The sequence below is a fragment of the Campylobacter concisus genome, assembly GCF_003048905.1.
In the GTDB taxonomy this organism is placed as follows: domain Bacteria; phylum Campylobacterota; class Campylobacteria; order Campylobacterales; family Campylobacteraceae; genus Campylobacter_A; species Campylobacter_A concisus_V.
The window spans coordinates 1-57,671 of sequence record NZ_PIRO01000001.1 but is presented as its reverse complement, the minus strand read 5'-3'; the positions used below and the strand labels follow the sequence as shown (position 1 = coordinate 57,671).

The following is a 57,671-nucleotide window of genomic DNA, read 5'->3' as shown; positions in this document are numbered from 1 at the left end:
GGCGTATTTTGGGCGTACTGCCAAGCATTTTTTAGATATGATCTTGAGGCTTCGCTTAGCATTTTAGCGGTCAAATAGGCACTTTGAGGTGAAATGAGGGTTATATTTTTCTCTTCATTTTTGTAGTTTTTGCCAGCAAACTCAAGCGGCCTATAAATACCGTCATTTGCATAAATAGTATAAAGGTGAGCAAGATCAAGCAGGCTCATTTCAGCACTTCCAAGCGTTATAGAAGCTCCATAATACTCTTTATCTTCATCTACTAAATTTACCTTTTCAAGTAGTTCGTAAAGCGAATTGTCTTTTAGTTTTAAGTTTAAATTTATAACTGGGATATTTAGGCTAAAATTTAGAGCATCTTTCGCACTTACGATACCTAAAAAATCATTACTAAAATTTTTTGGAGCATACTCTTTTATATAAATTTGCGTATCAATTAGCTGCGAGTTTGGCGTGATGAGCCCACTATCAAGCGCAAGCGAGTAGATAAAAGGCTTTAGCGTGCTACCGGTGTTTCGCTTCATATTTAGGGCTGAGTTTTTGCCGTCACGCGCGTGCTCATCATGTGAGCCGATGAAGGCAACAACGCTCATTTTTTTATTGTCGATGACCACGGCAGCGGCATTATTTGCGTTTTTAGCCTTTAGCGAAAACATCGTATCTTTTAAAATTTTAAGCATATCTTTTTGTAAATTTAGATCCAAACTCACCTTTGAAATTTGGTTTTTAAAAGCGACATTTGCGTAGTCGCTAGCATTTACAACAGCCCTTATCCTTACATTTTTAAATGGCTCAGCTTGAGCTCTTTTAAATGCACTAAGATCGATTAAATTTGCCTTATAAAGCATCTTTATGACCCTGTTTTTTAGAGCATTTATGTTTGAAACGCGGTCAAGTCTATTTTTGTTTGGATTTTTGGGTATCGTGCTTAAAAGTGCAGCCTGAGCGTAGCTAAGCTCATTTAGCTCTTTGCCAAAATAAAAAAAGCTAGCCGCCTTTGCACCCTCTATATTTCCGCCATATGGAGCTAAATTTAGGTATAAATTTAAAATTTCATCCTTGCCAAAGTGAAGCTCAAGCTGAAATGCTCTAAAAATTTCTCTTATCTTGTTTTTATAGCTTCGATCACTTGGCTCCAGCATCCTGGCTACTTGCATCGTGATAGTGCTAGCGCCTATTCGGTTGTCGCTTCTTAGATTGTGAAAAAATGCTCTAAAAATGGAGGCAAAATTTACCCCAAAATGGTAGTAAAAGTACCTATCCTCAAAAAGCACAACGCATTGTTTTAGCGAGTTTGGGAAGCTTTGCTCGTGAAATCTCCAAATTCCATCGCTGCTAAGCTTCATATTTATAATGTTGCCATTTTTATCAAGCAAAATTTTGGCTTCATCTTTTTTAAGCGCCTCTAAATTTAGTGGATAAATTTGATCAAATATTAAAAATATAGCGACCACTAAAGCCAAAAATAGAGCAAGGAATTTTAGAAATTTAAACTTTTTCATCGGCGTGATTATAGCTGTTAAAGTTTAAGTAGCTATAATTAGCCCTTTTTAAAAAAGAGGAAACAATGCCCTTATCTAGGTTAAACAAAGAACAATACACCGCCGCAACTGCGCCATTTGGACACAATCTCATCATCGCTTCAGCTGGCACTGGCAAGACTAGCACTATTGTCGCACGCATCGCTCATTTACTAAATTTAGGTGTTGCGCCAGAGAAAATTTTGCTTCTAACATTTACAAACAAGGCCGCAAGCGAGATGATAGAGCGTTTAAATAGGTATTTTGATAAATCAATAACTTCCAAAATCACTGCAGGCACCTTCCACTCGGTCTCATTTTCGCTTTTAAAAAGCCTTGATAAAGGCGTCACACTAAAGCAGCCAAGCGAGCTAAAGACGCTTTTAAAAAGTCTTGTTGAGAGGCGAAAATTTTATCATTTAAGCGACGTCAAACCTTATGGCGGGGCTTATCTATATGACCTTTATTCGCTATTTCAAAACAGCGAGCAAGGCACAACATTTGGCAAATGGATAAGCGATAAGAGCGAAGAGCAGGGCGTTTATGCTGAAATTTATGAAGACGTGCTAGAGGAGTTTGAGGCTGAAAAGGCCAAATTTTCTTACGCTGACTTCAATGATCTTCTCATAAAAATGCGCGACGAGCTAAAAAAAGGTGCAAATTTATCTTATGATGAAATTTTGATCGATGAGTATCAAGACACAAACACGCTTCAAGGTAGCCTCATAGACGCATTTAGGACAAATAGCCTCTTTTGCGTGGGCGATTTTGACCAGAGCATCTACGCATTTAACGGCGCAAATATCGAGATAATAGGCTCATTTAAAGATCGCTTCCCAAGCGCAAACATCTACGCTTTAAATGTAAACTACCGCTCAAGCTCAAGCATACTTGCCCTTGCAAATAAGGTCATAAACAACAACCCAAGGCTTTATGAAAAGCACTTAACCGTTAGCCGCGAGGGAAATTTCAAGCCCCCAAGGCTGCTTGTCTATAACGAGCTTTTTGATCAGTATCAAAACATCGCTGACATTATCTCACTTTCGCCATTTAATAGAGAAAATATCGCCATAATCTTTAGAAATAACTCATCAGCCGATGGCATCGAGGTCGCGCTAAAAGAGCGAGGTATCAGCTCAAAGCGAAAGGGCGGGGTGAGCTTCTTTGAAAGCCGTGAGATCAAGGCACTCATCGATATCATGGGAATTTATGTCAATCCAAAAGATATAATGGCATTTATCCACATCTGCGAATATGCAAAGGGCGTTGGTAGCGCAGTTAGCAAGGAAATTTTTGACGCGCTTCTTAAGCTTGGACATGGAAATTTGATAAAAGGGATAGTTGAGCCAGATGAAAGCGTAAATATCTCATCAAACAAAAGGCGAAACTACCAGCTGGGCCTTTTTGACGATCTTGACGAATTTGCCGAGATTTCAAGGTTTTCCAAGCTTGGCTTTAGCGATAAATTCCTAGGTCATCCTGTGCTAAAACTACAAAAGCTAAGCGAGAGTGGGGCGCAGTTTTTATATGAAATTTACAACTTTTTAAGAGGCATGAGAAATATCTCAAAGCCAGCCACGATGATAAATGAGATAAAAACTAGCAAAATTTACTCTTTAATCGTTGAAAATCTCAGCACAAAAAGAGCAACTCTAAAAAACGGCAACGTCGATCTTGCGCTAAAAGAAGAGGTCAAAGAGCGCATAATGGCAAAGAGTGTGGTGCTAAGCGAGCTAGCCAAAAAATATCAAGATATCAGTAAATTTTACAACTTCTTAGCCCTTGGCAGCAACGAGATGAGCGAAGGGCAGGGCGTTAGTTTGCTCAGCGTGCATGCGAGCAAGGGGCTTGAGTTTGACCAGGTCTTTATCGTCGATCTTGCACAAAACCGCTTTCCAAATTTAAAGCTAATGAGCATGGGTGGCAGCCTAGAAGAAGAAAGACGGCTCTTTTACGTAGCAGTAACCAGAGCAAAAGACGAACTATATCTTAGCTATGCAAAATACGACAAGATAAAGAAGGTGAATTATCAGCCAAGTAGGTTTTTGATAGAGGCTGGCATGGCGAAAGAGGAAGTTTAAAGAGAATTTTAATCTTATTAAGTAAAATTGACCAATTTTTTACAAAGAGAAGCAATGAAAAAATCTAAAATTTTAATAATCCTGCTTATTCTAGGCGTCGGTGGATATTTTATCTATGATAATTTTTTTAAGATAAAAGATGAAAAGGTGGAATTTATCACCAAAAAGGCAAAGAAAGGTTCATTCAGTAAAAAAGTCGATGCGACTGGAGAAATTTTCGCCACAGAGCTAGTTGATGTGGGTGCTCAGGTGAGCGGCCAGATAAAAAAGCTCTACGTTAAGCTTGGAGATCAGGTCAAAAAAGGCGATATGATCGCAAGTATCGATAGCTCGACCCAGCAAAATAACATCGATAATAAAGAGGCGCAACTAGCTATCTACAAAGCTCAACTTGAAAGTGCAAAAGTGGCTCTAAACATTGCAAAAACGCAGTTTGATAGAGAAAATGCACTTTTTGCCAAAAATGCCACTTCAAAACAAGAATTTGAAAGTGCAAAAAATACTTATAGCACAAATAGCGCCAAGATAAAGGAGCTCGAGGCTCAGATAAAGCAGACAAATATCGAGCTAAGCACAGCTAAGATAAATTTAGGCTACACAAAGATCACCGCCCCAAGATATGGCACTGTAGTAAGCGTGCAGGTCGAAGAGGGACAGACTGTAAATGCCAACCAAACTACACCAACTATCGTAAAAATCGCAGATCTTAGCTATGTCAAGATGAAGATGCAAATAGCCGAGGGTGACATCACAAAGGTCAAAGTTGGCACGCCAGTTGAGTACTCGATCCTATCTGAGCCAACGAAAAAATTTCAAACAACGGTTAGTTCGATTGACCCTGGCTTAACGACATTAAGCGATGGTAACTACGGCTCTAGCAGTAGTAGCAAATCCACAAGCTCAAGCACTTCAAGCAACTCAGCTGTTTATTATTACGCGCAAAGCATAGTTGAAAATAAAGATAAAATTTTAAGAATAGGCATGACTACGCAAAATGAGCTTTTAATAGCAAACGTAAATGATGCTATCATAGTACCAAGCATCGGCATCAAAAGAGATGAAAACGGCACATTTGTCTATGTTCTAAAAGATGGTAAAGCGGTAAAAACAGCGGTAAAAACTGGCATAAAAGACAACCTCGATACGCAAATAATTAGTGGCGTAAATGAGGGTGATGAGATCATCACATCACAAGGCTCAGCAAGCGAAATAGCCAAGATGATCGAAAAAGAAAATAAGAAGTTTTAAGTGATAAGTCTAAAAAATATAACAAAAAGCTTTAAGCTAGGTGAGAATGAAATAGAAATTCTTCATGGCATAAATTTAGAGATAAAAAAGGGCGAATTTATAGCCATTATCGGTCAGTCTGGCTCTGGCAAATCAACCCTGATGAACATCCTTGGCTGCTTAGATAGCCCAAGTGGCGGACAGTACTTGCTAGATGGCAAAGATATATCAAAATTTGATAGTGACGCACTTGCTAAGCTTAGACGAGATAAATTTGGCTTTATCTTTCAAAGATATAACCTTCTTAGCACAATGAATGCTCTTGAAAACGTCGCACTTCCAAGCATTTACGCAGGGGCAAATAAGAGCGACCGAGAAAAAAGAGGAATGGAGATTTTAGACTCTCTTGGCCTTAGCGAAAAGGCTAAAAATTTACCAAATAAACTCTCAGGCGGACAGCAGCAAAGGGTCTCCATAGCAAGGGCGCTGATGAATGGTGGCGAGATCATCTTGGCTGATGAGCCAACAGGAGCGCTTGATAGCAAAAGCGGTCTTAGAGTGATGGAAATTTTAGTGGATCTTTACAAAAAAGGTCACACCATCATCATCGTCACGCACGACCCAAAGATCGCCGAATACGCGAGTCGTGTGATCGAGATAAAAGATGGCAACATCGTAAGCAACAACGTAAAAAATAGTGAAATTTACGAGGCCAAAAAGCAAACTCAGCCAGAAAAGAGCAAATTTACCTACTATAAAGACCAGCTCATAGAGAGCTTTAAAATGTCGGTAAATGCGATGCTAGCGCACAAACTAAGATCGCTTTTAACGATGCTTGGCATTATAATTGGCATCACGGCGGTCATTAGCGTCGTAGCTCTTGGTAAAGGCTCACAGGAGCAAATTTTAGCTGGCATCAGAAAGATCGGCACAAATACGATCGACATAATGCCAGGAAAAGGCTTTGGCGATATGCTCTCAGGTAGGGTAAAAACGCTCTCTATAAGTGACGCGAATATGCTCTCAAAGCAGTCATTTCTTGACTCAGTCACTCCAAACACAAGTACTTCAGGCGTACTAACGTATGAAAATATCTCCTTAACAGCGACACTAAAAGGCGGTGGAGTAGGGAGCTTTGACGTAAATGGACTAAAACTAGAAAAGGGAAGAATTTACGATGATGAGGAGGTTTTAAACTCAGATTCTGTCACATTAATAGACCAAAACACCAAAAACAGTATATTTAAAAACGAAGACCCTATCGGTAAGATCATACTTTTTAATAAAAAGCCACTTCGCATTATAGGTGTTTTACAAAAAGATGAGTTTAAAATCGGCGATGCTAGCTCACTTAAAATTTATGCTCCATATACGACTGTGATAAACAAGATAACGGGCGATAAATTTATTAGCTCAATAACCGTAAAAGTAAATGAAAGCGTAAATGCTCAAATCGCAGAAAAGAGCCTGACTGATCTTTTAACGATAAAACACGGCAAAAAAGACTTCTTTACAAGAAATTCTGATAGCATCAAGCAGACTATCGAAGAGACGATCTCGACGATGCGCCTTCTAATATCAAGTATCGCCGTAGTTTCACTAGTAGTTGGTGGTATAGGCGTGATGAATATCATGCTAGTCTCAGTCACTGAGCGCACCAAAGAGATAGGCATCAAAATGGCAATCGGAGCCAGACAGAGCAACATCTTGCAGCAGTTTTTGATAGAGGCGGTGCTACTTTGCTTAATTGGCGGAGCTATCGGCATAGCCTTTTCTTACGCGATCGGCTACATATTTAATAACTTTTTAGATGGCTTTAGCATGATCTTTTCAAACGGCTCGATCGTGCTTGCACTTGTCACATCGATGGCGATTGGCATCATATTTGGCTACATGCCTGCCAAAAATGCCTCAAAACTAAATCCAATAGATGCGCTTTCAAGGGAGTAATATGAAATTTCTAAGCTTAGCTTTAGTGCTCGTTTTAAGCGGCTGCGCTGTTAAAAATATAGATGAAAACTACAAGCAAATTTTACTTGAAGATAACGCTAGCAGGGAGCTAAATTTAAACACTTCTTGGTGGAAAGAGTATCATCAAAGCTACCTTGATGAGCTTGTAGAACTTACGCTTAAAAATAACACCGACCTTGCAAAAGCAGCGATAAATGTAAATAAGGCACTCGCTCAAGCTGGCATTTTGGAGGCAAATTTGATCCCAAGCTTTAACGCTGGCATTGAGGCATCAAGCAACAAAAATATAAAAGAGGGTGGTGCTTCTAGCAGAAATTTTGGCTCAAATATAGGGCTTAGCTACGAGCTTGATCTTTGGCAAAAGCTAGCAAATAGCAGAAATGCAGCGATGTTTGAGGCAGATGCTACTAAATTTGACCTAGAAGCCGGCAAACTAAGTGTGATAAACTCCGTAGCAGACGCTTATTTTCAAATTTTATATCTAAACGAGAGTATAAAAAATTATGAACAAATTTTAGAAATTTATAATGAGCTAAATAAGATAGTTGGGCTTAAATTTGAGCTTGGCAAAGAGGAAGCGCTAAGCCTAAAACAGATAAATTCACAGCTTTTAAACGCTCAAAACAAGATAGAAAGTGCCAAAAAAGAGCTTGTGGCTGCTAAAAAAACACTTAGAATTTTGCTAAATGAGAGGCCAGATTTTGAGCTTAAATTTGAGGGCCTCACGCTAAGTCCTGTAAAAAAAGTGGGCGTTGATCTAGAAGTGCCAACAAGCGCCATAGCAAACAGACCTGATCTAAGAGCGGCCATTTACCGCATAGAAGAGGGTATCTTAAACTATAAAGCTAGTCAAAAAGAGTTCTATCCAAGCATCACATTAGGAGCCAGCCTCAAAAGCAGTTCAAACACAAAAGAGGGCGCATTTAGCCTTAAATTTCTAAATGGTAACATTGCTTTAAATTTACCGTTTTTAAACTACTCTAAGCTAAAGTCAAATTTAAAAGTAAGTGAGGCAAATTTTGAGCTTGCAAAAATAAACTACATAAGCACTCTAAATAGCGCATTAAACGAAATAGACGCATTTTACAAAGGCTACTTAAACGACGAAGCACTACTTACAAACTACCAAGAGCAGATAAGAAACTACGAGGAAATTTCAAAAATTTACGAGCTAAAATACTCTTATGGCAAGGTTGAGTTAAAGCAGTTTTTAGAAGCCAAAAATAGCGAGTTAGAAGCCAAAATAGGGCTACTAAAGGCAAAATACACGCTCTTACAAGATGAGATAAATATCTACAAAGCCATGGCAGGCAAATTTAATAGGTAAATTTATGAGCTCGGCTTGGGACTATGAGGCAAATGCGTGTAGCAGTGATGGCAAATTTAGCGCCAAATTTGAAGGCTATGAGGTCGCTATGGGCGCTCCAACCCTTGGCGAGCTACGACTTTTTATAAATAGCAAGCACTGTCTAAAATTAAAAAATGAGCCTTCAAGCCACAAAAAAAGACTATCAAATTTTGATCAAAATTTAGTTAAAGTGACGATGCGCTTCAAATTTTACTTAGCGAAAGGGCGACTGCTTGCTTTTTGTTTTCAGAGGACTCTAAATTTCTAGCTTTTTCTGAATGGACGGCAGATAAAATGCAGATCGTAAAGGTAGTGCACCTAGCCGATATGAGCATAAAAACTGATAATAGGCGCTCTCTCATTTGATGATGGCGTGCTTGAAATTTTAGACTCACCGATCTTTATGCCTAAAAACTACACACTAAATGTCCACATACTTTTCTAATAGTTAAATTTAAAAATAGGGTAGCTAAATTTTCTACCACAATTATTTTTGAAAATTGTAAAATTTTAACTGATTTTTTACAAATGTTTTTACATTAAATTTAATGGATAAATTAAAATCATACAAAAGATAAAATCCAAAATAAGCCTATAAATCAATATTTAAATTCATTTAAAAGAAAAAATAAGAAAATTAAAATAACAATTTGAAAATTACAGTTTTCAATATAAATATATAAAAAAGCTTGTATTTTACCTTTTAACATATTCATATAAGTATTATGCTTTTAAAATTATCTTTTTAAAATGAAAGTCGTATTTGATTTTTTGAAAACTTACAACATTTAGAAGTAAGTTTTCAAAATTAGAAGTTTTATAAGATTGTAGATTTTAAGCCAAAAGCTCTTTTGCGATCATACTCATGCGTTTTGCTTCAGCACTTGCTCCGATCTCATCTTTTGCTATTTTCATTACAGCGCCTAAATTTTTACCAACTCTTTCAATAATCTTTTTTATTTTTTCTTTAAGCTCTTCATCGCTTAGTTGTGCTGGCAAATATGCCTTAATAAGTTCAATCTCGCCCTGCTCTTTTTTAGCCAAATCCTCCCTAGTGCCTTTTATATAAAGCTCAACCGAGTCAGCCCTCTTTTTGATCTCCTTTTGAAGTAGCGGAAGTACCACTTCATCAGTCATTTCGATCCTTTGATCTACTTCAACTTGCTTAAGTGCTGCATTTAGCGTTCTTAAAGTATCTCTTTTAAACTCATCTTTTGCCTTCATAGCCTCTTTTATATCAGCTAAAATTTGCTCTCTTATGCTCATTTTCTCTCCTTTAAATTTTTGAAATATTAACTAAAAATTTGTGATAATTTCTTGAAATTTTCCTTGCAGATAGGCCACACCAACACCCTCTCTAAGCCCATCGTCAATAACTAAAAATTTTGCTTCTTGTCCACTTAAAAGCTCCTCTAAAAGCAAGGTTCCGGCGATGAGTGGATACTTTCTGTTTCTTCCAACCGCCACATCAGCGCTCTTATCGTCCATCTTTAAAAGCTCATTTACAAACCAGGCAAGATCGTCATTTTTAAGCTTAAATCCGTTTACTTTTTTTGGATCATAGTTCTCGTAGCTAAGTCCTAGTCGTAGCGCTGCGATAGTAGTTGGTACGCCAGAAGTCAGCACGATAAATCTATTTCTTAAGCTATTTAAAAATTCTCTTGCATCTTTTGTGTAAATTTTTGCATTTTCTTGCATTAAATCAAGCGTTTTAAATTTCTCAAAAAATGTAATAATGCCAAATTTAAAACTCATAAAATTTCCATCTTCGCCGATCTCTGAGCTTGCTCCACCGATGTCAATGATACTAAAATTTTCACTGATTCCAAGCTTTTTAAAAGCATTTTGAACACCCAAAAATGTAAGCTTTGCTTCTGCTTTGCCACTGATGATATGAAAATTTATACCAAATTTATCTCTTATCTCGCTAAAAATCTCTTCGCTATTTGATGCCACTCTAAAAGCCTCAGTTGCGACTGCTACGCATTTAAATTTATCAAAATCAAATTTATTTTTAGCCTCTGTTATCGCTTCAAAGAGCCTATTTTTAGACTCATCTGCTATCTTGCCACTTTCATTTAGCCCTCTAGCAGCTCCTACTATCTTTTCATAAATTTGCTCATTACTAAAGCCATTTTGCTCTTTTTTGACAAGTGCTAGGCGAAATGTGTTTGAGCCAAGATCGATCGCTATAACCAAAATTTATCCTTAAAAAATTTTTGCAGATTCTAACATATGATAATTTAGTATCATTTAAAGTTGAAAAATTCTAAAAACTTTAATATTTTTCAAGATATAATCCATATCAAAAACCTTATAAGGGGGCTTGATTGCTTCGAGATAACTTATTGGCATTTGTTATTTTCGTAATTTGTAGCGTTGGATTTTTCGTTTGGGGCTATCAATACATCCCGACAAATAACTACTTTTTATTCTTGATCGCCGGCATGTTTGGTCTTTTTATGGCCTTTAATATCGGTGGAAATGACGTTGCAAACAGCTTTGGCACAAGTGTTGGCGCTAAGACTCTTACGCTTAAGCAAGCTCTTATCATTGCAGCCATTTTTGAGCTTAGCGGTGCTATATTTGCAGGATCAGAGGTTACAAATACGATTAGAAACGAGATCGTGAAATTTCCAAGCGATCTAAATCCGATGAAATTTGTCATCATCATGATCTCAGCCCTTCTTAGCTCAGGCCTTTGGCTATTTTACGCATCCAAAAAAGGTCTACCAGTCTCGACTACCCACTCGATCGTTGGCGGCATCGTTGGTGCAGGACTTGCTATGGGCTTTATGATAAAAGATCCAGAACCATTTAGCATGGTCTCATGGGGTGAGATTGGCAGGATTGCCGTAAGTTGGGTTATCTCACCACTGCTTGGAGGTGTGATGTCTTACATTATATTTGGCTACGTAAAAAGTAAGATTATTGAGCCAACACATGAACTTAAAATGAATCTAAAAGCTCTAAAAGCTGAGCGAAAAGCTTATAAAGAAAGCTTTATAAAGGCACTAAAAACGAAGCCGGCTGAGGAGCAAATAGCTACTCTTTCAAAGATCGCAGTTATCGATGAGGACGAGATCGAAACCACTGAATACAGCGAGTACCGTTCAAAAATTCGCATTATGAAAGACGGTGAAAAAGAGATAGACACTTTTAAAGCAATGAAAAAACATATCCCAATCATCGCTGGATTTGCCGCAATGGTGATCTCATCGATGATGCTTTTTAAAGGGCTTGAGCATATAAATTTAGCCTTTAGTATCATCCAAACTATCTGGATCATCTTTGTTATCGGAGCTCTGGCGTATCTTGCAAGCCTTGCTATCATAAATGTCATGAGCAAAAACGATAGCGAAAAGAGTATCAATAGAATTTTCTCATGGTTTCAAATTTTTACCGCTTCATCTTTTGCATTTTCACACGGAGCAAACGACATCGCAAACGCTGTTGGACCATTTGCCGCCGTGCTTGATGTGTTAAAAACTGGCTCTATAAACGAAAGCTCGCCGATACCTAGCATCGCAATGGTGACCTTTGGCATCTCGCTTGTCGTTGGACTTTGGTTTTTAGGCAAAGAGGTCATCACCACTATCGGCTCAAAACTAGCTGAAATTTTACCTACGACTGGCTTTAGCGCCGAGCTTGCCTCAAGTATCGTCATACTTCTAGCTACAAAGCTTGGCATACCAGTTAGCTCAACGCATATCCTAATAGGCGCAGTTTTAGGTATCGGTATCGTAAATAAAAATGCAAACTGGAAAATGGTAAAACCAATCATCCTTGCTTGGCTCATCACACTTCCTGCAGCTGCTATCTCATCAGCTATATTTTATTTTGCCCTTGCTAAATTTTTAGGCGTTTAGTTATATTTTTAAGTAGCAAAAAGCGCCCTATTTTTTAGATATTTTTTGTATAAAAATTTATATGAGAGCTTGGCAAGTTGATCCAACCTGCCAAGTAAATTTGAAGTTATTTTTTCTTAATGATAATCTTCTCACTATCGCTATCAATGGTGATCTCATCGCCACTTTCAAGCTCATCTTTTAAGATCATATCAGCGATCTTATCTTCAACTAGCTCATAAAGCGCTCTTCTAAGAGGTCTTGCGCCATAAACTATGTCAAAGCCAGCTTTTGCGATAAATTTCTTAGCCTCTTCGCTCAAAACTGCCTTTATGCCGCGGTTATGAAGAGTTTTTTCAAGCTCTTTAAACATGATCTCAACGATAGAGATTAGACCCTCTTCATTTAAAGGATTAAATATGATAGTATCATCAAGCCTATTTAAAAACTCAGGCTTAAAGTAGTTTTTAAGCTCGTTTTTAACAGCCACATCACGATCTTCGCCCTTTAGCTCCATTATGAAATTTGAAGCGATGTTTGAAGTTAAAATGATGATCGTGTTTTTAAAATCAACCGTTACACCTTTGTTATCAGTCGCACGTCCGTCATCTAAAATTCCCAAAAGTATGTTAAATACATCTTTGTGAGCCTTTTCAACCTCGTCAAAAAGTATGACTGAATAAGGTCTTCTGCGAACTGCCTCTGTTAGCTGACCTCCCTCATCGTAGCCTACATATCCTGGAGGCGCACCAAGAAGCCTGCTCACGCTATGTTTTTCCATATATTCGCTCATATCAAAGCGGATAAGCGCCTTCTCATCGTCAAATAAAAATTTAGCCAAAGCCTTAGCAGACTGAGTTTTGCCAACCCCTGTTGGACCAAGAAATAAAAACGAACCAATCGGCCTTTGACCTTCATTTAGGCCGGCTTTATTTCTCTTAACAGCACGTGCAAGTGCGTGTAGTGCGTCATCTTGACCAACAACGCTCTCTCTTAGATGCTCTTCGATGCGCAGATACTTCTCTTTTTCACTTGTTAGCATCTTCTTAACTGAAATTCCAGTCCATTTGCTCAAAATTTCAGCCACAAGCTCTTCATCGACTTGATTTTTAAGAAGTACGCCCTCTTTTTTCATACTTTCCCATTTTTCTTCAAGCTCGTGTTTGTGCTTTTTAGCGTCAGCTATTTTGCCGTATTCTATCTCAGCAGCCTTTTGAAGATCGCCATTTCTTTTAGCTATCTCAGCTTGTGATTTTAGGCTATCGATCTCTTTTGTTGCTTTTGAAATTCCGCCAAAAACAGCCTTTTCGTTTTCAAATTTAGTATCAAGCGCTAGCTTCTTCTCATTTAGATCAGCTATCTCTTTTTCGATCTCGCCAAGTCTTTCTTTATTTTTATCCGCATCCTCCATCTTTAGAGCTTCTTTTTCTACTTGAAGCGTTACGATCTCGCGTTTTATCTTTGAAAGCTCGTATGGCTCGCTCTCTATTTGCATCTTAAGCTCAGCTGCTGCCTCATCTATAAGGTCGATCGCCTTATCTGGCAAGAAGCGGTTTGCGATGTAGCGGTCACTTAACCTTGCTGCGGCAACTAGCGCACTATCTGTTATCGTGATGCCGTGGTGAACTTCAAGACGCTCTTTTATACCACGTAAAATTTGAAGTGCCTCATTTACGCTTGGCTCTTTGACGTCTATTGGCTGGAAGCGCCTTTGAAGTGCCGCATCTTTTTCAAAGTACTTTCTATACTCTTTTAATGTCGTCGCACCAACAGCGTGAAGCTCGCCACGTGCAAGAGCTGGTTTTAGGATATTTGCAGCGTCCATTCCGCCCTCGCTCGCACCAGCTCCTACTATGGTGTGAATCTCATCTATAAAAAGTATGATATTACCAGCTTTTTTGACCTCGTCGATGACAGCTTTTAGCCTATCTTCAAACTCACCTCTATACTTTGCACCAGCTACGACTGCACTCATATCAAGCGCGACAACACGCTTGTTTGCAAGGCTTGTTGGCACATCACGAGCCACTATCTTTTGAGCCAAGCCCTCAACGATGGCTGTTTTACCAACGCCTGGCTCACCAAGCAAGATAGGGTTGTTTTTACTCTTTCTTATTAAAATTTGCATCATCCTAGTGATCTCTTCATCACGGCCGATGACTGGATCAAGCTCTTTATTTAGTGCTTTTTGCGTTAAATCTATGCCAAATTTTTCTAAACTATCGAGCGTATCATCGCCAGTTTGGCTATCTATTTTTTTGCCGCCTCTTATGCTCTCAAGGTTCTTTTTGATCTCCAAGATGTCACAAAATTTACTTAAAATTTGTTTGATCTCACTAAGCTCAAGAGATGAAATGATCCATGTATCAACAGCTATGTAGCTATCGCCCATGCTTACCATCAAAGCTTTTGCATTTTCAAGAGAGTTTATAAGCTCTCTTGAAACTGAAACGTTATCTTTTGTAACGTTTGAGCTGCTTGGAAGTGAAGAAATTTTACTTTTTACTTCAAGCTCGACAGCATCTTTACTTACATTCATTTTATTAAACACTTGGTTTAAAATAGAATTACTATCTGCAAGCAAAGCCCAAAAAATATGAAGCGGAACAACTTGCGGATTTTTAGAAAATATCGCTAAACTAATACCTTTTTCAAGAGTTTCTTGCATCTGAGCTGTTAAATTTTCTGTTATATCAGCCATTAAATCTCCTTGGATTATTTTATATGGTCGCCATTATATAACTTTAGTCTTATATTGTCAAGTATTTTTATAATGCTTGTCACTCTTTTTATTTAATTGCTAAAATTTACCGTTATAAATTTGTATCAAAAAAACTATCCAAAAGCAAAAATATAAGCTTAAATTTATACTTTTTTTAGCCAAAAGCTAATAGAATTGAGCCAAAAATTATAGGAGAAATTTTGAATAAATTTAGTAGATTTTTTGCACTAAAAATTACAGGTGCCTTGCTTATCTCAAGTGTAGCAGTGAATGCACTTTTTGCAAAGAGTGAAGACGAAGCAAGTGCGAAGCTTGAAGCACTTTCAAAGCTTACAAAAACAATTTCAACCGTTGAAAAATACTATGTTGATGACATTAAATTTAAAGAGATCATCGATAAAGCCATTGCTGGTTTAATGCAAAATTTAGATGCCCACTCAAGCTTTTTAAATGAAAAAGCTTACAAAGATATGCAGGTGCAAACAAGTGGAGAATTTGGTGGCCTTGGCATAACAGTTGGCATGAAAGATAGCGCATTAACCGTTATCTCACCGATAGAAGATACCCCAGCTGATAAAGCAGGTATAAAATCGGGCGATATCATCTTAAGAATAGATGGTAACTCGACTATCGGCACAACGATAGATGAAGCTGTAAATAAAATGCGCGGTAAGCCAAAAACTCCAATAACTATCACAATTTTGCGAAAAGGTGAGCAAAAACCATTTGATGTAAAGATCATAAGAGATCTAATAAAGGTTGAATCTGTCTATGCAAAAATGATAGAAAATGACAACATTCTTTACGTGCGTGTTACAAATTTTGACAAAAATGTTGTTACAAAGGTAAAAGAAGCGATCAAAGAGTATCCAAAAGCAAGTGGCATCATACTTGATCTTAGGAATAACCCTGGCGGACTTTTAAATCAAGCTGTCGATCTAGTTGATCTTTTTGTAGATAACGGCGTCATCGTCTCTCAAAAAGGTCGCGACGCATCTGAGAATGTAGAGTATAAAGCAAGTGCTAGTAAAACTCTTTCAAAACTACCGCTTGTTGCACTAGTAAATGGCGGAAGTGCTAGCGCTAGTGAGATCGTAAGTGGCTCACTTCAAGACCATAAACGTGCTGTAATAATCGGCGAAAATACCTTTGGAAAAGGCAGCGTTCAAGTAATCCTTCCAATAGACGACACCGAAGCATTAAGGCTAACCATCGCAAGATACTACTTGCCAAGTGGCAGAACTATCCAAGCAGTTGGCGTAACACCTGATGTAGTCGTGCATCCTGGCAAAGTGCCACAAAGCGACGATAGTGCATTTAGTATCAAAGAGAGCGAGTTAAAAGCGCACCTAAAAAGCGAGCTAAATAAGATAAATCCTACAAGCGAGGGCAATAAAACTGAAGCAAAAGATGATAAAAAGATAATCACGCAAAAAAAAGTTGATGAAGATATTCAATTAAAAACGGCAATTGATACGATCAAAATTTTAAAAATAAAACAATAAATTAGAAGGAGATCTCCATGCAAAAAAGAGAGCTTATTTACGAGGGGAAAGGTAAAAAAATGTATGCCACAGACGATGCAAATCTGCTTGTGGCTGAATTTAAAGACGATCTAACAGCATTTGATGCTCAAAAAAGAGGCAACGAAGCTGGAAAAGGCGCATTAAATAATAAAATTTCAACACAGCTTTTTAAGCTTTTGGAGAGTAAAGGCATCGTGACTGACTTAGTTGAGACTATCAGCGACACTGAGCAAGTAGTCAAAAAATGTGAGATCATACCTCTTGAAGTTGTTGTTAGAAATATCGCAACTGGTTCACTTAGCAAAAGACTTGGCATAAAAGAAGGCACAGTTTTACCTTTTACACTTGTTGAGTTTTACTACAAAAACGACGATTTGCACGATCCATTAGTAACAGATGAGCACTGTATCATTATGGGATTAGTAAAGAGCGAAAAAGATCTTCAAACTCTAAGACATACAGCAAGAGAGATTAACTCTATATTATTTAAATTTTTTGCCGAAAGAGATCTAAAACTAGTTGATTTTAAAATAGAATTTGGTATAGATAAAGACGGCAATATCATTTTAGCTGATGAGATAAGCCCTGATAGTTGTAGATTCTGGGATGCAACAACAAATGAAAAACTTGATAAAGATAGATTTAGACAAGACCTTGGTAGCGTAAAAGTCGCTTACGAAGAAGTTTTAAGAAGAATTCTTTCTTAAGGACAAAGATGAAAGCTGTTGTAAATATAGCATTAAGAAGCGGGGTCCTTGACCCTGCTGGCAAAGCAGTGGAGCATGCTTTAAATTCTCTTGGATTTAGCGGTGTATCAAATGTCAGAATAGGCAAACAAATCGTTTTAGATATCGATGAGAGCGATAAAAACAAAGCAAATGAGCAGCTAAAAGTGATGTGTGAAGAGCTTTTAGCAAATACCGTCATCGAAGACTATGAGATCGTACTATGAAAGTAGCGATCATACTTTTTCCTGGCACAAACTGCGAAGAAGACACAGCTCACGCATTTAAATTACTTGGCTGCCAAACACAAATAATCTGGCATAAAGAAGATAAGATTGATGCTGATCTAGTCGTTTTGCCTGGTGGTTTTAGCTATGGAGATTATCTAAGAACAGCTGCGATAGCTAAATTTAGCCCAGCTATGCAAGCTGTAAAAGAGCATGCAAAAAAAGGCGGCTATATCTTAGGAATTTGCAATGGTTTTCAGATGCTACTTGAGCTTGGACTCTTAAAGGGTGCAATGAGAAGAAATGAAAATTTAAATTTCGTCTCAAAATACCACCACCTAAAGGTAATATCAAATAACAATAAATTCTTAGCAAATTTAGCCAAAAATGAAATAGTAAATATACCTATCGCTCACGGCGAGGGCAACTATTATACTGACGAAACCACTCTAAAAGGCCTTTATGACAACGATCAAGTATTACTAAAATACTGTGATGCTACAGGTAACGAAATAAATCCGAACGGCTCAGTCGACAATATAGCTGGAATCTGCGATGAAAGCAAAAGAATATTTGGCCTCATGCCTCATCCTGAGCGTGCTTGTGAGAAAATTTTAGGTACAGATGATGGTATGAAGATGCTAAAAGGTTTAGTTTGGTAAAACATTTTCTTTTTATTTCCCTGCTCGTACTAAATTTATTTGCTGTAAATACCGACGAAGTAAGCGTTTTTGACATGATGGACGAAGCTAGGGAGGATAAATTTGTAAATAGCCCTACTTCAAATCCAAAAACTCAAAAACCGCCAAAAGAACAAGATTTTTCAAGAAAATTTGTATCACCACAGCCAGAGCGTATCACTCCAGAGCAGATGCGAAACATCGTGCCAACAAACGAGCCAGATATTAGTGTCCCAGACAATCAAGTATATGATAAGATCAAAGTAAAAGAGCTTCTTTTAAAAGCCACAAATGTACCAAAAAATGTTGTTATAGGAGAAATTTTTAGTGTTGAGATAGTGGCTGATACACAAAATGACTTTGAGTTTGAGTTTGAGACACAGCTTGATGAAACAAATATCAAATGGCTAAATAAGAAAAATTTTCAATGGGTAAAAAGCGAAGACAACAAATATGTAGGTACTTTTTATCTTGAGGCAACAAGCATTGATGCAAAGACTTTAAAAGTTAGCTTAACCCTAAAAAGAAATGGCGAAAACTATCAAAGCTCAAGTATAAATATCTTTTTACCAAAGCTAAAAGAGCTTAGAAGCGATGAGAACTACAACCATATCGTGGCCGATAATCTTGAAGTTAAGAAATTTAAGACAACAAAATTTGATGATATAAACAATATCATGGTTGTAGAAATTTATGGTAACAACGTAGATCTAAGTGCTTTTAATATAGAAAATAAGACAATCTTAAAGCAAGGCGTAGATACGATAAATGGCGACTTTAACTCACAAAGTGCATATTATTTTGCAGTATTTAAGCCAAACAAAAAATCGCTTGACTTTAATTATTACAACCTAAAAAAGGCTAAATTTGAAAGCTTTTCTTTGCCAGTGAGTGTTGAAGATGACGATGTCAGCACACAGATCGGACTAAATCCAAAACAAAGTGAGTTTAGCACCTATAAAGATGTCACGATCTACTCTTGTGCGGTAATTTTTATATTATTAGCTATTTGGCGCAGAAGGCTTAGCTACTTTTTCGTAGCAGCCATTTTTATAGCACTTGGAATTTATACCTACAACCCTTTTGGCAAGGCCGTTCTAAAACCAGATATTAGCGTTTCGATCTTGCCTACAAAAAACTCAACCATCTTTTACACATCCCGTAAAAATGAAAATGTAGAAATTTTAGACACAAAAGGTGACTACTCTAAAATTTTATTTGCTGATGGTAAGATTGGCTGGGTAAAAAAGGATAATCTTGTCAAAAATTAGAGCTTTATTTTTTGCTATTGAGTTTGTTATCAGCGTTATTCTTGTCGTCTTTTTTATGTGGCTATTTAATGATAAAAATAGAGCCATAAGAAAATTTTGGGGAAGATCGCAAAGGTTTTTTGGTGGATATAAACTTGAAGTGATAGGCAATTTTAGTGATGAGGCAAATATCTTACTTATAAACCACCAAAGCATGCTTGATATCATCGTCATCGAAGAGCTTCACCCAAAAAATGTCTGCTGGATCGCAAAGGCACAGATCGGTAAAATTCCTATAATTGGTAAAATTTTAAGCTTGCCAAAAATGATAGCGGTTGAGCGTGAAAATAAACATTCACTAATAAAGCTTTTAAGTGAAGCAAAAGATAGAGTTGAAAATGGTCGCGTTTTAGCCATATTTCCCGAAGGAACTAGATCTCAAACTAATAAGCTTTTACCTTTTAAGGGCGGTGCAAAACTATTAGTTGAAAAGCTAAATTTAAAAGTTCAGCCTATCGTTATTGTAGGAAGCGATGCGATGAAAGTAAAAGAATTTAGCTTTAAAAAAGCAGACATCAAGCTCTTTTGTCTTGATATAGTCGATACTTCAAAAGAAAACTGGCTAGAGGCGACTAGAGAGAGTATGCAAAAAGTCCTAGACGAAAATAGAAAATAAATTTGGCTTTGCAAATTTGCAAAGCCCCCCCTGCTTCTATATCATTATCTATAAAAATTTGATTTTATATACTAGAAATTTTTATCAATAAATTTAAAAAGGTCTAGCAAGAGCTAGACCTAAAAATATTAGTTTTGTAGATAAGTTCTTAAGTTCTAAAAACACTAAGTTTTGAATTTAATGCATCTGTCATCTTATTTAGATGTTCTGCTGCTGAAGCTATCTCTTCAACACTTCTAGCATTTTCAGATGAAATCTGGTTGATATTTGAGATGCCTTCCATGATTTCATTTACATTTTTGCCAGTTGCGATGTAGTCTTGCATAGTCTTATCAGACATTGCTATAGCGTTATTCATTGTCTCACTCATAACATTTATAGTTTTTTCAACATCGCTTGCCACGTGAGTTAACTCTTGGATCTGTTTAGAGTTGATACCCATTTGCTCACTGCTATCATTGATCGCTTGAACGATGACATTGATAGTTGCATTTATCTCAGTTAAACTCTTTTGAGTCCTCTCAGCTAGCTGTCTAACTTCATCAGCAACAACAGCAAAACCGCGTCCATGCTCACCTGCTCTTGCAGCCTCGATAGCTGCGTTAAGAGCAAGTAAATTTGTCTGATCAGCTATATCATTGATAACAACAAGGACAGATTTTACCTGCTCGGCATCACGGCTAAGCTGATCGATCTTATCAGCCATTTGATTTTCTACATTAGCAGAATCAATAATCTGCGCCGATAGCGATCTTATAGCTTCAGTTGCCGTTTTTATATGCGTGCTTGCTTTTTGAAGATCGTCTTTGCCAGCTTGAGCTACCGCTAAAGATTCTTTCATATTTTCTTGCATTACTTTACATCTTTGATTTGTCTCTTCCACTATTTCAGTTGATTTTTCTACACGTTTGCCTGTCTGAAGAGATGTAGAACTAAGCTCATTTGCAACAGAGCTATTTTCACTTGAAAGGTGCTTTGTATCACTTATTAATACTCTTATTCTTTCAATAAAATCATTTATATCTTTACTTATCTTAGCTATCTCGTCTTTACCATAAATAGGAATTTTAATTGTAAAATCAGATGTTATCGCATTTAAATTTGTTCCTAGTCTATCGATAGGATTTGCAACCATCTTCTTAAGCAAGAACATCGAAACAGCTATCAAAAGTAAGGTAACTATGATACTTGCTATGATGAAATTTTTACTAACTACTTTTAGCGGTGTTAAAAAATCATCAGTAACAGCTGAACCTAAAACCATCCAGTCTAGTTTATCAAATGACTCAAAAGCAACTATGCAGTCAACCCCATCAATTATAATAGGCTCAATGCCCTTTCCTTTTTTAACAATATTATCCATAGTAGTTTTTAATTCACTATTTAGCTCTTGATCTGCCTTAGTTGGATGGAAGTCAAATTTACCAGTTTTAGTATTGTACAGAGAAAAATATCCATGCTTACCAAGTTTCATCTCAGAAAAAGTCTTTTTCATATTGTTTAATCCCTCGGTAGGATCATAACCAACAAATAAAATTCCTATTACCTCGTTATTTTCAATAATAGGATCATAAATGCTCATATAGTTGCGTCCAAATAAATTTACAACGCCTATATACCTCTCTTTATTCATGATATTTTTATAGGCTTGACTGTTTTTGTCAATCATCGTACCAACAGCTCTACTACCATCAGCCTTCGTCACCGATGTACTAACTCTTAAAAAATTATCACCTGATTTTGCAAAAATCGTTGAAATTCCACCTTTTGTAGCTTTATTAAATTTATCCAGAATATCGTAGTTGTTGTTTAAAATACCATTTTGAGATATTAGATCTATCGCCTCGTATTTGTCAGTCTTGCTCATCTGGTGATTAGTTGAAATTTTTCCAATCATCTCTTTAAAAACACTCATTATTAGCTCCGCACTACTTACATTATCTTTTTCAAATAATTTAACCGTATTCATAGCAAGCCGGACGTTTTGTTCTACTGTTGTAAGCACACCATCTTTTATCTCGCGCTCTAAAATATTTGATGTATATACAACAAAACATGTCATAGATACTGCCAAAACCGTAGCAATCGTTGCTGAAACTTTTACCAAAATGCTTCGTAAATTCATTTTGTCTCCTTTTTCCAAAAATTTTCACCTTGATTATAGCACTATTTTAAATAAACTTTATACAATAATGCATAATTAATAATAATTAATAAATTATCATTATTATTTTATTCATAAACTATAACTTTTTTGAAATCATTTTAAAAAATTAATTTAAAAACCTTGATAGTAATGCTATCAAGGTTAAGTATATTTTTATCACTTTGTGTTATAATCTGCCAAAAATTTTAAAACAAGGAAAAGAAAAATGGCAGATAAATTTGAATTTCAAACTGAGGTAAATGACCTTTTAAATTTAATGATCCACTCTCTTTACTCAAACAAAGAGATATTTTTAAGAGAGCTCATCTCAAACTCAAACGACGCTCTTGACAAGCTAAACTACCTATGCTTGACCGATGAAAAGTATAAAAGTCTAAGCTACACTCCAAGGATCGACATCAAAGTAGATGATAAGGCTAAGACTTTAACCATCAGTGACAATGGTATCGGCATGGATAAGGACGAGCTTATCGCAAATTTAGGCACGATAGCAAGAAGCGGCACAAAAGGTTTTATGAAAAATTTAAGTGGTGATGCTAAAAAAGATAGCTCATTGATCGGTCAGTTTGGTGTTGGCTTTTACTCAGCATTTATGGTGGCAAACAAGATCGAGGTCATAAGTAGACGAGCACTTAGCGACAAAGCCTATAAATGGACATCTGATGCAAAAAGCTATGAGATCGAAGATGCCCAAAAAGAGAGCTTTGGAACGAACATCATCTTACATTTAAATGACGATGAGTTTGCAAATTCTTGGCGTATAGAAGAGATAGTCAAGAAGTATTCAAATCACATCCCTTATCCTATATTTATGGATAAACAAAGCTATGTCGCTCCAAAAGAAGGCGAAAAAGAAGGCACTTATGAGACCAAAAACGAGCAGATAAACAAGGCAAATGCGCTTTGGAGACTAAATAAAGCCAGCCTAAAAGAGCAAGACTACAACGACTTTTATAAGCAAATTTCTCACGATAGCAGCGACCCGCTCCTTTACATCCACACAAAAGCTGAGGGTAAGATCGAGTACTCAACTCTATTTTATGTACCAAGCACCGAGCCGTTTGATCTATTTAGAGTTGATTACCAAAGTGGCGTGAAGCTCTATGTGAAAAGAGTTTTCATCACAGATGATGCAAAAGAACTCTTGCCGCCATATTTAAGATTTATCAAGGGTATCATTGATGTTGAGGACTTGCCACTAAATGTTAGCCGCGAAATTTTGCAAGAAAATGCGATTATGAGAAGCGTCAAAGAGCAAAGCGTGAAGAAAATTTTAAGCGAGCTTGCAAAGTTAAAAGATAACGACCGCGAAAAATACATAAAATTTTACAAACTATTTGGCAAGGTTTTAAAAGAGGGACTTTACGGCTTTAACGCTGAAAAAGAGCAAATTTTAGATCTTTGTCTATTTAAAAGCTCAAAAAGAGATGGACTTATCAGCCTAAAAGAGTACAAAGAGGCGATGAAAGAAGATCAAAAATCGATCTATTACATAAGTGGCAATAATGAAAATATGCTAAGAAATTCTCCGCTTCTTGAGAGCTTTAAGAAAAATAATATTGAGGTTCTTATTATGGATGAAGAGATCGACACGATCGTCATGCCAATGGTAAATGATTTTGACAAAACACCTCTAAAATCAGTCTCACACGCTGATATCAATGATGAGATAAAAAGTGATGAAAAAGTAGATGAAAGCAAAATTGCAAATACGCTTGTTAAAATGAAAGAAATTTTAAAAGATGAAGTCAAAGATGTCAAGCTTAGCTCAAGACTCTCAAGCTCCGCTGCGGTGCTAATTTATGATAAAAATGATCCTGATTATGCTATGCAAGAGATGCTAAAACAAATGGGACAAGGTGCAAACGCTCCAAAAGTTAAGCCGATCTTAGAGATCAATGCGAACCATGAAATTTTTGCAAAACTAGAAAAGAATGAGGCAATGGTTTATGACATAGCGCCTTTGCTTCTTGATATGGCAAGGCTAAATGAGGGCATGAGCCTAGAAAATCCAGCTAAATTTTCAGAGCTACTAACGAAAGTTATGTTAAAAGCTATCTAAAATTATAAAGCCCAATAGAAATTTTGGGCTTTACTCTTCTTTATAAAATTTAAATTTCTATAATAGATCAACCTGTACACCATCTTGGATCTCAAGAAAAACAGTGTGTCTTGTGTTTATTGTATTTCCATTGATGGTTTCTTGGCGATTAAATGTCGCTTTATAGACTTGATTTACTGCATCACCCTCACTTGTGACATCTACTTTGTTGTACATGTCACCGACAACACTATGTTTTCTATTTAGCGTAGCAACATCAGCTTTTGTAGCTTTTACAAAGTCGTGTGTGAGCTGTACTAGGTCTTTGCTGTCACCTATGACTTTTAACACTGTATTTACACTCTCACTAGCTGTACTATTGCTTGCGTCCCTTGTATTTCTGCTATCAATAATATCAAATACACCATCTGGGCTAAATTTTATAGATACCGCTTGATCGGCACTGCCTAGCTGGATCTTTTCAAAGTTATTTATCTTTTTAACGTTATCTAAATTTGAAAAATCCACATCATCAACGACTATCAGAGTATCCACGCCGCCTCTACCATCTATCATTCTACCCTTACTATAAACAAAGGCATCATCTAGGTTGCCACCTTTTATATCACCCTCTTGTCTTAGGTAAACTGGATCACTAAAATTTGATTCGCCGTATTTACTAGTGTCGCTTAGTTCGTAAGAATTTGTAGTTCCTATCTTTTTTAGATGTCCATTTTGAATAAGTGCTTCAACATAATTATTACTAAAGAGATGCGTACCACTACCTTGAGCTCCAACTAGCATAGATGAAGGATACGGATCTTGGGGGCCATAAGTGTTTGCTACACTTTTTGGAAGCATATATAAAGATAAGTTCATCTCACCAGTTCCGTCCATATACTCCATATCAAGTTTATAAAAACCAGCTTTATCAAATGTAAAATCCCTACTCCACCACTGGCCATTTTTACCATACGATGCTTCCGTCGTCGGGTTTATATATGTTGTTGGACTTCCAAATTTTTGTGTCGTTCCATTTATAGTAAGCTCTGCATAGTTATGCAAGTCTGCTGCTCTTACAGAGTATATTCCAGGTGCACTTACATATATCCAGCCATTCATCTTCATAACAAGATCAGATCCAACAGGATTTGACTCACCAAGGGTATAATTGCCGGGTCTACCTTTTAAAACACCATTTGCAAAGCCTATGTTATCACCAGTGCCAGCAGCAGTATCGACGCCATTTCTAAATTTCTTTGGTGCATATGGATTAGACGCATCGTATAAGGCACTATCTCCATGTCTACCAACTCTAGCTAAATCCTCTGCATGCATATTTCCTTGATTAGACAAAGTCTTATAGTGTGTTCCTGAAGCAAACTGCACAACATCATAGGTAGTAGAGGCACTTGGGGAATAAATTTCCATATAGTCTTTATAAATAGACTTACCTCCTCGCGTACTATAAACACCAGAATTGTTACCAACTCTAGCTCTCCATGACGGATCTACGTAGTTGTAAAACCACATATCAGCATCAAGACCGCTATTGCCAATAAATGTAACAGTGCTAATAGATACGTTTCCTGCGGCGTCAGAATTTTTTATCATAAAATTTGCCCCAGTACTATTGGCTGATAGGGCAAAATTTTCAGAATAGCTATGTGCATTATCAAGAGACGAGCTTTTGTGAACAGAATTTAGCAAATCATAAAGATCAACTTTATTTATGGTATTTTTATTAAGAGTGTTGTTACCATTTGAGTCGGTTCCGATACTGCCTGAAATATCTACACTAGTAACATTAGACGTGGCATTTGGTGTAGCTATTGCATCTGGAGTAGCATCAAGATCGACTCGAACCAAGAGATCATCATCTTTTGTTTCATCACTTTTTAAAACAGTCGCTCTAATATTTGAGTATCTTTCATCCAATTTTAGTCGAAGTGCTTCAAAGTCCATATTTACACGCTTGTCCGCACCTACAACTAGATCCATATAGTTTTGTCCGTTTGGTAAAATTTTAGCATTACCATGATCATCTTCAAGAGCTAAACGAAGCTTGGTTCCAGGAGCACGGTCTACACCAAAGACTATATTTGGCTGCTCATCGTTAGTAAGCGAAACATTGTACTCTTTTATAGTTTTGCTCTCATTATCAAAGTTATTTTTCTGAATAACTTTTTCATTATCTCCTGCTCTTAAGTATTTTGCGATATTTATAACTCCTCCATCTATCTGCGTAGCAAGCTTTACATCGTCAATATACTCTAAAATTCCAAAGTCAAATAATCTACCACGGATACCATCAGTCGTCGTAGTCTCGCCAGGTGTTGTGATAGTCGCTCTAACCGGCGTAGAATGATCCATAGAAATAGGAACGTCTGGTATGCTAAATTTACCACCGGCTATTGGAAGCGGTACCGAACCATCACTTGGTACGGCTGTTAATCCATCGTCGCTTATGGTATATTTGACAGTTGTTGTAACAGATGGTATGGTAGGAGTTGATATCGTGACGTTTATACTGCTTCCTGGTTTTGTATTATTAGGCAGGTAGATATCAAGATCGCTTTGAGTTGATGACGAGCCAGAAGGAGTTGTGATACTATCTATCAGTCCATCACCATCATTATCCCTTGCAAACTGCACCTTTATGCTATTATCTAGAGTTATCTTGTCTGTGACTGGGGCTGCTTTATTGCCAGCTTTGTCAGTAAATGTAGTTGTAAAATTTGTCGTAAGCCCATAAAGTCTTGTGGTGGTCTCTATGGTACCATTATTTACACTAATAGGCGCACCATCATCTCTCGTGGCACTATATACACCAGATGCGTTTTGAGAAATTTTAATAGTGATTTTATCTGTTTTACCATCACTTCCTGCGATATCTATCTCAAATTTATCACCATCTTTTGCATCGTTTGGAATTTTTATCTTTATCGGTGTCTTTACACCATCAGGGCTAAAGCCGCTCTCCTTACTGGTTAGAACACCATCTTTATCGTTATCTTTTGCAAACTGTACATGTGGGGATTTAATAGGTGCAACTGTATCGCTTGAAATTTCACTCACGCTTGAAGCTTTTGGGGTGCCAGTCGTGCCATCAATAATCGTCGTACTTAGCCTTTTTATGCTTGGATCGCTCGAGTTTGTTGGATCAGCAATAGTAATCTTGCCATTTTCTATAGGGATAATCTCCGTTCCACCATCAAGCGTAGCAGTAAGTCCGTCAGATGAGATGGTATATGTCTTTGTTACGCTTGTTGGTGTGCTAGCTGGATCATCAACTTTTATACGGATCTTATCGCCAACTACGGCATTGTTTGGTATATAAATATCTATCGATAAGGCCGTACCACCACTTTTTGTAAGTTCAGCTAAATTTATAATCCCATCTTTATTATCATCAAGGGTAAAAACAGCGATTGGATCATTGTTGTTTGCTATGGTTATGGTTTCAGTTGCACCTGGATTGCCCGACTTACTTATCATTTGGATATTTATATTTGTTGGAGTTGAAGATGAAATTTTAACCGCATTTGCTACGTTAAAACCGACATTTTCACCACTTTCACTTGTGAGCGGATAGCTCTCGCCGCTCTCTTTATCTGTAAGCGTGTTTTGTGATGTTTTAACCAGTACCTTTTCATACAAGGTTCCGTCAGGATCGGTAGTCGTTAGCTTTATCTTATCACCTATTTTCATATTTGGCGATAAGATGACCTTCGCATCATCACTTGGTGTACTAACTACTGGATTAAAGCTATTTTCGCTTGCATCTATGACACCATCGCCGTTTAAATCTTTTCCCAAAACGACCTTTTTAAAGCCAAGAGTCGGAGTGATGGTATCAACACTTGTGGCTATATTTGCCACAGATGAGTTAGTACCATTTGCTAAAGTGATACTAGAATTTACACTAAATATAGCATTTGGAGTGACAGCGACACTTGGAATGATAAATTCTTTTTGCTCTGGGTTTATAGCATTTGACGAAATAGGTAAAATTTCACTTGGATTATTTATATTTATCACGCTTGTACCAGCTTGATCAACTTTATAAACAAGTATAGTCTTTACACCGTTATTTACGACTTCCAATGTCACTTTGTCGTTTGGCTTGAAGTCATTATTAAAAGTAACCGCCATACCAGTATGATTTGCATCGCCGTCTGCTTCTGCAATATTTATATAGCCGTCGCCATCAATGTCTTTTAAAATACTAACACTTGGCGCTGCAATAACTGGAACACTCTCTTTTTGCTCTACCGCTGCTACCGCGCCGCTAATAGATCTATGTGCCAATGCCAACTCTTTTAATATGACTGGCAGTACAACTGCATCACCATAAACACCAATAATATTTGAGATGTGACCTTGTGTATCAAAATTTAAACCATTTATGCTTGCAAAGCTACTACCGTGACTTGAGCCATGAGAACTATGACTTGCGTTATGAGGGCTGTCGTCTTCGCCTTTGTTTTTTGTTTCTTCATTCTCAACAAGAAAATTTCTCTTATCTTCTTCTATCTGTGCTTCACTGCCTTGCGTATTAAAATTTGCTTTTGATAGCTCTTTTGTGATCACGATAGTTTGGGGCTCAAGTAGCGCAATAGGCGAAGCGTGATAGAAATTTATAACGACTGTATCACCACTATTTTGTGTTATGATCTCGTCACCTAAAAATATCTCATCTCCCTGTTTTAGTGCGATCAACTTTCCATTGCGTTTTACAAATACTTTTCCACTTATTTTTGCGACTATACCAACGTTTTGCATATTTAGTCCTTTAAATTTAATAATCAATCCATTTAAAATTTCACGCGATTATAGCTAAAAAATATTTTATATAAATAAAAGAATTTACATAATAAATTTTATTATTTTTGATCCATTTTTATATTAAAAATTTTTATAAAATGCCAAATTTGCTTTGTTTGTAATAGAAAAATAAATTTTAAGAATTTCCCACGCCAAAAGACGTGGGACAAAATTTACGCTATCTTGGTAGCGTCGATGATGTTTAGATCAAGTCCAAGATCTTCAACAGATAGTCCAAGTGCAAGACCTACAAGCTGAGAGAGGTGAATGATAGGTTTTCTCACGTTTGAGTGGTTTTCATCTTGATATCTCTCTTGGTAGATGTCAAGTTGCATTTGACAAAGTGGGCATGGTGTGACAACTACGTCAGCGCCGTTTTCATCGGCGTTATTTACGATCTGGCTTGACATTTTTCTTACAGATGTGCCAGCTGGGTAGCTAGCGTGGAATCCGCAGCAGTCAAGTCTTTTCTCAAATGGCACAATAGTAGCGCCAAGTGCGCCTACAACGGTTTCAAAGCTCTTTGGATTGACTGAGCTTTCTCTGTTATGAAGATCTTTTTCAGGTCTTAGGCTATGGCAGCCGTAAAATAGCGCTACTTTTAGCCCACTAAGTGGCTTAACAATCTTTGCTCTTAGCGTTTCTACGTTTTGATAAAGCACCCAAAGAAGGCTTGTGATCTCAGTTGAGCCATTGTATTTCATATTACCCTCAGCCAAGAAAGTATTTATGCGGTCCTTTGCACCCTTATCAAGTGTAGTTTTAGCTCTTGTTAGAGTTAGCATACAAGTTGAGCATGTCGTAAGCATAGGCATATTCATCTGCTCTGCAAGCGCTATGTTTCTAGCATTTGCCACAAGCGTAGCGATAGGATCGACGTCTTGTGCTTGTTGGGCACCACAGCAGCTCCAGCCCTTTATCTCGTGAAGCTTCCAGCCAAGTATCGGAGCGATAGCCTCAAGCGACATCTTAGCCTCTTTAGCTGCTTGAGAGAGTACGCATCCTGGAAAAAAAGCGAATTCGTTTTGCATAATTACTCCTTACTAGCAGCTTTGCGAGCCGCATTTATCATTTTTACTAGATCATCATGTCCTTCTATGTCCTCTTCGCCGAAAATATGAAGCGGATTCATCTTACCTGCAAGCATTAAATTTGCAGCGATATCCATTTTGCCCATATTTTTAAACACTCCCTCAGAGCGAAGCGCAAGCTTGATCTCATTTAGTCTGCCTGAGCCATCAACTAGATCGGTTAAAAACGCCTCAGCGTGATCTGGTCCCATGCCATCATCAAAGCCTTTTTGTATAGCCATGATGCGAAGATCAGTTATGTCTTTGCATGCGCTTATGCCTTTTGGACAGCGATCAGCGCACTCTTGGCACTTTACACACATCCAAAGGCCATTATCTATAGCTGGTTTTAGGTGCGGCATAGGATCTTTACTGCGTGAGTCAAATGCCGCTCTATAAGCATGAACAAATACAAATGGCTGCATATAGTCGCTCGCATCAGCTTCTAGTTTATTACACTCGCTGGCACAGGCTCCACAAAGTATGCAGTCCCATTCAAGAGCTACTTTGTCATACTCTTTTTGACTTTGCTTACAGCCTTTTTCTGCGCTAAATTCTGACTTAGCAGTGATACTAGGCTTAATCTTGCGTAAATTTTCAATACTTGGTTCCCAGTCCACCATGAGGTCTGAGATCACTTTGAAATTTCCAAGTGGAGAGATTCTTATGCTCTCTGGGTTGTCATACTCCGCCAAAAGCTCATTCATCTTTGTATCACAGGCTAGATATGAGTGGCCATTTACTCTAACAGCGCACGCTCCACATATCGCTGAGCGGCAAGATGCTGTGAAATTTAATGTCGCATCCTTTTTTTGTTTGATATCAAGAAGCACTGTTAAAAGAGTTTTGCCTTTGATCTCTTCATTTGTTAGCTCATAAGTTGATTCATATTTTTTAGTTCCGTCAAAGCGGTCGATAATAATTTTCATCCTAGCTCCTTACTCTGGCTTCTTGCCGTCAAGTGAAAATATGCCTGTCACAACGTCTTTGTAGCTAAGTTCAAGCTTGCCGTCTTTTAGTGTGACTATGCTGTGTTTTAAGAAATTTACATCATCTCTTTTTGGATAGTCCTCTCTTGTGTGAGCGCCACGGCTCTCAAGACGATTTTGCGCTGCAAGACATGCTGCACGAGAAAGAAGTATAAGGTTGCCAAGCTCGACATAGTCAGTAAATGCTGTGTTCATGACTGGGTTTTGATTTGGCACTTTGAGGGTGTCATATTTTGCTTGGATAGTTTCTAAATTTTTAGAAAGCTGATCTAATTTTGCACCAGTTCTAAAGATACCCATTAGATCCCAGTTGTTTTTACCAAGCTCTTCACGAAGTGCGTACATATTATTTACGCCGCCCTCGCCTGTTGCGATAGATTTAAATTTATCCTGCCACATTTTTGCTAGCTCAGAAGTTTTCTTGCCGCTTGCAAATTTTGCATTTTGAGCGTAAGCACCAGCACCATTGCCAGCTAGATCGCCAGTTACAACTGCGTCAGTTAGGCTGTTTCCACCAAGGCGGTTTGCACCGTGGATGGATACACATGAAGCCTCGCCACCTACATAAATTCCAGGAATTTTTGTGCTCATATCATCAAATTTAGCTACCTCTATGCCACCCATTGAGTAGTGAGCTGTTGGACGGATAGGCACTGGTTGCCCGATTAGATCGATATTTTGGAAAAGCATGGCAGTATGGCGAATTTTTGGAAGCTTTTTCATAATAGTATCTTTGCCAAGGTGGCGAACGTCACAAAGCACATAAGCGCTCATGCCCTCACCAAAGCCTCTGCCTTCGCGAATTTCTGTCTCGATCGCACGAGCGACGACGTCACGAGGAGCTAGCTCCATCTTTTCGTGATAGTTTTTCATAAAACGCTCACCCTTGTTGTTTAACAAGTATCCGCCCTCGCCGCGAGCAGCTTCTGTGATTAGTGTGCCACCATTTTGAACGCCAGTTGGGTGAAACTGAAGCATCTCAGGATCTTCAAAACCAAGACCTGCTTTAAGCGCAGCAGCTATGCCATCGCCTGTTGCTATAAATGGAACTGATGTGCGGTTATAGAAAATTCTAGTGTATCCGCCAGTTGCGATGACAAGAGATTTGCAAAGAACTGGGTAAATTTGACCATCTTGAATGTTGCGAAGAACGACGCCTTCTACTTTGCCATCCTCAAGACCGATATCAAGTAGCTCATGATCCATTAGAAATTTAACACCAGCTGTGATAGCGTCGTCAAGACAGGCGTGCATCAAAATGTGGCCAGTTTTATCAGCTGCGTAGTTACAGCGTTTTTTGCTAGCGCCACCCATGAAGCGAAACGCAACATCGCCATTATCTTTACGGGACACGTCACCATTATCTATACGAGAAAAGAGCATGCCATTGTGGTCTAGCTCGTGGATGACTGCGCCTGCTGCCTCGCAAAATTTCACAACTGCATCTTGATCAGCAAGATAAGCCGCACCTTTAACTGTGTCATAAGCGTGAAGCTTGAAGCTGTCTCCATTGCTAAAGTCGGTAACTCCGTTTATGCCGCCCTCTGCCATACAGGTCGCATTGCGAGATGGCATCATCTTTGTAGCAACAACAACGGTTGAGTTTGGATATTGCTTGCGAACGGCTGTTGCTGCACGAAGTCCAGCACCGCCAGAGCCGATTATTAGCACATCAACAGATGGTAAGCCACTTTCATTGCCTTTTGGCAACTCACCAGCAAAAACATTGGTCGTACCAGCTGTTGTAGCTAGCGCACCTACGCTGATACAGGCACTTTGTAGAAATTCTCTTCTGGTAAATTTTTCACTCATTGATAACTTCCTATCTTAGTAAATTTTTAGCGTTTAAAACGCACCGCCAGTTCATTTCTTAATATTTTTTAAAACAACTATATTAATTAAATAATTAATAATAAAAGATTACATTAAATTTACTTAAAAGAAACATAAAGATTTATTTTAGGTTATATAGTGAGATTTGATAGCTAAAATCATTTAGTAAAAGACCATTTTATCGTATTTGTAGCTACTACTTATAAATTTATTATTTCGATAAAGATAAAAATAATATTATCGTGCAAAATATATTAATGAAAATATATAAAATGTTATAAAATAGCTAATTTTACGTATCTTTGAGGATATTACTTAAAATTAAATAAATAATTAAAACTAATAAATTTAAATGGGATAAAAATCGTATGATTATCAAAAATCATATAAATTTGTAAATTTTTGATAGCTAGAGAGTAAAATGATAGATAGCCCCGTAGTGTCTGACTGAGATGATCCAGTTTAAATTTATATCAAATATCTCAATGTCATTAAGGGAGGGATACCAGATATCGCTAAAAAATTTAGAGAGATCATCAAAGCGCAAAATATCAATGCTCTCAAATTTATTAAAATTTTATGCAAATTTCATTTGGTGTGGCGATGCTAAGCTCGCTAAAAGCGGTCTTGAGATCAAAATTTGCTTCGTCCGCATTAAAGCTATCAAGCCTGCTAATTTTATCTATCTTAAAAAACTCATCTATATCATCTAGGCTAAATTTATGAAGTAAATTTTCTCTTATCTTTAAGCACTCATCATATGGCAAGCTCCTAACTATCGGCATCTCAAAGCCATATTCTTTGCGGAAATTTTCTAGTTTTATTTGATCCATATTGGGAGGTTTTGGCTAAATTTAAATTTAGCCAAAAATTTATTTCAAAAGCTCTTTTGCGTATTTTAGACCTAGCTCGTAAGCTTTAGCATTTGCTTCTTTGACCTTAGCTGGTACGCTTGCTAACATCTCTTCACGCACTAAATTTTCATCCATACATTTACTCATAGCCACCGCCACGCCAAGAGCCACAACGCTTTGAGTGATAACATTTCCGACCTCGTCTTTTGCGATAGAGATGATAGGAATTTCATAAATTTTCCAGTGCTTTTTATCTTCGTCACTTACTTTTACCAAATTTGGCTCGACAACGATTGCACCGCCCTCTTTTACGCCACTTTTAAAGGCATCGTAGCTTATCTGCGCGGTGGCAAGCATAAAGTCTATCTCGCCCTCGTTTGCATAAGGGTATAAAATTTCCTTCTCATCAAGTATGATATCGACCTTCGTTGGACCCCCACGCACCTGAGATGTGTAGGTAGAGGCCTTCACGCCGTATCCACCTGCTTTTATCTTGGCAGCCGAGAGGATCTCGCCTGCTAGTATGACGCCCTGTCCGCCAACGCCGACAAATCTTAATTGTGACTTCATGCTAGCTCCTCAAAATTTATCGCTTCACCACTCATAGCAGCTTTTCTTACCTTGTCGTAAGCCTTGGTGTATTCGATCTTTTCTTCATCTTTGTGAAGCACGCCAAGTGGGAAAATGCCCTTTTTCTCCTCATCGCTTAACATGTCAAATTTGACCTTGCTAGTCGTGCGGCCCTTTATCCACTCTAAATTTTTCACCGCCTCGCCCATTTTGTTCTTGCGGCCTAAATTTATGTGGCAGTTTGAAAATACATCAAAAAAGCTGTATCCATCGTGGCTAAAGCCCTCTACAAAGAGCTTTGTAAGCTTCTCTGGCTCGATGACGCTACCGCGCGCGACAAAGCTAGCACCTGCAGCAGTTGCGAGCTTACAGGCGTCAAAGCTGGGATCGATGTTGCCGTATTGCGCTGTGACCGTCCACATGCCCTTTGGCGTGGTTGGGCTGGTTTGTGAGTTTGTTAGCGCGTAGATGAAGTTGTTTATGAGGATATGATTTAACCCGATATTTCGGCGGCATCCGTGTATCGTGTGGTTGCCTCCGATCGCTAGTCCGTCGCCGTCGCCAGTTACCACGATGACGTGCTTGTCTGGGTTTGCCATCTTTATGCCAGTGGCGTAGGCTACGGCTCTGCCGTGAGTTGTGTGAATGGTATTGCAGTCGAGGTATCCGCTAAAGCGGCCAGAGCAGCCTATGCCTGAGACTACGCAAACGTCGTTCATATCCCAGCCCATGGTGTCGATCGCGCGGATGAGCGCCTTTAGTATGACGCCGTCGCCACAGCCCCAACACCAAAGAGTAGGCATTTTATCTGTTCGTAAATATTTATCGTAATTAAAAGCCATAAATTTCTCCTATCTTCGCCTCGATTTCGCTTGGGCTTATCGGTCTGCCGTTTGCTTTTAGCAGTTTTGCAAAGTCATCTCTTAAGATGATCTTTGAAATTTCGCCACTATACTGACCTAAATTTAGCTCGCAGACTAAAATTTTATTAAATTTATTTGATATCTCTTTTAGCTTTTTAGCTGGAGCTGGAAAAAGTGTGAGTGGCTTAAACAGCCCTACTTTTAGCCCTTTTTCACGTAAATTTAATATCGCTTGCTTGGCTGAGAGAGCCACACTACCAAAAGCGATGATACAAATTTCAGCGTCATTTAGCATAAACTCTTCATAACTCTCGCACTCATCGGTGTGTAAATTTATCTTATCAAATAGCCTATTCATTGAGTATTCAACGATTTTTCCATCTTCTGTTGGAAAGCCAGTAGCGCCGTGATGAAGCCCAGTTATATGGTAGTGATAGCCTTTAAAGAAAGGATTTAGCGTAGCTGGCTCATCTGGTGCGGCCTCATAAGGTTTATACTCTTTTGGCTCGCCATTAAATTCTCTTCTTTTATAAATTTCTAGCTCGCTAATCTCTGGCAAACGCACCCTTGCTTGCATGTGGCCTATCGTCTCATCAAGCAATAACATAACTGGCGTCATAAACCTAGCTGCAAGGTTAAACGCTCGAACTGTCTGCGTATAGCACTCCTCTAGGCTGCTAGGCGCTAGCACTATCATATTTACATCGCCGTGAGTTGGGTTTTTAGCCTGCAAGATATCACCTTGTGCGACGCGGGTTGGCAAGCCAGTTGAAGGGCCACCGCGCATTACATTTACGATGACAAGCGGTATCTCAGCGATAAAGCCAAGGCCTATTTGCTCAGCCTTTAGTGAAATTCCGGGGCCTGAACTAGCAGTCATTGCCTTAGCACCACTCGCACTTGCGCCAAGAGAAACTGAAATTCCAGCTATCTCATCTTCCATTTGTATAAATGTGCCGCCATGTTTTGGCAAAAGCACGCTTAGCTCGTGGGCAATTTCGCTACTTGGAGTGATCGGATATCCGCCAAAGAAGTTACAGCCGCACTCGACCGCAGCCCTTGCTACTAGGGCATTTCCAGTTGATACTAGCTCTCTCATGCGCTCTCTCCAAGCTTTGCAAATTTATTTGCCTTTACGGCAACAGCTCGCTCTTTGCTCTCAGGCGTTAGCTTTGCAAATTTAAAGCCTTTTTCAGCCACATAAATGGCAAAATCAGGACAGTGAAGCTCACAGTCGCGACAGCCTATGCATGAGTCAGCATAGACGACCTCTATCATCTTACCAAGCACCGCCTTTGGCTCAAGCCTCATCGCTAGCACACCAGCTGGACAGTAGCTCACGCAGACATCACAGGCCTTACACCTGCTCTCATCGACCCAAACAGGTACATTTTCTTTTATTATCATCTATATTCCTAATCCAAATTTTCTTTTAAAAATTTAATGTTTTTTCTAATATCAGCTTCGCTTTTACTTAGCTGCTCTTGCTCACTTTCATTTATATTTAGCTCTAAAATTTCTTTTAAGCCCTCGCGTCCAAGCCTTACTAGCCTGCCGCAACTTAGCTCATCATCAAGAAGCACGCTAGCACTTAAAATTTCATCACTCTTACCTATTATCGCTTCACACATCTTCACAACCGCAGCTGCTGGTGCGTAGTAAGCTGAAGTGCCAAGGAGCTTAACGATCTTTGCGCCACCTGTGCTTGTCTCTTTTTTAAGAGTTGCTAGCTCATTTTCGTTTAAATTTTCGCTAATGTTACTAGCAGATACGATCATCTCGTCGTTGTGAGCGCCAATTATCTTTGTCTTTAGCTCTTTTGCATCTTTATATTTTAGAAGCGCTAGCTCATATCTGCATCTTGCCCCATCAAGCTCACCAGCCATGCCGATCACTTTATTTTTGCTAAAACCACTAAATTTATGAGCCGTCCAGACCATCACATCAAGCGGATTTGTCACGACGATTATCACCGCATTTGGTGCAAATTTTGCGATATTTTGAGCTGTTTGTTTTACGACTACGGCGTTTTTAAGGAGCAAGTCCTCTCTTGTTTGACCCTCTTTTCTTGGGCTTCCAGCAGTTACCACTACGATATCACTGCCCTCTATTAGCATAAAGTCATCGCCACCACAAACAATAGTTTTAGCATTAAAAACGCAGCTTGACTGAGCTAGATCGATTGCTTTTGCACGTGCCACATCACCAAATATATCTACAAGCGCGATCTCATCGCAAACTTCTCTCATACAAAGCGCATAAGCTATGCTTGCACCGACGTTTCCTGCTCCGACTATACTTATTTTCATTTTCTCATCCTATTATTTGATTTAAAATTTCACTTGGTCTCATGACCTCATTAGCTCTTACTTCATCTGGTAGGTAGTATCCGCCAAATTCCACGTTTACACCATCTTTTTCTCTGATCTGCTTTAGAATTTCGCTCTCGTTTTTCTCTAGCTCGTCTGCTAAATTTTCAAAGATTTTGCTTAAAATTCCGCCACTTTTTGCCATCTCTCTCGCCCAAAATAGCGCTAGATAAAAGTGCGACTCTCTGGTATCAAGAGTAGCGTTTGGCGTTTTGTTTTCGTCCAAATAGCTAGCAACGGCTCTATTTAGCGCGTCACTTAGCTCTTTTGCCTCTTTTTTTTGCCTAAAAAACGCTAGATGTTCAAGCGAAGCACTAAGCGCTAAAAACTCGCCTAAGCTATCCCAAAGCAGGTGATTTCTCTCTTTTAGCTCTTTTACAAGCGTCGGAGCCGTCCCACCAGCTCCCGTCTCAAACATCGCTCCACCAGCAAGCAAAGGCACTACTGAGAGCATTTTTGAACTGCCACCTAGCTCAAATATCGGGAAAAGATCGGTTAGATAGTCTCTTAAAACGTTGCCAGTGACGCCTATGACGTCTTTGCCAGCTCTTATTGCTTCAAGCGATTTTTTAGTTGCTTGCTCGTAGTTTAAAATTTCAAATTTTACGCCAGCGCTAGCAAATTTCTCTCTAAATCTTTCAAATTTAGCTATCAAATTTCTATCATGAGCACGGCTACTATCTAGCCAAAAAATAAGCTCATCTTTTGAAATTTCGCCTCTTTTTAAAGCTAGCTCAAACCACGCATTTATCGCATCTTCTTTTGCCTGCGTCATCCTAAAAATGTCGCCCTTTTTGACGCTAAATTTAAAAACGTTCTCGCCAGCCTCATCAAAAACTACAAATTCTCCGTCTTCTTTTGCGATAAAAGTCTTATCGTGGCTGCCGTACTCCTCGGCCTTTTTAGCCATTAGCCCCACGTTTGCTACGCTGCCTATGCTGCTTACATCAAGCGCACCATGCTCCTTAAAGTCCGCTACGCAAGCCTCATAAACCCTAGCGTAAGTTCTATCTGGGATCATGCAAAGCGAGAAATTTAGCTCGCCACTTCTATCTTTTACCTTGCCAGAGTTTCTAATGAGCGCAGGCACGGAGGCATCGATGATGACGTCATTTGGCACATCAAAGTTGCTGGCATTTTCATTTAGCGCCCAAATTTTTGCTTTTTTGCTCAAAATTTCATCAAATTTAGCCAAAATTTCATCTTTATTTTTAAGCTGCGAAATTTTAGAAAACATATCTTTTAAGCCGTTTTTAGCCTCCACACCGTGAGCTTTAAACTCCTCACCAAATAGCTCAAAAACCTCTTTAAAATAGCTTTTTATCGCGTGAGCAAAGATGACTGGATCGCTAACTTTCATCATCGTGCATTTTAGATGCAAGCTCAAGGTCACACTCTCTTTTTTTGCCTCTTCAAAACAGCTTTCATAAAATTTATCAAGCTCATCTACACTTAAATATGTGGCATCAACTATTTCGCCGCTTTGGATGGCAAGCTCTTTTAAAAGCTCTTTTTTGCCATCCGCACTTATGAAATTTACATAAAATTTCTCATCTTTACTAGTGATAATTGAGCGCTCATTCTCATAAAAATCGCCCTTTTGCATGTAGCAAATTTTTGTCTTATTTGTCTTATCCCAGTCGCCATTGCTGTGAGGATACTTCTTGGCAAATTCTTTAACCGGTGGCAAGACTCTTCTATCTGAGTTTCCTTGCCTAAGCACTGGATTTACTGCACTTCCTAGCACTTTTTGGTATTTTTTAGCGATCTCTTCGTCGTAGTCTGTTATGATCTCATCTGGATAAAAAGGCACGTTTATGCCTTTGCTTCTAAGCTCCTCAATAGCCGCTTTTAACTGAACGAGCGTGGCTGAGATGTTTGGCAGTTTTATGATATTTGCCTCTTTGTGACTGGTCAGCTCGCCTAAAAGCTCCAGCTCATCGGCCTTATTTAGTCCAAGCTCTTTGCTAAAAAGAGATAAAATTCTCCCAGCTAGGCTAATATCGGCCCTAGTTATGCTAATGCCGGCACGTGATAAAAAGCTCTTTACGATAGGAAAGAGAGAGTAGCTTGCAAAAAGCGGTGCTTCGTCAGTTTTTGTCCAGATAATGTCACTCATTTTAGCCCTTTTAATTTTTTAAAATTTATCACTTTCTTTATTAAATCTCGTTGTATTTTAGGCATTTGCTGCAAATTCTAGCTCTATTTTCCTATATTTTGGTTGTGCTCGCTTAAGGTTTTTGAAAAAATGTGTTTTTTTGCCTTTTTATCAAGCACAAAGTATAAATAATCGCTCTTTGCAGGGTTTATCGCCGCCTTGATCGCACTTATCGAGACGCAGCAGACTGGACTTGGTGGAATGCCGTCGTTTAGATAGGTATTAAACTCGCTCATATCGCTTCTTATGCGTTCAGCCGTGATCACATCGTGTGAATAAATTCCGTAGTTTAATGTGCCGTCCATTTGCAACCTCATGCCCTTATTTAGGCGGTTATAGATGACGGAAGCCACAAGTGGCATCTCAGCGTCGTTTGCCGCTTCCTTTTGAATGATCGAAGCGATCGTTAAAATTTTAAACCATTTTTTCTCGTTGTATTCGCCAAAAATTTTATTGCTGATCTCGCTTTGAGCCTTTTTTGATGAATTTACAAGATAAAAAGCAAGGTGCCTTTCGCTGATACCTATTGGAATTTTATATGTATTTGGCATCAAAAAGCCATCACTCACTGGAGCAAGGGCGTTATATTCGCTATTTAGTTTTGCTCCGTCAAGTCCTAGCTGGGCGGCGATCTGGTTTAAAAAAACGATAGTCGTTTCGCCTGGTATTAGCGTTATCTCGGTTAAAGCCGCTTTTGACTTTGCGAGTTTTTTTAAAAAATCAACCCTTGAAATTTTATCTTGACCGATCTCTATCCAGCCAGATTGCGGAGAGCCGATAAAAAGTATAGCGTACTTGTCTATCACGCTTAAGTTAAAGTTGCGATTAGCTAAATAAGATATAATCTCGCCCACACTTCCCTTTGGTATAAAAACGACCTTGCTTGTGTTTATAGGGCGTGCCAAATAGACAAAAATACTTAGGAAAATGATGGCTACGATATCAAAAAAAATGTCTAAATATGGCTTTTTCATAAAATTTTTTATCATCTTGATTCTTTCATTTATCTTACTTTTAAAATACGGCATAAAAATTAACGATTTCGAGTTTTACGGCGTAAAATTGGAGCAATTATATATAAAATTAGATAAAAAAATAATTGCAAGAGCAAAGCAGATAAGGCTTCCAAATTTTAAGAAAGAGAGCAAGCAAAAAAGCAGCAATGAGCGCCTTTTAAATCTTAGTAAAAGCGTAGATTTTATAGATACGATTTTTCAAGAAATTTCACTTGAAAATGTGCAAATAGGAGATGATTTTAAACTAAAAATTCTATTTTTAGATGATATATTTTTTGTTGATAGCCCTTATTTAAATGTGGATATTAAATTCCAAAACGAACAGCAAGACGGAATAGACCTTTTTAGTATTAGAAATTTAAGCTTTAAGGATTTTAACGTCAGCATTAGCGGCGAAGGGAGTGCAGATTTTGATAAAAATGACTATAAATTTGAGGGAAATTTCACTTCTCATGAGCTGCATGGTAAGCTAAATTTTGCCCTAAAAGATACATTTTTAACCTACAAAGCTTACGATGTCGAGGCTGGAAGCATTAAAAACTTCATTGATGAGCTTGATAGACGCATAGAGCTAAATGGTGAAGTTAAAAACTGGATATATGGATACATCGTTGCTGATGATTACGAGCTAAAAGAGATAAATGGCAAGGCTGATCTAGCTAAAAATGACTTTTATCTAAATGATCTAAATGCCACCGCAAATACTAAAAATTTGCTTGTTAAATTTGAAAAAGACTTGCCTGCCGTAAATGTAGGCGAGGCAAATATCACGCTTAAAAACTCAAAGCTTAAATTTGATCTTATTTCGCCTATTTACAAGGGCAAAAAACTTGATGGCTCAAGCGTTGTGATAAATAATATCTTTGATGAGAAAAGCGCAAATTTAGAGCTACTTATAAAGACAAAATCAATTTATGATGAAGCTATAAATGAGATATTAAAAGCCTATAAAATCATCGTGCCAGTAAGGCAGCTTAGCGGAAAAATGGATGCTAGCTTAAAAATTTTGATAAAGCTTGATGAGAAAAGCTTAGAAAATTTTGATGAAAAAAGCGTCATTGCAAATGGAGAATTTAAGCTAAGTGACGCGGTTTTAGAGATTGTTGGAAGTAAATTTAATGCTAAAAGCGCCCTTGTAAAGCTCATAAATACGACGAATTTAAACATCGATGCTACTGGCTTTGGGCTTGAGTTTTTTAAAGCAAATGCTAAGGCTGATATAAATTTACAAAAAAGTACTGGCGAGATAAAAGGCGTGATAGAAAGCTTTGATCTAAAAGAGAAAAATGATGAAATTTTAACCTTTAAAAATGAGCCATTTAGCGCATTTTTAGACTTTAGCAAGGCTGGTGAAACTTTGCTTAAGATAGAGCCATTTGGGCTTGATATGAGCTTTGGCAGTGAAAGTAAAATATCAACAAAAAATAGTAAATTTTTCATAGAGAGCTCACCTGTTTTAAAGCAAAACGGCGTGCGTGGTTTTGATGAGCTTAGTATAAAAAGTAAGGATTTTACTGATCTTGAAATTTTTGCCAAAGAGGCAAACTTTGATTTGCCGTTTTTAGATAAAAATGGCTCAAAATATGAAAACGATGATCTTAAAATTTTAGTCTCAAAAGCTGGTGTGAAGGTAGATAGCGCAAGTAAAAAGCTAAGCCTAGACATAAAAGAAAAAGCCATAAACGTAAAAACTAAAGATCTAAATTTGCTAGTGCTTGACGATAACAAAACCAGCGAGCAAAGTACGCCGCTTGAGCTTTTAGCAAAAAATGGCGATATCATTTTAAGGGATCTAAACAAGACCTTGCCATTTGCTAGCTTTAGCGCCGAGAAAAAGGGCAAAAGTACCTCGCTAAATGGGCTGGCGCAGCAAGGAAGAGTTGGCTATTTTAACGATGAAAAGAGTATAAATTTAGACGCAACCGACATAAGCGGAGAATTTATCAACGACCTTTTTGGCATCAAGAGCTTTGAAGGCGGTAAATTTCGCCTAAAAATGCTTGGAGAAAATACGAAAAATTTCAAGGCTGAGGTGAGATTTTTTGATACTTTTTTAAAAGATTATATCTTTTATCAAAGACTGCTTAGCTTTTTAAACTCGGTTCCATCGCTTCTTAGCTTTAAAACACCTGATTTTAACGACAAAGGCTTTACCGTTAAAAATGGTAAAATTTTACTCACTAGAAATGGCGATATGATCGAGTTTTTAGCGATTGAAATGATAGGCACAAGTGCTGATATCGGCGGACGTGGTACGATCGATCTAAAGAGTAAAAAGATAAACATCGACCTTGAGCTAAAGCTACTAAAAGATGCTAGCAGTATCATTGATAAAATTCCACTAGTAAATCAAATAATCCTTGGCAAGGACCGCTCGCTCTCAACCGTCATCGCCATACGTGGCACTACCGATAAGCCAGAGTACTCAACGCAGATCTTGCAAGACGCCCTGCTCTCGCCACTAAAGATAATAAGAAACGTGATTCAGGCTCCGTTTTTGATATTTGAGTAGTTTAAATCTGCAACGCATGGAAATTATAGAAAAATTATTGGCTGCTTCTAAAGCCAAGAGTGGTGCTCATTTTTGATTATTTTTATTATCCTCGGCTCGCAAAGCGCGTAAAAAGGATATCGAAAGCTAAAGATCAAGGTTTTGGTAGCTATTTTTTGATACTAGTGCTATTAAAATATTTTGACAAAAAGCATAAAATTTTGCGTATTATAATACGCAAAATTTACTTCATCTCAAGGCGCATAAGATACATATCCTCGCCGTCAGTTACCTTTAAATTTTGGCTTTTACACTTTGGACAGGTGAAGTCATTTTCATTAAGCTCCCCGCCAAATCCACACTCCAAACACTCGATCACAATGCCTTGTAAATTTATGACAAGCTCAGCGTTTTCGCAGATCGTGCCAGCCTTATAAACATCAAATGCACTCTGCAAATAATGAGGCTCCACTCCGCTTAAACGGCCAACTTTTATCTCGATCTTGCTTATCTCTTTTGCGTTTTCTTTGGCGGCATTTTTCTCGCAAAGGCTAACTAAATTTTGAACGATACTAAGCTCGTGCATTAGCAAATCCTTGGTAGTAGCTCGCCCTTTGGCGGCTCGAGAAATCTTCTTGATTTATAGGCGTTTTCGATGATGACGCGCTCGTTTTTAGCCTCCATTACCTCGCCTATTATCATCGCGTTTTTATCAAATTCTCTTAAAATTTTAAGTGTATCCTCGGCCTGGCTCTCATCAACCGCCATCACAAAAGTACCCTCATTTGCAAGCTCATAAGGCTCAAAACCAAACAGTTCACAAACGCCCATCACTTCGTCTGCGACCTTGATATTTTCTTCAAAAACCAAGATGTCAAATTTGCTAAATTTAGCCCACTCATTTAGCACCGCACTTAGTCCGCCTCTAGTCGCATCGCGCATAGTTTGTGGTTTTATGCCAGCGCTAAATAGCTTTAAGACAACCTCTTTTAGGCTCTTGCAGTCACTTTTTAGATCAAGCCCAAGCTCAAATTCTTCTCTTGCAGCAAGCACCACGCCTCCGTGTCTGCCAACATCTCCAGAGATTAAAATTTTTGCCCCTGCTTTTAAATTTTTAAGCTCCACGCCCTCGCAAACTATCTCGCCGATACCTGCTGTGTTTATGAAAATTTTGTCACATTTGCCTTTTGGCACGACCTTTGTATCGCCACAAACCACGCTCACGCCGCTCTCTTTGCAAGTTTTTGCAAGCGAGCCAAGCACACGCTCGAGCTCTTCTATACTAAGCCCCTCTTCGATGATGAGCGAGCAGCTTAGGTATTTTGCACTTGCTCCAACCATCGCTAGGTCGTTTATCGTACCGCAAGCCGCGATCTTACCGATGTCGCCGCCGTTAAAAAAAATAGGAGTTACCACAAAGCTATCAGAGCTAAATGCGATCTTGCCGTTTAAATTTAGTATCGCTGAGTCGTTGCTCTGCCTTAAAATTTCGTTATCAAAAATTTTAAATATCGTCTCGTTTATAAGCGAGTTCATCTCCTCGCCGCCGCCGCCGTGGCTTAGCATTATCTTTTTCATTAAATTCCTTAACCAACTCTTGCATATTTAAAATATGCCGCACAAGCGCCCTCGCTTGAGACCATGCACGATCCTATCGGATTTTGCGGATTGCAAACTTTACCAAAGACTTTACACTCTGTTGGCTTTGCTAACCCTCTTAAAATTTGCCCGCAAATGCAAGCCTTGCTCTCGCCAGCGCTCTCTACACTGCAGTCAAACTGCACTCTAGCATCAAGATAGGCAAACTCATCTTTTAGCTTCATGCCGCTTTGCGCTATCTCGCCAAGTCCTCTCCAGACAAAGTCGCACGGCTCAAAATACTTAGCTATGAGCTCTTTTGCCTTGAGGTTGCCCTCTTCTTTGACCGCCCTTGCGTACTCGTTATAGACTTCATAAGTGCCTGCGTTTTGCTGACGGACTAAATTTAGCACACTTGCCATGATATCAAGTGGCTCAAAACCACTAATGGCGATTGGTCTTTTAAATTCGCTCGCTAACTCTTTATAAATTTTACTTCCAGTGATGACGCTCACGTGACTTGGTCCCAAAAATGCGTCTATCCTCACGTTTTCATCGCTCATTATAGCTCTAACTGGTGCTGGGACGGTTACGTGATTTATGTGAAAATATAAATTTTTAATGCCCTCTTGCACCACTTTTTCAACTAAGTTTGCGCTCATCGGCGTCGTTGTCTCAAAGCCGATCGCAAAAAATATGACCTTTTTGTCTGGATTTTGCTTAGCGATATTTAGCGCATCAAGTGGCGTGTAAAGTGCCCTTATATCGTGTCCCTCGCCGCGAAGCTTTTGCAAGCTTGTCTTTGAGCCAGGCACTCTTAGCATATCAGCTAGCGTGCAAAAGATCACATTCTCCATACTAGCTAGCTTACAGGCCTCGTCTATGCGGCTCTTTGGCATCACACAGACCGGACAGCCTGGTCCGTGGACGAAATTTATATGCTCTCCAACTAAGCTTGGCAGTGCAAATTTCATAATGCTATGCGTGTGTCCGCCGCAAATTTCCATGATATTTAGTGGCTTTGTGCTCTCTTTTTGGATGAGCTTTGAAAGGGCTAGGATTAAATTTTTATCGCGAAAGTCATTGATAAGATCCATCAAATTTTCCCCGCGTTCATATCATCAGCGATCTTTTGATAGACCTCTAAGCTCTCAAGCGCAAACTGCGTATCGATCTTTTGCATAGCGTAACCAACGTGGATCAGCACATATTCGCCAACTTTTACCTCTTCAGAGATGAGATCTAGGCTTACCTTTCTAGTAACACCCAGAGTCTCAACGGTGGCAACGTTATTTTCATCTATTTCTATTACTTTTGAAGGGATCGAGAGGCACATTATCTTAGCTCTTTTTTAAATTCCAAATAGCTTATCCACTTATCGATGCCTTCGCCTGTTTTGCTGTCTATCACAAAGATATCAACCTTTGGATTTAGCTTTCTAGCGTCATTTTTCACTCGCTCGATGTCAAAGTCAAAGTGTAGTGCAAGCGAAGCTTTTGTAATGAGAAGCACGTCAGCAGCCCTAAACATCACTGGATATTTGCTCACCTTATCATCACCCTCTGGCACTGAAAGAAGTACAGCATTAAAGTGCGAGCCAACATCGTAGCTTGCAGGGCAAACTAAATTTCCAACATTTTCTATAAAGACTAGATCAAGCTCTTTTAGTGGCAAATGATGAAGCCCTTCATGCACCATAAATGCGTCCAAGTGACAGGTCTGACCTGTGCTTATCTGATGAGCCTTTGCGCCAGCTTTTACTATGCGATCAGCATCTTGATTTGTCTCTAAATCGCCCTCTACAACGCCTATTTTAAACTTACCAGCCTTTATCATAGCTTCTAAAAGCGTGGTCTTACCAGCACCAGGACTACTCATTAAATTTACACAAAGTATCTTTTTCTCATCAAGATGAGCTCTATTGTGGGCGGCCTCTTTATCGTTTTCAGAGAGAATTTTCTCTATCACGTCTATGGTTTTACTCTCGTTTAGCACAGGGTGTGCGTGAGCCTCGTGGCTATGTTCGTGCGCGTCATGAGCGTGATCTGTATATCCATCATGAGTGTGTGGGTGCGAGTGAGTGGTGCCATCAGCGTGAGTGTGAACGTGGGCGTGATTACCCATTGAACAACCGCAATCTTTACACATTTTTTCATCCTTTTTTATTAATTTATGGAGATTTTAACTCTTAAATTTAAAAATAAAATTAAAATTTAGGAGTTTTTGCAAATAGATCAAAATTAATTAATTTATTTAAATTTTTATTTAAATTTAAAAATATAAATGAAATTTGCACAAGAATTTTGACTAATTTTACTTTACTCTTTTTGCCTAATCTCATCCAACTTATCAAAATTTTTCATCACCAAGTAGTTTTTTACTATTTTTTTGGGCATTCTTTTGGATTATTAGATCCTTTAGTCTAGCTTTGCCATTATCCATCACCATCAAAACCGCATACGCATCAACGTCTTCTTCTCTCATTTCATCTTCAGTATTAGCTGCACTATCAGGCGACATATAAAAGTGCTCTATGCCGTATTTTACGAGCGAGTAACCGTCATATCTGCCAGCTAAAAAGACTCCATTATCTGGCTTGCTTATACTAAATTTAGCAAAGCTGTAGGTGCCATTAACATCTGGCTTTAAAACAGCATAAATTCTAGCCCCATCTCTTACTCTCTCATCGTATTGGTCGATATAGCGGTCATCTTTATCATTTTCGTCAAAATTTCTTGAATGAAAATTTGAAAATTCATAGTTTAAATCAACATAATTTCCGCGAAAAAGATCTCTTGGATCGTAAAGACTTACCCTTACTCTTACCTCTTGTCCAAAATAAAGTGGCATAAGCGCGTAGCCAAGCATAATGCCAATAAGCGAAATTTGAAAAATTACAGCTACTATTAAGACTTTTATCTTCATTTTTTACGTCCTTTTCTAGCGACAATTAGCACTATGAAAGCAAATACCATAAATAGCGCCGTAGCACCAATATAATCACCTATTAGCTGGAAATACCTCACGGCCGCAACCAAAAATATCATACAAAGACCTAGTTTTAACTCACCTTTTTTGATAAGGACTGCAGCTGTTATGATATTTGCGAGCGAAAAAAATATATTTGCGTAGCCAGGCCCGTAGCTAAAGACAAATGGCAACGACACGAGCAATGCCCCAAGCAGCAAACCACTCTTGTTTTTTTCTTTAAAAAATAGTGCAAAATAAGCAACACTAAATAGGATAAAGACAAAGCCAAAATTGCTTTTAAAAAACGACTTCACAAACCAAAACTCTTCATCTCCAACCTCAAATAAATTTCTTTCTTCAAATAAAAATAGACAAAATAGCAACACAAAAACGCCAAAATTTTTACCAAATTCTTTTGTAAATGCGCCAAGCCCTGCTCTGAATTTATCTAGTAGCGGCGAAATACTAATAAGTAAAAGCGCATAAGATAGCGATACGATCGCAACCATCGGAAGTCCAAACAAAAATCCATAATCAAATATCGCCCTAATACCACTAATGTAACCGCAAAATGAAATGATGTATATAAAGATATCTATAAAAAGCACAAAAGCAAGCCATTTTGAGTCGTCTTTGTAAAGCGTATATGCGCCAAGTACTATAAAAATGATAAAGCCAAAACCAAAGTCGCCCTGATAAGCTATCATAAAAAACCAAACTGTCGCAAAGATAAGACTTTGGGCTACTAGCACACCTTTTTTAATAGCAAAAGAAACCGCAAATGCTCCGATACTCCAAAGCAAAATACCACCGCTTGGCTCATCGCTAATGTTATAAATTTGGGCAATAAGTGCAATCGCCGCACCAAAGCAGAAATTTCCAAGAAAAAACATCGCCGTTGATAGATTTTCCTTTCCCTTTGCAAGATAGTAAATTCCACCAAAATTTACAAGCCCAAGTACAAACAACACAAGTGCTAAACGTCCTAGTCTTGGTATCTCTTCCCAGTTTGCACCAACGAGCGTAAAAAAGGCTAGCGCAAAAAAGAGATATGCTACGAGTTTTAAGACAAAACTTATCTTGTCACTATGAGCATCAGGATCGATGTCGTATAAATTTGCTATTTTTATAGCGGTCTCTTTATCGACTATACCGTCGCTTTGCCACCGATCCAGCTCTTTTGCTAGAAAAATTCTATTTAAAAAGTTCATTATTCACACTCTCTTTTATAAGATATACAAAATACCAAATTTCTAGCCAGTGTCTTAAATGCCGTATTTATGTCCATTGACACTGCCTTAGTCTTTCAACAAAAAAATATAATTGTGATTTAAAATATAAAAAAATACAGAAGCTAAAATGCCACCGATGATAAAAATTTTTAGCAAGGTAGCTTGGGCCAGACCCCTAAGCTTTACTTTTAAAATTTCTCGCTTAAATCTAAACCCAAGCAAAAAGAAAAAAACGGCCATCAAACTATCATTTACCAAAAGGATAAGGGGCTTTTGTATCGGCGATTTGCCAAAATTTAGCCTTGTATCGATTTGTAAAAATGAGTTATAAAAACTGCTTAAAAAAATATTTTCAAAGATAAATGCCACTAAAGCAGCAGCGATAAGAAAGATACCACCGCTAGCTTCACCTATAAAAAAATCCCAAAAATTCCTAAAACACATAAAGACCCTTAAAAAACTAAAACCTAGGAATAGCTGCCCTTGTGAGTTTAGAAAATTTTACACCCTTTAAGCCGGCGATCCTTTCAGCAAAGCGTTCAATTTTGCCAGCCTCGCCTCTTATTGAAATCGTTTCTAAGCAGTTATGATGATCGACATGAACATGGTTTGTACAGATGATTTTCACATCAGAGCTATGCTCTATATCCATCTTTTTATTCACCAAATCGTTGTGATGATGCATATAAATGAGCGTCAAAACCCCGATCAACTCCTCACTAGCGTCCTTCCAGCTATCACTTACGATCTTTTCGCGTATCAAATCCCTCGTAAATTCGCTCCTAGAAGCGTAGCCTTGTTCGCTAACCTTTTTATCTAGTTCGTCTAGTAACTGACTAGGTAAAGAAACACTAAAACGTATAACACTATCCATTTTCTGCTCCTTTCTCGTTTGATTACCGTTTATAATCATTATACATCACTTATTAGAAAATGTGGATAAATAATAATAAATTTGCCCTAAATTTACGTTAGAATCGTTGCTACAGAATTTTTTATTGATATGAAATTTCAAATTTACTTTAGTAAATTTTTTGTAAATAAGTTCGAGTAAAGTCTTATTTTGAAAAACTCCGCCGCTTAGTAAAATTTCCATTTTTTCTTTTTTTGAAATTTCAAAAATAATATCAGCCAAGCCATTTATAAATGCCGTTGCAGCCACTCTTGGCTCATCTTTTAAAGCACTTTTAAAAGCCTCTTTAAAGCCGATCACTCCATTGTCTAGGCTAAATTTATAACACACATCTAAATTTTTATCATAAAGCGCTTCAAGCCTCATACCACTCTCGCCCTCAAAACTCGAGTGAAAAAGCCCACAAATAATCGCTCCAAATGCGTCAAATATCCTACCAACCGAGCTAGTCTTTATTAAGTTTAATCCTTTTTGCTCCATTTTTTTAAAATTTGCAAGCATTTTTTCATCAAAATTTACTAAAAATTTACCAGCTTCGTCCTCAAGAGAGTATTTTAAAATAATAGAATATGCGATTAGATAAATATTTTTGATGCTGTTTTCGCCCCCAAATAGGCTAAATTCATCAAAATGATAAACTCGCTCGTAATTCTTTTTATCTAGCCTAAAGACCTCGCCACCCCAAATTTTGCCATCTTCCCCGTATCCAGTGCCGTCAAAACAAAAGCCAATGTACTTTTTATCTGCTAGATCGTTTTCAAAGATCACGCTTAGCAAATGTGCGTAGTGGTGCTGAAGATGAACTAGCTCAAAGCCCTGATCCTTTGCCCATTTTGTATTTAAAAAATTTGGATGCAGATCGGCTATGACCTTGTCGATTTTTAGATCATAAGTCGTTTCAAAGAGTCTAAAAATGTCTTTAAACCTATCAAAAGTCGCCACATTTTTAAGATCTCCTATATATGGGCTAACCATTAAAAGGCCGTCTTTGTAAATACAAAATGAGCTTTTTAGCTCCGCTCCAAGGGCTAAAAATGTCCCTTTTTGCTTAAAATTTGTATGGATAAAATTTGGATTTAAGCCACGGCTCGTTCTTGTGAAAATTGTCTCATCACCAACGCAAAATGCGATACTATCGTCACTCGGTGAGTAAATTTCTCGGTCGTGATCAAGGTAAAAGTCTATGACATCACCTAGCTTTTCTCTTAGTTCGCTCTCATCTTTTATCACAACTTCGCCTGAGATATTCGCGCTAGTTGCGATGATGTCGTGCTCTAAATAATCAAAAAGCAAAAGATGTATGCCACTAAATGCGAGCATGACGCCAAGCTTGTTTAAATTTGGTGCGACGCTTTTTGCGATATTTGAGCCGTTTTTTGCTTCAAGTAAGACGATTGGCTTTAAATTTGAGTTAAGTAGCTTTGCCTCTGCCTCTGAAATTTGCGCTATCTCTCTAGCATTCTCTAAATTTTTACTCATCAGAGCAAAGGGCTTGCTTGGACGGTGTTTTCTAGCTCTTAGCTCGCAAACTGCGGCTTCGTTTGTCGCGTCACAAACCAAATGAAAGCCACCAAGCCCTTTAATGGCTAAAATTTTGCCCTCGTTTATGAGCCTAGCCGCCTCTTTGGCTGCTTCGTTTTTACTAGCCAAGACTTTACCAAATTTATCTTTTAGATAGAGTTTTGGTCCGCAGTTTGGGCAAGAGATCGGCTCTGCGTGGTAGCGGCGATTAAGTGGGTCTTTGTATTCGCCCCCACAAAATTTACACATTTTAAACTCATTCATCGTCGTATTTACCCGGTCATAAGGCAACGCTTTGATGATGGAAAATCTTGGTCCGCAGTTGGTGCAGTTTATAAATGGATATTTGTAGCGTGGATTTGTGGAGTCATAAAACTCGCGCAAGCAGTCATCGCAAAGTGCGTAATCAGGCAAGATAGGCGCTTGCTTAGTTGCTGACTTTGAGGCGATGATCTCAAGCTTTTCATAAATTTTATCTATCTTAATCTTCTTAAGCTCATCGATCCTAGCAAGGGCTGGTAGCTTCTCATAAAGCTCTTTTTCAAAAGCCAAAAAGCTAGCCTCTTCGCCGCTAAAATTTAGCTTCACGCCCTCGTCGTCGTTGTAAATTTCACCAACTAGCTTAAAATTATGCGCCAAAGTATAGACAAAAGGTCTAAAGCCCACACCTTGAACTAAACCCTTGATCTCATATCTAAAGCTTGATCTCAACGCCAAATCCGGGGTCAAAATTTGTTTTTATATTTGGGTTTAGGTGCTTTTTTATCAAGTTGCTAACTACCTTATTATAAAATAAATCCCCGCTTAAAGTAACATTTTTGATATTAAATTTATCTCGTTTTTCATAGCTAAAATCGCTCAAAAAGTGCGCCAAAGACTCGGTGCAACCAAAGCTGATGTTCTTCTCTCCAGCGCCAGCAAGGACAAACGAAATGATACTTTTTACAAACTTAACCCCGTCTAAACCAAAGTCATCTTTCATCTTGTAATCGATCCTAACGCCCTTTTGACCGCTAAAATCACTTGCCATAAGGAGCAAATTCTCCCCTGCTTTTTTAAAGTCATCACTTAAGCCAAGTATGCGCCCAGCTATGCAAAACAGCGAGAAAAAGCTAGCATTTGAGCTAAATTTACCACTTGGTAAAGTATGCTCTTTGCTGAAATTTTCAAGTAGCCTTTCGCCGCCCTCCTCGGCTCTTATGAGCTCATAAATTTCTTCAAAGCTACTAAATTTTGGCAAAAATAGAAGCTGTGTTTTGCTTGATTTTGAAAGTAGGCAAATTTCGTCATCACTAAATTTGCTAAATTTTAGCCCCAAAGCTATATCGCTAAAATTACTAAGCTCAAATTCCTCGTTTTTTGTATAGAAAAATGGGCTTAAAACTGCGCTACTTTCAAGCAAAGTAAGCCTTGAAAGAGCGTTTTTTTGCTCCTTTACTTTAACGCTTAAAAAGCTAAAATTTTCTTTATTTAGCTGCTCGCAAATGGCGTAAAGAAAAAGGTCATTTGGTGCCATCACGTCAAAAAATAGCGGCGCATCCTCGTGATTTTGTCTATAAATGGCTGTCGTCTTTAGTGCTAAAAGTGGCTTTTCAAAGCTAGCTAGAAATGTCAAAACTCTATCATCGGCGATAAAAATTTTTGGTAGCTGCTTTAAATTTACAGGCATCAAGAAATTTGCGTCAAAATTTACACCAAGAGAAATTTCATATAAATTTTTATCTTGCTCTATGCAAACGCCCTTGCCGTTTTTTAACAAATTTAGGCAAGCTTTAAGCTTTTCATTAAAATTATCGAGCGTTATCTCGCCCTCAAATTTACTCTCACACAGCACACCACTTTCATTTAAGATAGCCTTTTCGCTAGCCAAAAATGTACTCGCTTGAGTCGGAGTTAGGCCGCCAAATTTTATCTCATTTATCTTGCTATCTTCGTCAAGCTCACTTGCAGCCAAGACTTCACTGTGCTTTATAAAAAGACTAAATGGCAAGAGCGTACTTGCTTTATTTGCCACGCTCTCAAGCTCACTGGCATCTCCACTTACCTTTAGACAAATTTCATCTTCTTTGCACTTTAGACTATGAGATAGATCACCAGCAAGCAAGCGTAAAAATGGCGCTAGAAACGAAGCGTCTTTGTGACAAGTAAATTTAAAAGCAAGTATCATTTTAAACCTTTTTTGGCGTATTCATCAACGATATCGTTTAGGGTAAAATTTGCTACTTTTTCACACTTAAAATCAAGCTCTTTTAAGTGATCAAGCAGCGTTTTTTCTAAAATATTAGAAGCGTTTATAACCTCATCTGAGAGGCTAAAATTTGATGATTCTATACGGCTAGGCACGATACCTAAAATTTTAGTCGTAGGCCTATCGCCTGCAAGCTCCATTAGATGAAGGGTCTGGAGCATCTCTATCTCGTGAGCCGAGCCGTCCCAGCTGATAAAATTTGGTACATTTAGAAAATCAAAAAAATAAACATCGCCCACGCTTGCGCCATTTGCACTAATGCAATCAACGACGATAAGATAGTCAAATTCGCTTATGATGTGAGTTAGAGCGAGGGCTAAAGTGCCCCCATCCATTAGAGTAAGCTCGTTTTTAGAACTTGTAAATTTATAGTTTTTAGCCATCAAATTTACAAAATGAACACCTATGCCCTCATCGGCAAACATCACGTTGCCAATGCCAAGAACCAGCACTCTCATTAGTGTTCTTTTACAAATTTATAGCCACTAACGATGGCATCCATCGCTCCATTTTTGCCTTTAACAGCGTTAAATACTGCCATATAAACATGAATCGGCACAAATATCATAATGACCCACATACAAATTCTATGTATCGTTCTGACATTTGCTAGTCCGCCCATAAGCTCTTCAAAAAACCTAGCTGGCTCATAAAGCGCTCCGCCAAGTCCCTCATGATAAACATGAACATAAAGCACAAGACCGCTTAGGCAAATAAGAGTCAAAACAAGATAAAAGAAGAAGTATGAGGCAAACTGCAAAGGATTATAAACGCCCCTTAAATGCGGATGTGGCCCCATAAAAAGATAGTATTTGATCTGTGCGATCCAAATTTTTGGATTTAGAAAATCGACCACACTCATCCACTCTTTTTTACTATGTTTATCAAAGACAAATAGATAAAATTTAAAGATAAACGCCACTATTAGCACAAAGCCAGCGATCTGGTGAGCCATACGCCACTTTGCTTGCATAAAATTTGTAGGCTCGCTCGTGATCTCTGGACTCACAAAAACGTATGAGATATAGTAGCCACTCACAACTAAAAGTGTGATCGCTGCAAATCTAATCCAGTGTGTCAACCTAACACCGATGGAGAATTCGTATTCGCTGATTCTATCAGCATTTTTATGTGACATATTCTCTCCTTACAAATTTGGATTTATCTTATAAGTACTCAAATCATTTCCCTTTGTATCCATAACATGCACAGCGCATGCGATGCAAGGATCATAAGAGTGAATTTTTCGTATTATCTCAAGTGGCTTTGAAAGATCAGCGATCTTTAAACCAACTAAGCACGCTTCGTAGCTTCCCATTTGATTTTGTGCGTCTTTTGGAGAGGCGTTCCATGTGCTTGGCACGACTGCTTGCCAGTTTGTGATAACACCATCTTTTATGCGGCACCAGTGGCTAAGCGCACCTCTTGGAGCATTGCCTTGAAAATTTCCTTTGTACTCTTTTTTGTTATCGATTACATATTTTGCGCAGGTCTCTTGATCTGATTTTAAATTTTCTACCAAGGCATTAAATGCGTCCATTGTGTGCTCAGCAACCACTTTTGCCTCAAGCATACGAGTAGCGGTTCTACCTAGAGTTGAGAAAACTGCATTTAGTGGCAAGCCACTCTTTGCTAAAAATTTGTCAACTACTTTTTTAACTCTCTCATTGCCTCTAGCGTAGTTTATAACGATACTTGCTATTGGACCCACTTGCATAGGCATGCCATCATATCTTGGTGCTTTGATCCAGCTATATTTGCCTTTTGTATCAAAAAGCTTACTATGAGCTAGTTTGCCCTCGGCGTCTATGCTCTCGCCGTCAATAAGGCCTGTGTAGTTTGCCTCTGTCTCGCCATCATATGGATGAAGCGCTTTGTCGTTTTTATACCAAGACCTAGTAGCTTCTTCGGTGATTTTATTTTCATCGATATCATAAACCTTGTTAAGATCGCCATTTAAGATATAGCCACCTTTAAATAGATGATCATTTTTGCCAATCAAAAACTCATCGTAGCAGAGTAAATTTGCCACACCAACGTCGTTTAGAACGCTTGGCTCATTACCATAAGCTTTAGCTGCCATCAAGATATCTGGATAGTAAGCTCTATCAACAAATTCTTTGATCTCGGCAAATTTGCTCATATATTCGCCCATTCTAGATGGATCCATAAGGTCCATCACACAGGTCACACCGCCAACTGTTAGGCTTTGTGGATGTGGGTTTTTCGCGCCAAAGATAGCCATCATCTGAGCTGCTGTTCTTTGGATTCTAAGACACTCTAAGTAGTGAGAGAGGACAATTAAATTTTGCTCTGGCGTAAATTTATATGTGCTATGTCCCCAGTATGCGTTGGCAAATGGTCCAAGGTTGCCCTTTTTAACAAAGGTTTCAACCCTCTCTTTTACCTCTTTTAGCTTGTCAGCTCCAGTGGCGAATGGCAAGTCGGTGTATTTAAACGCCTCTTCGCTAGCTTTATGCACATCTGCGCTTAGTGCAGAGACGACGTCTGCCCAGTCCATGCCGTGAAGCTGATAAAAATGCACGATGTGATCGTGAAGATATAAAGCTGCGTTCATAAGCGTTCTAGTTAGCTCTGCATTTAGTGGAGGCTTGATGCCAAGAGCATTTTCAACTGCGATAATGCCTGCTCGGTAGTGTGAGTATGTACAAACGCCACAAATTCTTTGCATAAAAAAGCCAGCATCTCTTGGATCTCTACCTTTTACGATCTGTTCTAAGCCACGCCAAAGAGTTGAGCCAGAATACGCCTCTTTTACGACATTATTTTCATCTACAACAACTTCTATTCTTAAGTGTCCCTCGATACGTGTTATAGGGTCTATTACTATTCTTTTTTCACTCATTTTTTCGCCTTATTCTTTATCTTTACTCATAGAAGCTATAACAGCGTGAGCTGCTATACCAATGCCTGTAAGAGCTAAAATTCCAATGCCGACTTTGTCGCTAACATTATCAGCTCCAAGACCTAAAACAGTATCAAAGAGTCTATCTGCCATAGGCTCTTCAAATGGTCCCATCGTATCCCAGAAGTCTGGCTCTGAGCAGCCTATACAGCCGTGACCTGCTTGAACTGGCCATGATGTGTGCTGGTTAAATCTCTCGCGTGAACAGTTATTAAATGTATATGGACCTTTGCAACCTACTTTATATAAACAGTAGCCATTTTTTGCGCCTTCATCGCCGAAGTTTTGGACAAATTCGCCAGCGTCAAAGTGACCACGTCTTTCGCAAAGATCGTGAATTCTTAAACCATAAGCCCATTTTGGTCTATTGTAAACATCAAGTGCTGGAAGTGTGCCAAAAAGCAAGAAGTGAAGCACGTTACCAACGATATTTTTCTCACTTGGTGGACAGCCCGCAACATTAATAACTGGCTTATCAGTTACCTTTGAAAGTCCCACTGAATTTGATGGATTTGGCCTTGCAGCTTGAATGCCACCAAAGCTAGAACAGGTGCCGATCGCAAAGATAGCAGCTGCGTCTTTTGAAGCATTTACAGCATGAGTTTTACCTGTTGTGCCATGAGGTCCAACTGTTAGGAAATTTTCAGTCGCACCAGTTGGGATACCGCCCTCAACTAATAGGATATATCTACCTTTGTATTTTTCGATCGCACTCTCTAAATTTTCTTCAGCCTGCCAACCAGAAGCTGCCATGATAGTTTCGTGGTATTCAAGGCTTATGTAGTCAAATATAAGACTATCTATACTTGGAGCATCAGTTCTTAGTAAGCTCTCGCTACAGCCTGTGCATTCTGCCATATGAAGCCATATCACAGGAAGCCTATCGCTAAGCTCAGCAGCACGAGCAACCATCGGTGTCATCGCACTTGGTAGAGCCATAAAAGCTGTCATCGCACCAGCCCACTTCATAAAATCACGCCTCGTAAAGCCTTTCTCTTTTAAAAGCTGCGCAATACTCGAGTTGCTTTTCATCTTAGGTAACGCACTAAGCTCACTTAAGCGTCTATCTATCTTTTGACGCAAGTCATTATTCATATCCTGTCTCTTATACCTATCTTACGCTGCCGACGACTCCTTCCGTTTAGAGTCATGTCGCTGCTCGCTCATTCAAAAAAACATGATACACATTACTAATGTACTTGCCATGATACTATATTCATACCAACTATATCTA

The 57,671-nt window shown here is 38.4% G+C and carries 46 protein-coding genes and 2 pseudogenes (1 of these 48 running past the window's edge); 14 read left to right on the top strand and 34 right to left on the bottom strand.

Annotated features, from left to right (window positions below; genetic code table 11):
- Window positions 1-1,502, bottom strand: the 5' portion of a protein-coding gene (gene pbpC / locus CVS95_RS00230; RefSeq protein WP_107695152.1) for a penicillin-binding protein 1C. It extends 667 nt beyond the left edge of the window; the window shows 1,502 of its 2,169 coding nt (coding positions 1-1,502); its start codon is at window positions 1,500-1,502; its stop codon lies off the left edge, out of view.
- A gap of 65 nt (window positions 1,503-1,567) precedes the next feature.
- Here pbpC and CVS95_RS00225 point away from each other — a divergent pair, with 65 nt between their 5' ends.
- From CVS95_RS00225 to CVS95_RS09705, 5 genes are read left to right on the top strand one after another with little or no spacing between them, the layout of a single operon-like run.
- Window positions 1,568-3,601 carry an ATP-dependent helicase gene (locus tag CVS95_RS00225; protein ID WP_107695151.1) on the top strand — a complete coding sequence of 678 codons (2,034 nt, stop codon included), beginning with the start codon at window positions 1,568-1,570 and terminating at the stop codon, window positions 3,599-3,601.
- Window positions 3,602-3,655: 54 nt separating this feature from the next.
- Entirely contained in the window at window positions 3,656-4,849 is a 1,194-nt protein-coding gene (locus tag CVS95_RS00220) for an efflux RND transporter periplasmic adaptor subunit (RefSeq protein WP_107695150.1), read from the top strand.
- Window positions 4,850-6,778 (top strand): MacB family efflux pump subunit, encoded by a 1,929-nt coding sequence (locus tag CVS95_RS00215; RefSeq protein ID WP_107695149.1) that lies wholly within the window; start codon window positions 4,850-4,852, stop codon window positions 6,776-6,778.
- A 1-nt stretch (window position 6,779) separates the two neighbouring features.
- Window positions 6,780-8,126, top strand: a complete 1,347-nt coding sequence (locus CVS95_RS00210; RefSeq protein WP_107695148.1) for a TolC family protein — start codon at window positions 6,780-6,782, stop codon at window positions 8,124-8,126.
- Window positions 8,127-8,130: 4 nt separating this feature from the next.
- On the top strand, window positions 8,131-8,415 hold the full coding sequence (locus tag CVS95_RS09705) for a hypothetical protein (protein ID WP_234399979.1): 285 nt from the start codon (window positions 8,131-8,133) through the stop codon (window positions 8,413-8,415).
- 566 nt (window positions 8,416-8,981) lie between these two features.
- On the opposite strand, the gene CVS95_RS00200 is transcribed toward CVS95_RS09705, so the two are convergent.
- Window positions 8,982-9,413 carry a GatB/YqeY domain-containing protein gene (locus CVS95_RS00200; protein WP_107695147.1) on the bottom strand — a complete coding sequence of 144 codons (432 nt, stop codon included), beginning with the start codon at window positions 9,411-9,413 and terminating at the stop codon, window positions 8,982-8,984.
- 30 nt (window positions 9,414-9,443) lie between these two features.
- Window positions 9,444-10,346, bottom strand: a complete 903-nt coding sequence (locus tag CVS95_RS00195; protein ID WP_107695146.1) for a disulfide bond formation protein DsbA — start codon at window positions 10,344-10,346, stop codon at window positions 9,444-9,446.
- A 131-nt stretch (window positions 10,347-10,477) separates the two neighbouring features.
- Between CVS95_RS00195 and CVS95_RS00190 the strand changes: the two genes are divergently transcribed.
- Window positions 10,478-12,016 (top strand): inorganic phosphate transporter, encoded by a 1,539-nt coding sequence (locus tag CVS95_RS00190; RefSeq protein WP_107695145.1) that lies wholly within the window; start codon window positions 10,478-10,480, stop codon window positions 12,014-12,016.
- Between the two features lie 106 nt (window positions 12,017-12,122).
- On the opposite strand, the gene CVS95_RS00185 is transcribed toward CVS95_RS00190, so the two are convergent.
- Window positions 12,123-14,696 (bottom strand): ATP-dependent Clp protease ATP-binding subunit, encoded by a 2,574-nt coding sequence (locus CVS95_RS00185; RefSeq protein ID WP_107695144.1) that lies wholly within the window; start codon window positions 14,694-14,696, stop codon window positions 12,123-12,125.
- Between the two features lie 209 nt (window positions 14,697-14,905).
- Here CVS95_RS00185 and CVS95_RS00180 point away from each other — a divergent pair, with 209 nt between their 5' ends.
- Genes CVS95_RS00180 through CVS95_RS00155 form a run of 6 tightly spaced genes read left to right on the top strand, consistent with a single transcriptional unit; the run spans window position 14,906 to window position 19,801 of the window.
- Entirely contained in the window at window positions 14,906-16,222 is a 1,317-nt protein-coding gene (locus tag CVS95_RS00180; protein WP_374057345.1) for a S41 family peptidase, read from the top strand.
- Between the two features lie 17 nt (window positions 16,223-16,239).
- Window positions 16,240-16,950 carry a phosphoribosylaminoimidazolesuccinocarboxamide synthase gene (purC, locus tag CVS95_RS00175; RefSeq protein ID WP_107695143.1) on the top strand — a complete coding sequence of 237 codons (711 nt, stop codon included), beginning with the start codon at window positions 16,240-16,242 and terminating at the stop codon, window positions 16,948-16,950.
- An 8-nt stretch (window positions 16,951-16,958) separates the two neighbouring features.
- Window positions 16,959-17,195, top strand: a complete 237-nt coding sequence (purS, locus tag CVS95_RS00170; RefSeq protein WP_087577064.1) for a phosphoribosylformylglycinamidine synthase subunit PurS — start codon at window positions 16,959-16,961, stop codon at window positions 17,193-17,195.
- Window positions 17,192-17,857, top strand: coding sequence for a phosphoribosylformylglycinamidine synthase I (gene purQ / locus CVS95_RS00165; RefSeq protein ID WP_107695142.1), 666 nt, complete (start codon window positions 17,192-17,194; stop codon window positions 17,855-17,857). The genes purS and purQ overlap by 4 nt, the downstream gene beginning before the upstream one ends.
- Window positions 17,851-19,146, top strand: coding sequence for an SH3 domain-containing protein (locus CVS95_RS00160; RefSeq protein WP_107695141.1), 1,296 nt, complete (start codon window positions 17,851-17,853; stop codon window positions 19,144-19,146). The genes purQ and CVS95_RS00160 overlap by 7 nt, the downstream gene beginning before the upstream one ends.
- Window positions 19,127-19,801 (top strand): lysophospholipid acyltransferase family protein, encoded by a 675-nt coding sequence (locus CVS95_RS00155; RefSeq protein ID WP_234400022.1) that lies wholly within the window; start codon window positions 19,127-19,129, stop codon window positions 19,799-19,801. Before CVS95_RS00160 ends, CVS95_RS00155 begins: the two co-directional genes overlap by 20 nt.
- Window positions 19,802-19,949: 148 nt before the next feature.
- On the opposite strand, the pseudogene CVS95_RS09925 reads toward CVS95_RS00155, so the two are convergent.
- Both CVS95_RS09925 and CVS95_RS09920 read right to left on the bottom strand, forming a co-directional pair.
- Window positions 19,950-21,002 (bottom strand): annotated as a pseudogene (locus CVS95_RS09925) (methyl-accepting chemotaxis protein); the annotation flags it as partial.
- A gap of 27 nt (window positions 21,003-21,029) precedes the next feature.
- Window positions 21,030-21,863: pseudogene (locus CVS95_RS09920) on the bottom strand (Cache 3/Cache 2 fusion domain-containing protein); the annotation flags it as partial.
- A 310-nt stretch (window positions 21,864-22,173) separates the two neighbouring features.
- Between CVS95_RS09920 and htpG the strand changes: the two are divergent.
- Window positions 22,174-24,030 (top strand): molecular chaperone HtpG, encoded by a 1,857-nt coding sequence (gene htpG / locus CVS95_RS00145; protein ID WP_107695138.1) that lies wholly within the window; start codon window positions 22,174-22,176, stop codon window positions 24,028-24,030.
- A 57-nt stretch (window positions 24,031-24,087) separates the two neighbouring features.
- On the opposite strand, the gene CVS95_RS00140 is transcribed toward htpG, so the two are convergent.
- The 13 genes from CVS95_RS00140 to mltG form a co-directional block, all read right to left on the bottom strand.
- Window positions 24,088-28,794 carry a hypothetical protein gene (locus CVS95_RS00140; protein WP_107695137.1) on the bottom strand — a complete coding sequence of 1,569 codons (4,707 nt, stop codon included), beginning with the start codon at window positions 28,792-28,794 and terminating at the stop codon, window positions 24,088-24,090.
- A gap of 215 nt (window positions 28,795-29,009) precedes the next feature.
- Window positions 29,010-29,867 (bottom strand): 8-methylmenaquinol:fumarate reductase membrane anchor subunit, encoded by an 858-nt coding sequence (gene sdhE, locus CVS95_RS00135; RefSeq protein WP_107695136.1) that lies wholly within the window; start codon window positions 29,865-29,867, stop codon window positions 29,010-29,012.
- Window positions 29,868-29,869: 2 nt separating this feature from the next.
- Window positions 29,870-30,835: an 8-methylmenaquinol:fumarate reductase iron-sulfur subunit gene (sdhB, locus tag CVS95_RS00130; protein WP_107695135.1), complete on the bottom strand. Its 966-nt coding sequence runs from the start codon at window positions 30,833-30,835 to the stop codon at window positions 29,870-29,872.
- A gap of 9 nt (window positions 30,836-30,844) precedes the next feature.
- Window positions 30,845-32,707: an 8-methylmenaquinol:fumarate reductase flavoprotein subunit gene (gene sdhA / locus CVS95_RS00125; RefSeq protein ID WP_107695134.1), complete on the bottom strand. Its 1,863-nt coding sequence runs from the start codon at window positions 32,705-32,707 to the stop codon at window positions 30,845-30,847.
- Between the two features lie 430 nt (window positions 32,708-33,137).
- Window positions 33,138-33,275: a hypothetical protein gene (locus CVS95_RS09695; protein WP_234399978.1), complete on the bottom strand. Its 138-nt coding sequence runs from the start codon at window positions 33,273-33,275 to the stop codon at window positions 33,138-33,140.
- Between the two features lie 22 nt (window positions 33,276-33,297).
- Window positions 33,298-33,561, bottom strand: a complete 264-nt coding sequence (locus tag CVS95_RS09690; RefSeq protein WP_234399977.1) for a hypothetical protein — start codon at window positions 33,559-33,561, stop codon at window positions 33,298-33,300.
- Between the two features lie 39 nt (window positions 33,562-33,600).
- A complete protein-coding gene (locus CVS95_RS00115) occupies window positions 33,601-34,152 on the bottom strand; it encodes a 2-oxoacid:acceptor oxidoreductase family protein (RefSeq protein ID WP_107695133.1) in 552 nt (183 codons plus the stop codon).
- Entirely contained in the window at window positions 34,149-34,994 is an 846-nt protein-coding gene (locus CVS95_RS00110) for a 2-oxoglutarate ferredoxin oxidoreductase subunit beta (RefSeq protein ID WP_107695132.1), read from the bottom strand. Before CVS95_RS00110 ends, CVS95_RS00115 begins: the two co-directional genes overlap by 4 nt.
- Window positions 34,984-36,114: a 2-oxoglutarate synthase subunit alpha gene (locus tag CVS95_RS00105; protein ID WP_107695131.1), complete on the bottom strand. Its 1,131-nt coding sequence runs from the start codon at window positions 36,112-36,114 to the stop codon at window positions 34,984-34,986. The genes CVS95_RS00110 and CVS95_RS00105 overlap by 11 nt, the downstream gene beginning before the upstream one ends.
- Window positions 36,111-36,422 (bottom strand): 4Fe-4S dicluster domain-containing protein, encoded by a 312-nt coding sequence (locus tag CVS95_RS00100; RefSeq protein ID WP_107695130.1) that lies wholly within the window; start codon window positions 36,420-36,422, stop codon window positions 36,111-36,113. Before CVS95_RS00100 ends, CVS95_RS00105 begins: the two co-directional genes overlap by 4 nt.
- A gap of 8 nt (window positions 36,423-36,430) precedes the next feature.
- Complete coding sequence (locus tag CVS95_RS00095) at window positions 36,431-37,324, bottom strand: lactate/malate family dehydrogenase (protein ID WP_107695129.1); 894 nt, start codon at window positions 37,322-37,324, stop codon at window positions 36,431-36,433.
- A gap of 4 nt (window positions 37,325-37,328) precedes the next feature.
- Window positions 37,329-39,503 carry an NADP-dependent isocitrate dehydrogenase gene (locus CVS95_RS00090; RefSeq protein WP_107695128.1) on the bottom strand — a complete coding sequence of 725 codons (2,175 nt, stop codon included), beginning with the start codon at window positions 39,501-39,503 and terminating at the stop codon, window positions 37,329-37,331.
- A gap of 83 nt (window positions 39,504-39,586) precedes the next feature.
- The gene (gene mltG / locus CVS95_RS00085; RefSeq protein WP_107695127.1) at window positions 39,587-40,531 is read right to left on the bottom strand and encodes an endolytic transglycosylase MltG; all 945 of its coding nucleotides are present in this window, start codon (window positions 40,529-40,531) and stop codon (window positions 39,587-39,589) included.
- A 73-nt stretch (window positions 40,532-40,604) separates the two neighbouring features.
- Here mltG and CVS95_RS00080 point away from each other — a divergent pair, with 73 nt between their 5' ends.
- A complete protein-coding gene (locus CVS95_RS00080) occupies window positions 40,605-43,070 on the top strand; it encodes an AsmA-like C-terminal domain-containing protein (RefSeq protein WP_107695913.1) in 2,466 nt (821 codons plus the stop codon).
- A gap of 223 nt (window positions 43,071-43,293) precedes the next feature.
- On the opposite strand, the gene hypA is transcribed toward CVS95_RS00080, so the two are convergent.
- The 15 genes from hypA to CVS95_RS00005 all read right to left on the bottom strand — a co-directional run bounded on the left by hypA (window position 43,294) and on the right by CVS95_RS00005 (window position 57,532).
- Window positions 43,294-43,635 carry a hydrogenase maturation nickel metallochaperone HypA gene (hypA, locus tag CVS95_RS00075; protein WP_054196668.1) on the bottom strand — a complete coding sequence of 114 codons (342 nt, stop codon included), beginning with the start codon at window positions 43,633-43,635 and terminating at the stop codon, window positions 43,294-43,296.
- Complete coding sequence (hypE, locus tag CVS95_RS00070; RefSeq protein ID WP_107695126.1) at window positions 43,635-44,627, bottom strand: hydrogenase expression/formation protein HypE; 993 nt, start codon at window positions 44,625-44,627, stop codon at window positions 43,635-43,637. Before hypE ends, hypA begins: the two co-directional genes overlap by 1 nt.
- Window positions 44,628-44,635: 8 nt before the next feature.
- Window positions 44,636-45,724: a hydrogenase formation protein HypD gene (hypD, locus tag CVS95_RS00065; RefSeq protein WP_107695125.1), complete on the bottom strand. Its 1,089-nt coding sequence runs from the start codon at window positions 45,722-45,724 to the stop codon at window positions 44,636-44,638.
- The gene (locus CVS95_RS00060; protein ID WP_054196671.1) at window positions 45,724-45,963 is read right to left on the bottom strand and encodes a HypC/HybG/HupF family hydrogenase formation chaperone; all 240 of its coding nucleotides are present in this window, start codon (window positions 45,961-45,963) and stop codon (window positions 45,724-45,726) included. The genes hypD and CVS95_RS00060 overlap by 1 nt, the downstream gene beginning before the upstream one ends.
- Window positions 45,963-46,775: a hydrogenase nickel incorporation protein HypB gene (hypB, locus tag CVS95_RS00055; protein ID WP_107695124.1), complete on the bottom strand. Its 813-nt coding sequence runs from the start codon at window positions 46,773-46,775 to the stop codon at window positions 45,963-45,965. The genes CVS95_RS00060 and hypB overlap by 1 nt, the downstream gene beginning before the upstream one ends.
- Window positions 46,776-46,976: 201 nt before the next feature.
- Entirely contained in the window at window positions 46,977-47,552 is a 576-nt protein-coding gene (locus CVS95_RS00050) for a GDYXXLXY domain-containing protein (RefSeq protein ID WP_107695123.1), read from the bottom strand.
- Window positions 47,549-48,808 carry a DUF2157 domain-containing protein gene (locus tag CVS95_RS00045; protein WP_107695122.1) on the bottom strand — a complete coding sequence of 420 codons (1,260 nt, stop codon included), beginning with the start codon at window positions 48,806-48,808 and terminating at the stop codon, window positions 47,549-47,551. Before CVS95_RS00045 ends, CVS95_RS00050 begins: the two co-directional genes overlap by 4 nt.
- Window positions 48,809-48,895: 87 nt before the next feature.
- Window positions 48,896-49,273: a Na+/H+ antiporter NhaA gene (locus tag CVS95_RS00040; RefSeq protein ID WP_107695121.1), complete on the bottom strand. Its 378-nt coding sequence runs from the start codon at window positions 49,271-49,273 to the stop codon at window positions 48,896-48,898.
- Between the two features lie 16 nt (window positions 49,274-49,289).
- The gene (gene nikR / locus CVS95_RS00035) at window positions 49,290-49,703 is read right to left on the bottom strand and encodes a nickel-responsive transcriptional regulator NikR (protein WP_021091291.1); all 414 of its coding nucleotides are present in this window, start codon (window positions 49,701-49,703) and stop codon (window positions 49,290-49,292) included.
- Between the two features lie 45 nt (window positions 49,704-49,748).
- Window positions 49,749-51,974, bottom strand: coding sequence for a carbamoyltransferase HypF (gene hypF, locus CVS95_RS00030; RefSeq protein WP_107695120.1), 2,226 nt, complete (start codon window positions 51,972-51,974; stop codon window positions 49,749-49,751).
- Window positions 51,958-53,430, bottom strand: coding sequence for a hypothetical protein (locus CVS95_RS00025; RefSeq protein ID WP_107695119.1), 1,473 nt, complete (start codon window positions 53,428-53,430; stop codon window positions 51,958-51,960). The genes hypF and CVS95_RS00025 overlap by 17 nt, the downstream gene beginning before the upstream one ends.
- Complete coding sequence (locus tag CVS95_RS00020) at window positions 53,427-53,969, bottom strand: HyaD/HybD family hydrogenase maturation endopeptidase (RefSeq protein WP_103559625.1); 543 nt, start codon at window positions 53,967-53,969, stop codon at window positions 53,427-53,429. Before CVS95_RS00020 ends, CVS95_RS00025 begins: the two co-directional genes overlap by 4 nt.
- Entirely contained in the window at window positions 53,969-54,649 is a 681-nt protein-coding gene (gene cybH, locus CVS95_RS00015) for a Ni/Fe-hydrogenase, b-type cytochrome subunit (RefSeq protein ID WP_107695118.1), read from the bottom strand. Before cybH ends, CVS95_RS00020 begins: the two co-directional genes overlap by 1 nt.
- Window positions 54,650-54,658: 9 nt before the next feature.
- Entirely contained in the window at window positions 54,659-56,377 is a 1,719-nt protein-coding gene (locus CVS95_RS00010; protein WP_107695117.1) for a nickel-dependent hydrogenase large subunit, read from the bottom strand.
- A 9-nt stretch (window positions 56,378-56,386) separates the two neighbouring features.
- Entirely contained in the window at window positions 56,387-57,532 is a 1,146-nt protein-coding gene (locus CVS95_RS00005; RefSeq protein WP_107695116.1) for a hydrogenase small subunit, read from the bottom strand.
- Window positions 57,533-57,671 lie beyond the last annotated feature (139 nt).

Coding starts and splice junctions, on each gene's coding strand:
- CVS95_RS00225 (WP_107695151.1), top strand. CDS start 1,568: ATGCCCTTATCTAGGTTAAACAAAGAACAATACACCGCCGCAACTGCG.
- CVS95_RS00220 (WP_107695150.1), top strand. CDS start 3,656: ATGAAAAAATCTAAAATTTTAATAATCCTGCTTATTCTAGGCGTCGGT.
- CVS95_RS00210 (WP_107695148.1), top strand. CDS start 6,780: ATGAAATTTCTAAGCTTAGCTTTAGTGCTCGTTTTAAGCGGCTGCGCT.
- CVS95_RS09705 (WP_234399979.1), top strand. CDS start 8,131: ATGAGCTCGGCTTGGGACTATGAGGCAAATGCGTGTAGCAGTGATGGC.
- CVS95_RS00200 (WP_107695147.1), bottom strand. CDS start 9,413: ATGAGCATAAGAGAGCAAATTTTAGCTGATATAAAAGAGGCTATGAAG.
- CVS95_RS00185 (WP_107695144.1), bottom strand. CDS start 14,696: ATGGCTGATATAACAGAAAATTTAACAGCTCAGATGCAAGAAACTCTT.
- purC (WP_107695143.1), top strand. CDS start 16,240: ATGCAAAAAAGAGAGCTTATTTACGAGGGGAAAGGTAAAAAAATGTAT.
- purS (WP_087577064.1), top strand. CDS start 16,959: ATGAAAGCTGTTGTAAATATAGCATTAAGAAGCGGGGTCCTTGACCCT.
- purQ (WP_107695142.1), top strand. CDS start 17,192: ATGAAAGTAGCGATCATACTTTTTCCTGGCACAAACTGCGAAGAAGAC.
- htpG (WP_107695138.1), top strand. CDS start 22,174: ATGGCAGATAAATTTGAATTTCAAACTGAGGTAAATGACCTTTTAAAT.
- CVS95_RS00140 (WP_107695137.1), bottom strand. CDS start 28,794: ATGCAAAACGTTGGTATAGTCGCAAAAATAAGTGGAAAAGTATTTGTA.
- sdhE (WP_107695136.1), bottom strand. CDS start 29,867: ATGCAAAACGAATTCGCTTTTTTTCCAGGATGCGTACTCTCTCAAGCA.
- sdhB (WP_107695135.1), bottom strand. CDS start 30,835: ATGAAAATTATTATCGACCGCTTTGACGGAACTAAAAAATATGAATCA.
- sdhA (WP_107695134.1), bottom strand. CDS start 32,707: ATGAGTGAAAAATTTACCAGAAGAGAATTTCTACAAAGTGCCTGTATC.
- CVS95_RS09690 (WP_234399977.1), bottom strand. CDS start 33,561: ATGGATCAAATAAAACTAGAAAATTTCCGCAAAGAATATGGCTTTGAG.
- CVS95_RS00115 (WP_107695133.1), bottom strand. CDS start 34,152: ATGAAGTCACAATTAAGATTTGTCGGCGTTGGCGGACAGGGCGTCATA.
- CVS95_RS00110 (WP_107695132.1), bottom strand. CDS start 34,994: ATGGCTTTTAATTACGATAAATATTTACGAACAGATAAAATGCCTACT.
- CVS95_RS00105 (WP_107695131.1), bottom strand. CDS start 36,114: ATGAGAGAGCTAGTATCAACTGGAAATGCCCTAGTAGCAAGGGCTGCG.
- CVS95_RS00100 (WP_107695130.1), bottom strand. CDS start 36,422: ATGATAATAAAAGAAAATGTACCTGTTTGGGTCGATGAGAGCAGGTGT.
- CVS95_RS00095 (WP_107695129.1), bottom strand. CDS start 37,324: ATGAAAATAAGTATAGTCGGAGCAGGAAACGTCGGTGCAAGCATAGCT.
- CVS95_RS00090 (WP_107695128.1), bottom strand. CDS start 39,503: ATGAGTGACATTATCTGGACAAAAACTGACGAAGCACCGCTTTTTGCA.
- mltG (WP_107695127.1), bottom strand. CDS start 40,531: ATGATAAAAAATTTTATGAAAAAGCCATATTTAGACATTTTTTTTGAT.
- hypA (WP_054196668.1), bottom strand. CDS start 43,635: ATGCACGAGCTTAGTATCGTTCAAAATTTAGTTAGCCTTTGCGAGAAA.
- hypE (WP_107695126.1), bottom strand. CDS start 44,627: ATGAAAAAGATAATGCTAAGCCACGGCGGCGGCGGCGAGGAGATGAAC.
- hypD (WP_107695125.1), bottom strand. CDS start 45,724: ATGGATCTTATCAATGACTTTCGCGATAAAAATTTAATCCTAGCCCTT.
- CVS95_RS00060 (WP_054196671.1), bottom strand. CDS start 45,963: ATGTGCCTCTCGATCCCTTCAAAAGTAATAGAAATAGATGAAAATAAC.
- hypB (WP_107695124.1), bottom strand. CDS start 46,775: ATGTGTAAAGATTGCGGTTGTTCAATGGGTAATCACGCCCACGTTCAC.
- CVS95_RS00050 (WP_107695123.1), bottom strand. CDS start 47,552: ATGAAGATAAAAGTCTTAATAGTAGCTGTAATTTTTCAAATTTCGCTT.
- CVS95_RS00045 (WP_107695122.1), bottom strand. CDS start 48,808: ATGAACTTTTTAAATAGAATTTTTCTAGCAAAAGAGCTGGATCGGTGG.
- CVS95_RS00040 (WP_107695121.1), bottom strand. CDS start 49,273: ATGTGTTTTAGGAATTTTTGGGATTTTTTTATAGGTGAAGCTAGCGGT.
- nikR (WP_021091291.1), bottom strand. CDS start 49,703: ATGGATAGTGTTATACGTTTTAGTGTTTCTTTACCTAGTCAGTTACTA.
- CVS95_RS00025 (WP_107695119.1), bottom strand. CDS start 53,430: ATGATACTTGCTTTTAAATTTACTTGTCACAAAGACGCTTCGTTTCTA.
- CVS95_RS00020 (WP_103559625.1), bottom strand. CDS start 53,969: ATGAGAGTGCTGGTTCTTGGCATTGGCAACGTGATGTTTGCCGATGAG.
- cybH (WP_107695118.1), bottom strand. CDS start 54,649: ATGTCACATAAAAATGCTGATAGAATCAGCGAATACGAATTCTCCATC.
- CVS95_RS00010 (WP_107695117.1), bottom strand. CDS start 56,377: ATGAGTGAAAAAAGAATAGTAATAGACCCTATAACACGTATCGAGGGA.
- CVS95_RS00005 (WP_107695116.1), bottom strand. CDS start 57,532: ATGAATAATGACTTGCGTCAAAAGATAGATAGACGCTTAAGTGAGCTT.